Raw genomic sequence first — 57,671 nt, 5'->3', positions numbered from 1 at the left:
TATATTATTGTTTCTGAATATCCTTTCGCTAAGAGGACAAGAGTCGATAGTCCCCGATTTGCAAAAATTGTATGAATATACAGACTCGCACTTTGTTGATCTGAGAGCAAAACAGCAACCATTGATCGGAGTCTCTGCAAGCCGTACAAGCAACGGAGGATCGAGCGTACCCGGAACATATATAGAAGCTATTCTCAAAGCCGGAGGACGCCCTCTTATTATCCCTGTGATGACAAAAGGAACAGTACTGAGAGATATTGTAAAGGATCTCGACGGATTAGTAATGACCGGCGGTGAAGATTTCAACCCGCTATACTATAAAGAGCAGGCGATCCCGGATATGAATGAAATAGATTCTATCCGTGACATTTATGATTTAGTACTTTTAAAGTTGGCGACAGACCGCAACATCCCTGTATTAGGGATATGTAGAGGAGAGCAGGCGATCAATGTTGCTTTTGGAGGAACACTCTATCAAGACATTCCCACACAGCATCAGGATAAAAGTGTAAAACACAGGCAAAGTGAGCCTAAGGAAATAGGAACACATAAAGTCTCTATTGTAGAAGATTCTCAATTGAGTAAAATACTTGGAAAAACAGAAGTATTTGTCAACAGCTTCCATCATCAGGGTGTAAAAGATGTGGCTCCCGGATTCAAATTGGCAGCAAGAGCACAGGATGGCATTGTGGAAGCGATAGAAGCCTATCCCGACAGAAGAATAATTGGTGTACAATGGCATCCCGAAGGACATGTTGCCGGGGGAGATACTACGATGCTGAAATTCTTTAAATTCATAGTTTCTGAAGCCGAAACTTTCCGAAAGGCAAAAGAACTGCATAAACATATATTTTCTATTGATACTCATAGCGACACTCCTTTAGAATTCAAAAAAGCAGGATTCGATATCGGAAAAAGAGAAAACAATCAGGTGAATATTCCGAAGATGGAAGAAGGCATGCTAGATGCTATTTTCTTTGCTGCTTATACGGCTCAAGGGAAACGGGATAAAGTTTCATCGCAGGCTGCCGTCGACAAAATAGACGGATTGATAAAGGGTATCCATTCGCAGGTAGAGAAAAATAATGATATCTGCGAAATAGCTTATACGACAGATGATCTTGCTAGAATAAAAAACGCAGCAAAGAAAGCCATTTTCATAGGAATAGAAAATGGTTATGGAATAGGGAAAGATATTGAGAATATTGCCCGGTTCAAGAAAATGGGGGTGAATTATATTACGCTTTGTCATACCAAAGACAATGATATATGTGATACATCGAGTGATACTACACTTGAATGGAATGGGTTAAGCCCCTTTGGGAAAGAGGTAATAAAAGAAATGAACAGACAGGGAGTTATGATTGACATATCGCATGTGAGTGAAAAGACTTTTTGGGATGTTATCAAACTCTCTACTCAACCTATTATCGCTTCTCATTCGTCAGTACAAGCACTATGCTACCATGACCGAAACCTTACAGACAAGCAAATGCAAGCTTTAGCAAAGAACGGAGGAGTTGTGCAAATATGTTTGGTAGATCTCTTTGTGAATAAAGATCGGAAAAAAGCATCCCTATCTGATGCGATAGAGCATATCGATTATGCCGTAAAGGTCGCCGGAATAGATTATGTAGGCATTGCTTCCGACTTTGATGGCGGTGGCGGGCTTATTGGCTGCAATGGCAGCAATGATATGATTAATATTACGATGAAGCTTTTAGAGAAAGGTTACACAGATGAAGATATCGCTAAGATATGGGGAGACAATCTCCTTAGGGTAATGGCTACTGTTCAAAAAGGAGCAAAAAAATAAGTTGCAATAAATAGAACTGCCTGAAAGGATTTTATCTTTTAAACACGAGATGTTTCGCTTCGTTCAGGATGACAAAGAAGAGTAAGTTATTTACTTCCTTTCAGCCAGTTCTACTTAGAATCTAATTGTTCAAATATTTTTTAAGAACTCACACAAAGCCTTTGTAGCTAATGCTCTGTGACTTACGTTATTCTTCACCTCTGACCCTAATTGAGCAAATGTCTGATCGTATCCATCAGGTTGAAAAACAGGATCATAACCAAATCCCGCATCTCCCCTTTCTTCGGTTATAATACTACCCTTCACCTTTCCTTCGAATAGATATTCTTTGCCATCCAATATCAGTGCGATCACAGTTCTGAACTGCGCTTTCCTGTTAGTAGTACCATCAAGCTCTTTGAGCAGCTTTTTCATATTTGCCTTCGAGTCATGATCTCCTCCCGCATAACGGGCAGAGTATACTCCCGGAGCACCGTTCAAAGCTTCGACTTCCAGTCCGGTATCATCTCCGAAGCAGTCATAGCCATATTTATCTTTTACGTAGCGGGCTTTTATCAGAGCATTTTCCTGCAATGTCTCTCCCGGTTCTTCAATATCTTCGTGGCAACCAATATCTTTTAGGCTGAGTATATCAAAACTGCTTCCAACAACTGCTTTTACTTCTTCGAGCTTATGACTGTTATTAGTAGCAAAAACTAATTTTCTTCTCATTTTTTATCTTTTGAATTATAGGCCTCTAAAGCTTTTTCTAATACAGTAAGCGCCTTCGCTAAATCTTCTTTATTAAGTACATAAGCAATACGTACTTCATTTTTACCAAGTCCCGGTGTAGTGTAAAAGCCGGAAGCAGGAGCCATAAATATAGTTTGTCCTTCGTATTCAAAATCGGACAAACACCATGCGCAAAAGTCGTCAGAATCTTCGACCGGCAATCGGGCAACGGTATAGAATGCGCCCATAGGTATAGGAGAATATACTCCCGGAATACGGTTTAGCCTATCGATTAAGAACTTCCGTCTCTCTACATACTCTTCGTATATGTCGCGTATATATTCCAAAGAAGCATCCAGAGAGGCTTCCGCTGCTATCTGACCGATAAGTGGCGGACTAAGACGAGCTTGACACAACTTCATTACAGTTTTGCGAAGCTCCTTGTTCTTGGTAATCAAAGCACCGATGCGGATACCGCATTCGCTATACCGTTTCGACACAGAGTCAATCAGTACGACATTCTCCTCAATTCCAACAAGGTGACATGCCGAAACATAAGGTGAGTTGGTATATATAAAGTCACGATATACTTCGTCTGAAAACAAATAGAGATCATATTTTTGCACCAAATGTTTTATCTGGTTCATTTCTGTACGAGAATACAGGTAGCCTGTCGGATTATTCGGGTTACAAATAAGGATACCTTTAGTCCGCTCATTAATAAGCTCTTCGAATTTCTCTACAGGAGGTAGTGCAAACCCCTCATCAATGGTAGAAGACACAGTACGGATAACTGCTCCTGCCGATGCTGCGAAGGCCATGTAGTTGGCATAAGCAGGTTCGGGAACTATGATTTCATCTCCCGGATCGAGACAAGCTAAGAAAGCGAACAATACCGCTTCTGAGCCGCCTGTGGTAATAATAATATCATCGGGAGATACATTAATATTATATTTTGCATAATATCCTATCAACTTTTCACGATAAGAACGGTAGCCATCGCTGGGACTATATTCCAAGATCGTGCGGTCTATATTCCGAATCGCTTCGAGAGCTTCTTCCGGTGTCGGTAGATCGGGTTGTCCGATATTCAGATGGTAAACTTTTAGACCTCTAGCCTTTGCAGAGTCTGATAAGGGAGCCAATTTTCTGATTGGCGAATTTGGCATATCTATTCCTCGTTGCGAGATACTTGGCATAATCGAATATATTATTTATACAATTTTACAATGAAGCACAAATATACGAATTATAGGAAAACTTATACCCGGAATGCAAAAATAGATTTTTGGTTCTGTGAGTTAGATATATACAACGTTATGCATTGAATATCAAACAATGTTAATAATCTTATTCTATTCAAACAACAAAAAGGCAGGTATTTATCAGAAAAAGAAATATATTTGCTTTTCACATAGTGGAAGACCCGGACAAAATTGTCATATATCATATAGGGAAGTAGAATTGACCCGAAACGACCCTATCAAAAGCAATGTAAAAAAGTGGAGCTTATTCAAGAGACAGTGAGGTTAACAGATAAAGAAACTCACGAAGCCCTGTTCAAAAGGTGGTATGAACCTTTATGTAAATACGCTTATAGTATTCTCAAAGATCAGTTCGAGGCAGAAGATGCCGTTCAGAAAGTATTTTTTAAACTATGGGACGACCGCCTCAATACGAGTATAACCGTGTCAATAAAGTCTTATCTGTATATGGCTGTGCATAATATCTGTCTGAACCGAATTAAACAGATGAAGGTGCAACAGAAGCATAATCAACAAATAGCCTTAGACGAACCGATTGAGCATAACGAAGTATATGAAAGCATTGTAGAAAAAGAACTGAATTATAAAATCACTATGGCGATAGCACAATTACCACCCCGATGCAGAGAGGTATTTGAACTTAGCCGATTCGAAATGATGAGCTATAAGGAGATTGCTCAAGAACTGGCAATCTCTCCAAACACTGTAGAAAATCAAATAGCTAAAGCACTGAAGCTCTTGAGAGAAAACCTGAAAGAATTTATTTCGGTCGTCGTGTTATACTACTTAATAAAACTGATTGGACTATGGTAACGAATGACACTGACAGATTATTAGCACGATATTTTGCAGGAGAGTTATCTCCTCAAGATAGAATACGCTTGGAGAAGTGGCTTGCCGAGTCGCAGGAGCATGAAGACTATTTCTTTGAGCTCACTTCGCTTTATCAAAATATGGGAACGGCCGAATACCCTCCCTTCGATGTACAAAAAGCGATTGAAATACTAGAGGAACATATAAATAAAACCTCTCTAAAGACAGTGTCTCACAAAAGGAACAAAAGAAAGCCTCTAGCTTGGATAATCGGTGCAGCTGCTGCTGTTGCGATACTATTTTTTATCTTCAACAGAAAGCAAGACAATCCGATTACTACCATTACTGAAAAAGGGTTGTATTCTTTTGCTGACAGCACAAAAATAAACTTGATAGAAGGTGAAGTCTCTTTTAGCAAAAACGGAACAAGAGATACTATTTATCTAAAAGGTAAAGCTTCCTTTGAAATGAATTCGAAAAAAGCAGAAAGCAAAATTGTGAAAGCAGGGAATACATATGTAAAAGATATCGGTACTAAGTTTACAGTTGAAGCAAATACTCCCGACTCCGTTTATGTGAGTGTTACCGAAGGTGAAGTATTGTTTTATTCGGACAACAACACCGGCATAAATCTTAAGATGAGTCAAAGCGGATATTACTTATCTAAAAACAATAAATTCTATAAGGAAACAATGAGAGGTAGTTTCCAGTTCAAAGGGACAACTCTAAGCGAAGTTATTAACCAACTAAATACATTCTACGGGCAACAGATAGAGCTAAAAGATAAAAGTGTCCAAGATCTTCCTATTACAGTAACATTCACAAAAGAAGATTTGTCTACCATACTGGATGTAGTAGCTATTACATTAAACCTGAAAGTAGACCACATAGGCGATGGCTATACAATCGAATAGGGAAAGATCATAATTAAAGTCGAATGAAGAAAATAATATTTATATCATTATTTATCCTTATCACTGCTAGCTTGTACTCTCAGAAAATGGTAAACATAAAATTACAGAATGAGAGAATCGGTGTAGCGATGAAACTTATAACCCAACAAACGGGAGTCGAGTTTTCGTACAACCCTAAGGTTTTGGATACGCATAAGAAGATTACTATCAATATTGTCAACAAAGAGGTAACCGAGGCGGTATACATACTGCTGCACGACAAATATTTTTTTTATATTATAAAAGGTAAATATGTAATAATAACATCAGCCAAAGCAACCCCTAAGGGAATCGCTAATTATGAACCAATTACAGTAGACGATAAAAATATTGTAGATAGGAGTAGTGGAAACACCCCGCATAGTGGTCTTAGTAATATAGGAAATGACAAAATCGCTGATGAGCGGATAGAGAAAGGGCTTCCTTTAACTATAAACAACAACAAAAATGAGACCATTATGTTAAAAAAAATCGCAAGAATTTTCACGCTATATTCGAGAAGAAGGATAGTGACTATAATTAATGCACATTTAGAGTTAATTCATCGAGAAAAAATATGCATTTATCGATTTCAACTTGTTGGTTAATATGGTCTGATCTAACTTTGCATTATAAAAAAAGAACACTCTTCATTTGTTAAATTGTGAACGAGTGAATATAATAAACATAGATTTTAATGGTTCTATTTTCTAAAACCACTAAGATCTGAATAGATAAAAACTTATACATTAATATAAACAAATTGAACTTTGTTTAAAAATTTAAACCTACTTATGTTAGTACATGCAAATTTTTTACCCAAAAAGACTTGGGTTTCATTTCTATGGCTTTTACATTTATTTATAATTCCGGTTTTGACAAGTGCACAAACCTATAAAATTAGCGGGACGGTAGTTGACTCTCGTACAAAAGAAACACTGATAGGAGTTCCAATTATAATAGAAAACCGAAATGGCAGTGGTGTATCATCAGATGAGAATGGGAAATATGCCCTCACTCTTCCGAAAGGAGAATACATATTAAAGGTTGATTATATCGGCTTCGAAAAAAAGACCTTGAAGATTTCTCTTAACCAGAATATAAAAAAGGATATCGAACTTGTACAAACTACAATTGGTTTGAGTGAAGTTGTTGTATCTGCCGAGCGTCCCGATGCAAATGTATCTGCGCCACAAACAGGGATTGAAAAAATGGAGATACAAACAATAAATAAGATTCCGGTTCTACTCGGAGAACGTGATATCATAAAATCGATACAGTTAATGCCCGGAGTACAAGGTGCCGGAGAAGGCAGTTCAGGGTTTTATGTACGTGGGGGTAGTGCCGATCAGAACCTTATCTTACTGGATAATGTATCGCTCTACAATGCATCCCATCTCATGGGTTTCTTCTCTACGTTCAACTCGGAAGTATTACGTGATGTAACGCTGTATAAAGGAGCTATGCCGGCGCAGTACGGAGAACGCTTGGCATCAATCTTAGATGTTCAACAACGCAATGGTGACAATCAGAAATATCATGTAGCCGGTGGCATCGGGCTTATTTCGTCTAATGTGAATGCTGAAGGGCCTATACAAAAAGGGAAATCATCTTTCCTGATAGGGGCAAGACGCACCTATGCCGATGCATTGGCACGTATGTCGGGAATAGAAGATGCAAAAAATGCTTACCTGTATTTTTATGATCTGAATATGAAGTTGAACTTCGCCTTGTCTGATAAAGACCAGATATCTATTTCTGGATATTTGGGACGAGACAAAATGGTATTAAAAGATGCAGCCGAGGTGAACTGGGGTAATAGTTTTCTGATAGCTAACTGGAGTCATACTTTCAATAACAAATGGACTTCTCGCACATCACTATCTTATAATCAATACGATTACTACTTTGGGATGGAAGTAGGAATGAACTTGAATGGAACAGCTAAAATCAAAGACTATGGTTTAAAGCATGAGTTTATCTTTCAGCAAAGTAAAAACAGCCAATGGCGCTTAGGTGTCAGCTCTACATACCATGATTTGGCTCCCGGAAACTATAATCTGGACTCGGAGCAAAAAAACTCGGTAGATCTGCATCATCGCTATTCGTCAGAAAATGCAGCTTACATATCCAATCAGATCAAGATAACTGATAATCTGGAGGTGGTATATGGACTTCGTGCTTCGGCATTCATGGCGTTGGGGAAAGGACAATATTATACGCTAGATCAGGATAATAATGTATTAGATAGCACATGGTACAAATCGGGAAAAGTAGTAAAAACATATATAAATCTCGAACCTCGATTTTCAGCTGCTTACAAACTAAATGAAGTATCTTCAATAAAAGCTGCTTATGCACGCACAACACAGAATATGCACTTGTTGTCATACTCGGCACAAGGCACACCCTTCGACCGTTGGACATCCAGCTCTAACAATGTAAAGCCACAGATAGCAGATCAAGTGTCGCTCGGATACTTTAGAAACTTCAATGATAATATGTTCGAATTCAGCATCGAAGGTTATTACAAAGATATGAGAAACCAGCTCGACTTCAAGGACAATGCCGACATAGAAGGATATGACGTTATAGAAACAGAGCTGCTATCGGGAAAAGGAAGAGCATACGGGGTAGAACTTTCGCTGAAGAAGCGTCAGGGAAGGCTTACGGGGTGGATAGCATACACTCTTTCGAAATCGGAGAAAAAGATTGACGGCATAAATGAAGACAGATGGTATAATGCATTCCAAGATCGCACGCATGATTTATCAATTGTGGGAATGTACGAACTCAACCCTAAATGGTCGTTATCTGCGGCTTGGGTATTCTATACAGGGAATGCGATTACTTATCCAAGCGGAAAGTATCAGGTCAATGGTAAAGATGTGATGTACTATGCAGAGAGAAATGGCTACAGGATGCCTAATTATCATCGCCTCGATCTAGGTGCAACCTGTCTGCTAAAGAAGACCTCTAAATTTCAGTCGGAATTGGTATTCGGTCTATACAACGCTTATGGACGAGAGAATGCTTATATGATTCAATTCCGTACCAACTCGAAAGATCCAAGCAAGACAACAGCTTATCAATATTCACTATTTACATTTGTTCCATCTGTTTCTTGGAACTTCAAGTTTTAAACTAAAAAAGCAGGAAAATTATGAAAAGTATAAAAAACAAATATATAATAGTACTTTCGGCTTTAGCTGTAATGCTTGCAGTAACCTCTTGTGAAAAAGAAATAGATGTAGAGCTTAATTCGGTTACACCACGCATACAAATAGAAGGTATTGTAAAACAGGATCAATTGGCTAAAGTAAGAGTAAGCCATACGCTCGATTTTAATGATAATAGCGGCTACCCTTTCTTAAAAGGAGCTATTGTAAAAATCTCCGATGATGCAGGAAACACGGAGACATTACAACAGGACAATACAGGCTGGTATGTTGCACAAAATATCAAAGGGGTGATTGGGCGCAGTTATAACTTATCTGTAACCTACGAAGATAAAGAATATACGTCTACTTCTAAAATTCCACCGTTGGTAAAACTCGATTCATTGTCGATGTATAAAATTCCGGTAATGAAATATGCTATTCCGATGATTCACTTCTCCGATCCTAAAGGAGAGACCAATCAGTACTACCGGTGTCTTGTATATATCAATGGAAAACAATTGCCGGATGTAAATGAAATGGTGCTGAGTGCTGAGTTTATGGACGGCAGCCCGATACATCAGTTTTTACCAGTATTCATCAACGATGATGACGTAGACCCAATCAAACAGGGAGATGAGATTGAAGTAGAATTTCAATGTATCGATAAAGGAGCTTACACTTTCTTTTATACATTAAGTAGAATTGAAGATTCGAAGACAAACCCAACCTCCAATATCAAAGGTGGGGCATTAGGCTACTTCTCTGCATCTACTGTAGATAAAATGACTATTACTGCCGAGTGGGAAGAATAGAAGGATGAGTCAAAAGTAATTTAGATTTCTCTTTGTTTTGTAGAATTAAGACTAACAATCAGAAGTCTAAATTACTTTTGACTCACTTTTTTTATCCATGTAATCAAGGACTTGAATATCGAAAGCCAAGACACAACACCAATAAAGCCAACGTAAAGATATAGTTTAGAAAGTTAAGAAGTCACCTTATACCCATTTGTTCTATATTTTGACTATTTTTGTACTTAATATCACTATATTTTGCAATGAAACAATATCACGACTTACTGAAACGTGTGCTGGCTGAAGGCACATTCAAAGAAGATAGAACAGGTACAGGTACAATAAGCGTTTTCGGACATCAGAGCCGATATAACTTGGCAGAAGGATTCCCGGTACTGACCACAAAGAAATTACACTTAAAATCAATTATATACGAGCTGCTTTGGTTTTTGGCTGGTGATACCAATGCCAAATACCTGCAAGATCACGGGGTACGCATCTGGAACGAATGGGCTGACGAAAGCGGAGACCTCGGACATATCTACGGATACCAATGGCGTTCGTGGCCCGACTATAATGGAGGATATATAGACCAGATAACCAATACTGTAGAGACAATAAAGAACAACCCTGACTCGCGTCGTATTATTGTGAGCGCATGGAATGTTGCCGATCTGCCGAATATGAACCTCCCACCCTGCCATGCTTTTTTTCAGTTCTACGTGGCTGATGGCAAACTAAGCTTACAACTCTATCAACGTAGCGCCGACATATTTCTTGGCGTTCCTTTCAATATTGCATCTTATGCCTTACTCCTAAAGATGATGGCTCAAGTAACAGGATTGCAAGAAGGCGAATTTGTTCACACACTGGGTGATGCTCATATTTATACGAATCATTTAGATCAGGTAAAACTACAGCTCACCAGAGATTTTCGTCCTCTCCCTCAGATGATAATCAATCCTGAGGTAAAAAGCATTTTTGATTTCAAATATGAGGATTTCCAGCTTGAAGGATACGACCCGCATCCACATATAAAAGGAGAAGTTGCTGTCTAAGTAATTTCCATAATATGAACATAAGGAAAGGGCTAATCTCCGATATAGATAATTTAGAAAATCTGTATAACAATTTAAATGATTATCTGGAAGCTAATATAAATTATCCGGGATGGATAAAGCATGTATATCCGATTAGAGAAACTGCCATAAAAGGAATTGAAGAAAAGAGTCTTTTCGTTGTGGAAGATAATGGTATAATCCTCGGAAGTATTATCCTTAACCATACGCCGGAAGATGCATATAATCAGGTTAAATGGAAAGTTGATACGAATTACAGTAATATTATAGTAGTTCATACACTTGTAACAAACCCTGACTTTATGAATCAGGGAGTCGCATCCGAGTTGATAAGTTTCACAAAACAATATTCATCAGCTTTGAATATGAAAAGCATACGGCTGGATGTTTCCATAAATAATACAGCAGCAATATCCTTATACGAAAAGCACGGATATGAATACATAGGAATAGTGGATTTAGGGCTCGGATACGAGCATTTGAAATGGTTCCGTCTTTATGAATTAACCTTATAATACGCTAACTCCCTGCAAATACAGTTTATATACTATTAATTCGACAAAAATACTCTATTATATTTTGTTAATTCCGTGAAAAATAGTAATTTTGCGAGCCGATTATTACGAAATAAAACGTAAAAAATTGATTAACAAACGATTATCGTTTATCATATCTTAGCTCGATGAACGGATGATAGTTGTGTGAATCAAAAAAGTCATTAACCAAATTAATTTTTAATTAAGTGGATACTTTAAGTTATAAGACCATTTCTGCGAACAAAGCAACTGTACAAAAAGAATGGGTTGTGATTGACGCAACAGGCCAAACCTTAGGGCGTATGGCCTCTAAAGTGGCAAAACTTCTGAGAGGGAAGTACAAACCAAGTTTTACTCCACACGTTGACTGTGGCGACAATGTAATCATCATCAATGCTGATAAAGTTGTACTTACAGGAAATAAATGGAACGATCGCGTTTATCTGAGATATACAGGTTATCCTGGAGGTCAAAGAGAAGCAACTCCTGCAGTTTTGCTGGAAAAAGGAGCTGACCGCTTAGTGCATAAAGTAGTAAAAGGAATGTTACCTAAGAATCGTCTTGGTGCTGCCCTTCTTAAGAACCTTTATGTATATGCAGGAACTGAGCACAAACATGATGCTCAACAACCAAAAACAATAGATATTAACGCTCTTAAATAATTATTAATGGAAGTAGTAAATGCAATAGGAAGACGTAAAGCTGCTATAGCTCGCGTATTCGTAAGCGAAGGAACCGGAAAAATAGTGATCAACAAACGTGAACTAGACAATTACTTCCCTTCAACTATTCTTCAATATGTTGTAAAACAACCTCTAAGCAAACTTGCTGTAGATGGTAAGTACGACATAAAGATCAACCTTAACGGTGGCGGATACAAAGGACAGGCAGAAGCTGCACGCCTAGGTATCGCTCGTGCATTGGTTAAGATCAATCCAGAAGATAAGGCTGCTCTTAGAGCTGAAGGATTTATGACTCGTGACCCACGCGTTGTAGAACGTAAAAAACCGGGACAACCGAAAGCAAGAAAAAGATTTCAATTCTCAAAACGTTAATTTGGATATTATCTTACCCAATTACACTTTGCCGGCATATGCCGCTTAAAAGTTATAAGTTGGTTAATATATAATGATGAGTCGGCCTCATCTCTAAAATTACGTTTAGTATCTAAATTGCCGGGACTTCTGAATATGAGCTACCCGACAATTCGCTAACAGAAAAAGAAAGTAAACGAAACAAAAAAACTAAAAATGGCAAAATTAGAATTCGACCAATTATTAGAAGCTGGTGTACACTTCGGTCACTTAAAGAGAAAGTGGAATCCGGCTATGGCTCCTTACATCTTTATGGAGCGCAACGGTATCCACATTATCGACCTTTATAAGACAATAGCTAAGACTGAAGAGGCTGCTGCTGCATTGAAGCAAATAGCTAAATCAGGTAAAAAAATATTGTTCGTTGCTACAAAAAAACAAGCAAAACAAGTTGTTACAGACTTGGCTCAATCAGTGAATATGCCATACGTGGTAGAACGCTGGCCAGGAGGTATGTTGACAAACTTCCCTACTATCCGTAAGGCTATTAAGAAAATGTCAACTATCGACAAGATGATCAAAGACGGTACTTTCGATACTTTGTCAAAAAGAGAAAGACTTCAAGTAACTCGTCAACGTGCTAAACTTGAAAAAACATTGGGTTCTATCCAAGACTTAACTCGTCTTCCATCTGCTTTGTTTGTGGTAGACGTAATGAAAGAACACATTGCTGTAAGAGAAGCTAATCGTCTTGGTATACCTGTATTTGCTATGGTAGATACAAATTCTAGCCCTGAAGATATCGACTTCGTAATCCCTGCTAATGACGATGCTGCAAAATCTATCGAACTTATCTTAGGAAGCCTTTGCGAAGGAATCAAAGAAGGTCTTGAAGAAAGAAAGATCGAAAAAGCAGATAGCGCTGCTGCTGAAGCTCAAGATGAAGAAGGAGCTCCAAGAAGAGAACGCAAAGCAAAAGCAGGTGCTAAAAAAGCTGTAACTAAAGAAGACCAAGAAGCAATCAATGCGGCTGTAGCCAGCAAGTTTGCTAAAGAGGACGAAGAGTAATAGTATAAAGACTAAATAAATAGCCTCTAAGAAAGCCTTCTTAGAGATTATTTATTTGGTCTTTTTTCTTTAAATCAATAGAGAATAATTATAAACCAAAATAAAAGGAGAAAGAATATGGCAATTTCTATGGCTGATATCCAACATCTACGCAAAATGACAGGTGCTGGTATGATGGATTGTAAAAATGCTTTGAACGAGGCTGAAGGAGATTTCGACAAAGCTGTTGAGATAATTCGCAAAAAAGGACAAGCTTTTGCTGCAAAACGTGAAGACCGTGATGCTTCGGAAGGTTGTGTACTTGCTGCTACTCAAGGCGATTTCGCTGCGATTGTAGCAGTAAACTGTGAAACAGACTTCGTTGCAATGAATGCTGATTTTGTAGGAATGACTAAATCTATCCTAGATGCTGCATTAGAAAACAAACCGGCTGATATCGACACACTGAAAGCTGTTGAAGTTAGCGGTCGTGCTATCACTGACCTTGTAACAGACAGAATGGGTGTTACAGGCGAAAAAATGGAGTTCAGCGTTTACAAACAAATTACAGCTCCTACAGTTGTTGCTTATGTTCACCCGGGTAACAAACTAGCTTCTATCGTAGGGTTCAACAAACCAAACGTTGACGAGCAAGTAGCAAAAGACATAGCTATGCAAATTGCAGCTATGAACCCTGTAGCTCTTGTTCCTGAAGAAGTATCTGAGGAAATCAAACAAAGAGAACTAAGCATCGCAAGAGAAAAAGCAATCGAAGCTGGCAAACCAGAAAACTTGATTGAAAAAATTGCAGAAGGTGCATTAAATAAATTCTACAAAGAATTTACACTTCTTCAACAAGAATTCGTTAAGAATCCAAAACTAACAATAGCTCAATATCTTGCTGCGCACGATAAAGAACTTACTGTTGTCGGTTTCCAACGTTATACTTTGAACGCTGAATAATCGGAGTTTCCAAAGAATCATATATAGAAGAGAGTAGTTTTCAGAACTACTCTCTTTGTTTTTATACGCATACGATATTAAATTGATATGGCTTTTTTTAGTAGCTTTGCGTTCAAAATAAAGTATTAAGATAAACTGTTCCTCGACAGGAGTCTATGAAGGAAAAATCATTAAAAGATAAAACCGTATCCGGACTGAGTTGGAGTGTATTGGATAAGCTACTCCAAAATGCGTTTGTATTTGTTGCCGGAATATTACTTGCGCGCCTAATAGATAAAGAAGGCTACGGACTAATGGGCGTACTTGCCATATTTGTAGGATTAGCAAATATCTTACACGAAAGCGGCTTCTCTAGCGCTATTATTCGTAAGAAAAATATTACACAAGCAGATTACACCACTGTCTTCTATCTGAATATATCTATCGGTATATTCTTGTATCTGCTCCTATTCTTTCTGGCTCCACTCATCAGCAACTATTACGATAAACCTATTTTGACAGACTTGTCAAGGTATTTATTCCTATCCTTCCTCTTTAACTCTTTTGCTGTAGTACAGAATGCCAAACTCATCAAAGAAATAAATTACAAGCTGATCACCAAGATTAATGCATTCTCAGTATTTACATCATACTCTGTAACACTATTGCTTGCCTATTTTGGTTTTGGAGTATGGGCATTAGCTACCCAGGTGGTACTGTGGACATTCCTTAAAGTTTGTTGCCTGTGGATATTCAGCAGATGGAAACCATCGGGATCGTTTAGTAAAGAGTCATTTAAAGACCTGTTCGCTTTCAGCTCGAAATTGGTTTTAGGTAGTATTATAAATTCTGTAATGGTAAACATTCCCCAAAACATACTAGGGAAATTCTACTCATTAAGTATCGGGGGATTATACAATCTAGCTTACAGAAATTACAATTCGGCTAACGATGTCTTAAACGGATCGATATACAGTGTCTCCTATCCTATCCTATCGTCGATACACGATGATGACCACCGATTGAAATATATATTCAGAAAATTTATCAGGATCAAAGCATTTGTCATATTCCCGATGTTTATGGGCATAATATTGGTAGCACAATCATTTATGTACATACTGGGAGAACAATGGCTCTCAGCAGCTCCCATCCTGCAACTGCTATGCATTGGCGGTATATTTGCAGGCCTTGAAACTACAAATGGAGATATATTAAGGATAAAAGGCAAATCGGGATTGATTCTTATTCTGACAATTATGCATGCTATATTGATTTTCAGCTCTATATGCATCCCTTTTATTTTCGGGCTCAGTTATCTATATTACATTGCGGGTATTTCGACAACCTACATTATCAGATACATTGTATCCTCTATTATGTCTAACAAGCTGATAAATTACAGTCTGGTTGAACTAATAAAAGATTTATTGCCTTATTTTGGAATATCATTTATTTGTATACTATGTGGCTATATGCTCAGGTTTGCGATATCCCAACCTGTTGTATTAATGATATGCCAAATAGCATTTGTAGGAGCTTTGTATATAGGAACTCTATATTTTTCAAAAGCCAGAATATTAAGAGAAGCCATCGAATATGTTACCAATAAAAGGATAAAGAAATGAAAGTCAGCATCTGTATCCCGGCTTACAAACATATTGATTTTCTGAGACGTTGCCTCAACTCTATTTTAGAGCAGCGTTTTACAGATTACGAGGTCGTTATCACAGATGATTCTCCCGATGACTCATTACAAAAACTGGTTGAAGAATATTCGGACGAGCGAATAAAATATTTCAAAAACGAAAAACCTTTAGGCTCTCCGCTGAATTGGAACGAGGGAATAAAAAAAGCAAAAGGAGAATATATCAAGATACTTCATCATGATGATTGGTTTTCTTCTCCAGACAGCTTAGGAAAGTATGTCAAACTGTTAGATGAAAATCCAAGTGCTGACATTGCTTTTTCGGCAAGTTGCGACTTGGACAACCATAATAATTCGAAGCCCCATATAGCAAGCAGTGAATTTATCTCAGAACTTCAGGGTGATGCTACAATAATATACACCGGCAACCGGCTGGGTGCTCCAAGTGTATGTATTTTCAGAAACAAAGGCTATCTTTTCGACCCGAATCTGATATGGCTGGTAGATATGGATTTCTACATGCAGGTGATTATGGCTAAAGATAATACATTCGCATTCTCTCCGGAAATATTGGTTAATATCGGAATCAGTGAATTTCAAATCACGCAGCAATGCCTTGCAGAAACGAAGGTGAAAATATCAGAGAAAATATACCTTTACAAAAAGTACAGCTTGGAAAACAAACCTGCCAAGTATAGAAAAAGCCTTCTGAAATACATGGGACGAGAAAAAATTCGAAGGACATCCGACCTCAGAGTTATTCTACCAGATTCAGATTTTACCTTCTCTAGGTCAGATACTTTCCTGGCATATATATACTATGCAAGAAAGAAGATTAGAAGTCTTCTTCCTCGATAAGCAACAAAAACCTTGGTATAAGTGTTTTAACAATGCAATATCTGTTCCTACAATAAATTTACATTATTACGAACTTATAAAGAAATAAAAATATGATTATAATAATGTCTCCTGCAAAGTTGCAGGATTTTGAAAAGCCGGCTCCGATAAAAGAGTCAACCACCCCACTCTACGCGAAAGAAGCTAAAGGATTGTACAAATCGATGGAAGGTATTACTCCCGGAGAAATAGCGTCTTTAATGAGTATTAACCCTCAGCTGGCACATGATGTATACCAATACATCCACGCATATCCTCTAAGCAAAACGCCACAAAAACAGGCAGCATTTGCCTATAATGGAATAGCATACAAGGGACTGGACGCGCAATCATTTTCTGCGGAAGATATCGATTTTGCTCAAAAACATTTACTACATATTTCAGGGCTGTATGGCGTACTCCGTCCTCTAGATCTGATTAAACCATATCGTCTCGAAATGCAAATCCCGATAGTGAACGATAAAGGGAAAGATTTGTATGTATTTTGGTCCGACACCATCAGTAAGTACATAGCCAAACAAATGAAAGCTGACGACAATGTCCTTATCAATCTGGCTTCGAAAGAATACGCCAAGGCTGTAGATAAAAAGCTGTTGCCTAAAGGACATAAGATCATAACCCCTATATTCAAACAGCAAACAGATAAAGGATATAAACAAATAGTAGTTTACGCAAAAAAAGCACGAGGTATGATGACCCGCTTTATTATACAAAATCAACTGAAAGACATAGAGCACCTGAAGGGTTTCGATACAGAAGGATATACTTTTGCACCACAGCTTTCGGATGATAAGGAATGGGTATTTATTCGATAAGATCGACTTGCTATTCCGCTATAATTTAACTAACTTTGCGTAGTTGGAAAATAATAATTAAAACAGTAAATAAAGATGAAAAAAGTAGTATTAATTCGCCACGGAGAAAGCGTTTGGAACAAAGAGAACCGCTTTACAGGATGGACAAACGTTGACTTGTCGGAGCAAGGAGTACAAGAAGCTATAAAAGCCGGAAAACTATTGAAAGAAGAAGGTTTCAAATTCACATTAGCTTATACTTCTTATCTGAAAAGAGCTGTTAAAACGTTGAATAATATCCTTGACCAAATGGACTTGGATTGGATTCCTGTTGAAAAAACATGGCGTTTGAACGAAAAACATTACGGTATGCTTCAAGGCTTGAACAAAGCTGAGACTGCTGAGAAATACGGTGACGAACAAGTACTTGTTTGGAGACGTAGCTACGATGTTCCACCTGCTGCACTAGAGCCAACAGACCCTCGTTCAGCTTCTCAAGATCCTCGTTACGCAGATGTACCTAAAGCATATATCCCTGAAACAGAAGCATTGAAAGAAACAGTAGATCGTATCCTTCCATACTGGCAAGAAGTTATCTACCCATCATTGATGTGTCACGATGAAATTATCGTTGCAGCACATGGAAACAGCTTACGTGGTATCATCAAATATCTGAAAGGTATTTCGGACGAAGATATCGTAAGCTTGAACCTACCTACAGCTGTACCTTACGTTTTTGAATTCGACAATGATTTGAACCTCGTGAAAGATTATTTCCTTGGTGATCCTGAAGAAATCAAAAAACTGATGGATGCTGTTGCTAATCAGGGAAAAAAGAAATAAGATAAATAATTCAGCCTTCATACAGGCGTGGAAGTTTTATAATAACTAGTCTGACTAGCTGAAAAATAAAAGAGACTAAACCAACACTTTGGTTTGGTCTCTTTAGTTTTAACACTATAGAGTGAAAATAATTTATTTCTGTACCCAATTTTTTATACTTTTGGAGTTCAATCCTAAAATTAAATGTCACGCAAAAAACTTTATAACAGATTCCTTGTCTGGAAGACCCAAAATGTAAAAGAGAAACAGATGGTCTTGTTCGTAAGTTTCCTGATCGGAATATTTACAGCATTAGCAGCTTTTATCCTTAAAAGTGCAATTCACTTTATACAACATCTTCTTACTTCTCCTTTCCTCACAGAAGGCGCTAACTATATGTACCTCATATATCCTATAGTTGGTATTTTAATCGCCGGAATGTTTGTTCGCTACATCGTGAGAGATGATATCAGCCATGGTGTTACAAAAATATTGTATGCTATATCTCAGCGTAAAAGCTTTATAAAGCTCCATAATGTATATACCTCTATTGTAGCCAGTTCTATTACAATTGGTTTTGGGGGATCGGTTGGAGCGGAAGCACCTATTGTACTTACGGGATCGGCTATCGGGTCTAATCTGGGACGTTTCTTTAAGGTAGAACAGAAATACCTGATGCTGCTGATCGGATGTGGTGCTGCGGGTGCTATTGCGGGTATCTTTAAAGCACCTATTGCGGGATTGGTTTTTGTGGTGGAAGTATTGATGCTCGACCTGACAACGTTTACTGTACTCCCGTTGTTGGTAACATCTGTAACGGCAGCTACGATTTCATATCTGACGATGGGGACTTCGGCAATGTTTAATTATGCCTATACAGAGCCTTTTACCCTCGAACGTATTCCTTATGTTATTTTGCTGGGGATTTTTTGCGGATTGGTTTCTCTCTATTTTACCCGTGCTATGGGGTGGACAGAAGGAATATTTCACAAGATGTCATACTGGCAAAAGTTTACATTTGGTGCAAGCATATTGAGTATATTAATATTTTTGATGCCTCCTCTTTACGGAGAAGGTTATGATACAATAGAGGCATTGATCAGTGGAACAAAGAACTACACTGGGTTGTTGGACAATAGTGTTTTCTTTGAATTTAAAGATACCCGTTGGACTATCGTCTTATTTCTTGCGGGAGTTCTGCTGATGAAAGTATTTGCGACCAGTGCAACCAACGGTGCAGGAGGAACAGGGGGGATATTTGCTCCATCCTTATTCTTGGGTTGTATTGCCGGATTTGTATTTTCTTTTACTATAAATCACTCACGACTAACAGGCTTTGCACCGTTATTGCCGGAAGAGAATTTCGCATTAATGGGAATGGCAGGTGTAATGGCAGGTGTAATGCATGCCCCTTTAACGGGAACATTCCTGATTGCAGAGCTGACGGGTGGATATGAACTGCTACTCCCTCTGATGATTGTTTCTATCTGTTCTTATGTGGTGATCAAGTTTTTTGAGCCACATAGTATCTATTCGATGCGTCTGGCAAAGAAAGGGGAGCTTATAACTCACCATAAGGATAAAGCCGTACTTACACTGATGAATATTGAGAAACTAATAGAATCTAATTTTCAGACAGTGAGCCCTGATATGTACCTAGGCGATATGGTGAGAGTTATATCTCAATCATCTCGCAATGTCTTTCCTGTTTTAGATGAACAAAAGAGATTCTTGGGTATTGTTCTTATGGATAATATCCGAAATATTATGTTTCGCCCCGAATTATACAACCGTTTCAAGGTATCACGCTTCATGACATCACCTCCGGCTATTGTGGTTGTAGGTATGACTATGGAATCTATAATGAAGAGCTTTGACGAAACTAAGGCTTGGAACTTACCTGTGGTAGACCAGAATGATGTATATCTGGGATTTATCTCCAAATCTAACATTTTGGATGTATACAGAGGGGTATTAGCTGAGAACTTTGTGGAAGAATGACACTGCTTTTTCCTAAATAATATTTATAAATACATAAAGTCTGCTAGAGTTTTATATCTTTGCTTTTTAGAGTAAAACTTAAATAATTAGGTATTTATGAGACTGTTTATAGGTATTCTGTCGGCTGTAATTATTCTTACAGGTGCTACTTTGACTGTTTTGGCTCTTTGGGGAATTAAACCCATCGAGTGGGGCATTATATGGCGTTCGGGGGCAACAATCGCTATAGCTTGTATTACTTTTTTGGTTATGTGGCTTGTTAAGGCATTGTTTTTCAAGAAAGATCCTTTTAATATAGATAAGAATAACAGAAAAAATCAATACTGATAATATCTATATCAAAATAAACGAAGCGTAGAGATTGTTTGATTTATCAATCTTTACGCTTTTGCACTTTTAAGAATAACGTTTTATCCTTAAATTTGCATTAAACAATCAAAAATAAATGGATAAGAAAGATTTGCGTATCGTTTTCATGGGGACACCAGATTTTGCAGTAGAAAGTCTGAAAAAGCTCGTTGAAAACGAATATAATATAGTCGGGGTAATAACCATGCCCGACAAACCAAGCGGCAGAGGATACAAAATACAGTATTCTGCTGTAAAGAAATATGCGTTGGAACAGAATCTAACTTTACTACAACCCGAAAAGCTGAAAGATGAAAATTTCCTCAGTGAACTAAAGGCGTTGGAAGCGGATTTGCAGATAGTAGTTGCATTTCGCATGTTGCCCGAGGTGGTATGGGATATGCCCCGATTGGGAACTTTCAATCTTCATGGCTCGCTGCTACCGCAATATCGCGGTGCTGCGCCTATCAATTGGTCTATAATAAACGGGGATAAAGAAACAGGTGTAACCACCTTTTTCCTTACTCATGAGATAGACACAGGTAAGATAATTCTACAGGAAAAGATCAAGATAGGAGAAAATGACAATGCAGGTAAAATTCACGATGAATTGATGGTTGTCGGAGCCGGGCTTGTACAAAAAACAGTTGATATGATCTTGGAGGGTAGTGTAGATGCTGTAGATCAGAAGCAGTTCTTTTCTGATGAAAAAGACTTGAAACATGCGCCCAAAATATTTAAAGAGACTTGCCGTATCGACTGGAATAAATCGGCAGGAGAAATACATAATCTAATTCGAGGTATGTCTCCTTATCCTACAGCATGGACAGAACTTCTTAGTGAGGGAAAAGAACCTCAAATGGTAAAAATATATTGTTCAGAGATTGTGCCTTCTGCAAATACAGTAGTGCCGGGAATTATTCAGACTGATAATAAAACATACCTGCATGTTGCATGTAGGAATGGCCTTATCAGCGTGGAAGAGATCCAGTTTGCAGGAAAAAAAGCGATGAAGATAGATGAAGTATTGAGAGGATATAAAATAGAAGAAGGAGCTTATTTTAAATAATTTAGTTTGACTAAATTTATCTTATTATAAAATAACGAAGGAGAATAAAAAACAAAATGTTACACAGATACTATAAATAAAAAAGTGTCACTTTTGTTACTTTTTTAATAATAGCTCTTTAACCAGAGATTTACATAAAGTTGAATCCGAAAGGGGCTAAGAAAAGGTAACAATGAAAAGGGATAACAAACTTGTTACTTTTGTCACCTTTTTATTGTTAATAACTTAATAATAAACAAAATGCAGAAAGTTATAAAGTCTACAGACCTGAATAGAGATTTGTCTGATATCCTAAGCCGATTGTCTTTCGACAAACTGTTTTTGCTAACGGATGAAAATACCGAGAGGTTGTGTTATCCTCTGGTTAAAGATAATACACAGATTGCAAAAGCAGGGAAGATTATAATAAAGGCCGGAGACGACAACAAGAATATAGAAACATTGTCTTCTATCTGGAAGTATCTTTCAGAAAATGGAGCTACCCGACACTCTTTACTCATCAATCTCGGCGGTGGAATGCTAACAGATATCGGAGGATTTGCTGCGGCTAATTTCAAACGGGGCATTAAATGTATCAATATACCCACTACCCTACTCGGTGCTGTTGATGCTGCCGTAGGAGGGAAAACAGGGATAAACTTCAACGGGTTGAAGAACGAAATAGGAGCTTTTGCTCCTGCCGAAACAGTACTGATTGATTCAGCCTTCTTCAAGAGCCTCGATCATCAGAACTTCTTGTCGGGCTATGCAGAGATGATAAAGCATGGATTGATAGACAGTGATAAAGAGTGGCAGGCAACGATGTCGTTTGACACCGAGGAAATTGACTATGAGAAGTTGAAACAGTTGGTTGTAGACTCTGTTGGGGTGAAAGAGCGCATCGTAGAAATTGATCCTTTCGAAAAGGGAATACGCAAAGCCCTCAATCTGGGACATACCATCGGGCACGCTTTCGAAAGTATGTCTTACGAACTAAACAAGCCTGTTCAACACGGCTATGCTGTTGCATGGGGTATCATTTGCGAGTTGTATCTTTCTCATCGATTCTGTGGTTTTCCGAAAGAGAAAATGTATAAGACCATTTATTTTATCAAAGACAATTATCATGGTTTCTACTTCGATTGCGACCATTACGAAAGGCTCTATGAATACATGAAGCATGATAAGAAAAATGAATCGGATACAGTAAACTTTACTTTCCTTTCGGACGTTGGTAAAATAGAAATCAATCAAACGGCAAGCAAAGAGGATATCTTCGATGCCATCGATTTCCTTCGCGAGAGTGTAGGGTTATAATAAATCCCCAAGGAATAGCATATTCCCTGAGGATTTATAAAAAATAGTGTCTAGTATGAAGAGTTGTTATCTGCCAAATCGGGAAGTATCAACCTCATCTACTTTCGGCTTTTTGTAATTACCGAACCGATAAGTAAATGATAGTTTAAATACGGGAGCATTGGGATGTAGCTTCATCGTACTATACTGTGTCATATAATCGATCTTTGTTGTTGCACCGTTGCTTTTAAATATATCCTGAACCTGTGCCATGAGTTCGGCTTTGTTGTTTAAGAATGTCCATTTGGCACCGGCTGTTACATCCCACATGCGCTTGATATCATATATCCCCTGGAGAGCTCCATTCATATAAAACCCTGAAACATCGAGCTTAATATTGGGTTTGGAAGATATATTGAATGTATTACGCAGCTGTGCTACAAAGGAGTACACACTTCTCTTGTAAGGAACATCATAGAACTCATCGTCTTTCTCTTCTTGTCTGAAAAGGTTGATCGTTGCCTTGGTATCCCACATCCTGTCTATTGCAAAAGGTACAACGAGGTATATTCCAAATTGCTTTTCGTAATCGAGATTTACCATTTGGAATATATTCTCCAGACTACTCTGAGACTGGTATGGCAATTGTATGAATCTATCGGGAGTGTACTCATAATAAGCCCCAAGAACATATTTCTGCTTGTAGATCACATTCAGTTGTGTTCTGTACTCTCTTGAGAATTTAAGTTCAGGATTACCCTCTGCCGATGAATAAGCGTTGATCTTAAAACGATCGGTGCTTAATGCCCAATATGGAGGATAGTTGATGTCTGAAGAAAATGACAATTGATACATTAGCTGCTGGTTATGAGTATAACTAAGGTTTGCATTTACAAATGGTTGGAAATCATTCCACAATGTTTTCTTCTCGCCCATAATGTTTATCGCCGCACGAAAATAGTTACCGGATATTGATGCTTGGGCAGATAGCTTTTCACCAAACTGCTTAGAGAATCCGGCAAATACAGATGCATTATACTCCTTCTGTTTGGTATCATTTATTGAATCTACAACGGTGTTATCAGGGTTCTTATAATAGTCATAACTATTGTTGTTTTTCGAGAATGAGAAATTGCCTCCATAATTAAAGTCCCAGCCACTTTTGGTTGACACTGTATGATTTGCAAATAACAGGATTTTGTTTACACGCTGCGCTGTCTTGGTTTTAAAGGTAGTTTTTAATATCTGACCATCTTCATAGTCGTAATACTTGGTTGTTGAAGGATCGTTGTAGAAGGTATAATCAGCCCCTATATTTAGCTTCTTGTGAGAGTTATATTCCGCTTTTAGATTATGAAGATAATCATTCCCCTCTACATCGTCTTTCGAATCTATGCTTGTGTATGGATTACCATCTTTTAGATATTTTGTTTGCGAAGTATGGCTTGCATCATATTTGTCGAAGTTACCGGTATATACTATTTTTATCTTATCCTCATTTTTCAGATTGAAACCAATTCCAAGCCGGGTATTCAAGCTTTCGGGATTGGGCATAGAATAGTTTTTCTGAGAAATATCGTATGCATGCCCATCAAACTGATGTATTGCAAACATATCGCTGGTAGACCAGCTCTTAGCCTTATCTGAACCAATAGAGAAATCAATATTATATGAAGATTTGGTATATAACAAACTTCCTCTTACACCAAATCCCGCATAGTGTGCTTGCTTATACTCTGCACTTGCCTCTCCTTGCAAAGTTGGTAAGTCGGCATTCTTATCTTTGAGTACAATATTTATAGCAGCACCTCTTACATTGTATTGAGGTGGTGCACTATACATGATTTCAATATTGGATATACGGGATGCCGGGATTGATTTGAGCATGCTTATTATTTGCTCTTTACTCATGCTGGTGAGTTGCCCATTGATTAGAATCGTATAGGCTGATGTTCCGATCAGGCTGAGATCGTCACCAACTCCGGTAATGCTTGGCACATTCTGTAAAGCTTCGAATGCATTTGAAACCACCTTATTCTTAATTAGTAAAGGGGCATCATAAATTAGTTTCCCCGCTTCAGATTTTACGATAGGACGCTCTCCGCTTACCACTATCTCAGTCAGTTCTTTATTTAACGAAAGAAGAACGTATGGCGGAATTTCTAAGTCTGTATCCTGTATCTTAATAGGGTGTTCCTCCTTTTCGTATGTCATGTGTTGTAGAATGAGTGTATACTCTCCATTAGGAATACCCTTGAATTCAAACAAACCTTGTGTATCTGTAATCGTTGTTTTCAGCCAAAGGCTATCTTTTATATTTCTCAGAATGCATGTTACAGCTTCCACCGTTTGGTTCGACTCATTCATTGTTGTGCCTTTCAGAATATATCCTTGTGCATTGGTTACAACAGCTATGCTTAGTAAGAGTAATAGTAAAAATGGCTTCATAGTTTTATTTTATATTCGTTTCGTATAGCAAAAGTAGATAACAGCAAGCTGATGATGTGTTTCCGTTTTACTACTTAGTGTTACCAAGTGTTATCAAGAGTATTTGATAATGAGTTTTATTATCTATCTTTGATTTACAGTCTACTTTTACGTAAGTACAATAATACTACTAAAAAATAGTAAATCTATACAATAAAAATTAACTACATGCAAAATTCATTTAAAAATAGAGTTGCTAAATTCTGGAATTCTTTTTCGGAAGAAGAAAGTCAGATAAGAGAAATGATGAATAATAAAGTTGAAGGAGAAACTCTACTAAACTTTGTCGACAGCATATTACAAATCGCTTTCCATAAAATCTACTTCGAAATGGGGATAAACAATGAGGGAAAGTATGAATTAATATTAACACCTGAAGGAAATCGCTCTCGCTTGATACAATTACACTACTGGCTACAACATGCTCCACAAGAACTGTGGGAGAAATGGAATTTCTATTCATCCAAGCCTGCACATGCTAAAGCTGCTTCTACACTTACAATGTATGGCATAGAAATCGGAGAAAATGATATTGAAATCTATCTCGAAATTGAGAACGAAAGCCCCAAAGTGAATATTGAAATATATTCATCCAAAATGATGAATCTTGACGAAGACCAACGTTACTCTATGCTCTTTATATATTTAGATCAGTTTATCGGAGAGCTGTATACAATGGAATATATTGGCTCTATTACGTTTGTGAATGAAGAAAGCAAAAAGCCAACTGTAAAAATAACCGAATTAAGGTCTTTTATAAACAAAACAATAGAAGAAAACAGTTGGCCTAAATTTGATAATCCAACCGAAATATATACCGGATATCGTATAGAACCAAAAGAAAATAGTGATTGGACTTTGCGAGAAGATATTTTTTCGGGATACACCTCTTGCTCTTCCATCCTCAATGATTTCTATGGGAAAAAGACCGCTCGTTTTAATGAAGCGAAGCAGGACGGAGTGATATTTGGTTTCGCATTCTTCGAAAATATAAATGTGCCTCGCGAAGACATAATAAATTTCAGAGGAGAGATAGAAGACAAGATCGTTGAAGAAACTGTACCCTATGGTATTGCTAATACGATAGGCGGTGCTACAGGCTTTCACTTTTCGTATATCGACTTCATTATATATGATTACGCCGCATTCATAAATATAGTAAAGAGAATTTTATCCACATACAATTTTGAAGAGTTCGGCTATTCAGACTTTTCTATAGAATCAAAACCTATTTTATTCAATTAAATTGTTAAGATAACTCCGGGTAAAAGCTTAAAGAATTTATACATGACTTCTTTTTTATTGATTTTCAATACAAAAAATCAATAAATTACGGCATTAAGATTATTTTTATTCTGCTATTTAAAACAAAATCACTACTTTTGCCGTTCAAAAGAGAATGTATTATTCGAGTACACTACGTTTAGTATACTTGAATATAACACAAGCCTTGATTTAATTGTATGCAGAAAAATTTAGTTATTGTTGAGTCTCCGGCGAAAGCCAAAACTATCGAGAAATTTTTAGGGAAAGATTTTAAAGTTATGTCTAGTTACGGACATATTAGAGACCTAAAGAAAAAAGATTTAGGCATAGACCTGGAGAACAATTATACTCCCATATATGAGATACCTTCCGACAAAAAGAAAGTTGTCGATGAACTGAAAAAAGCGGCAAAAGAAGCAGACCTTGTATGGCTTGCTTCCGATGAAGACCGTGAGGGAGAAGCTATATCATGGCATCTGTATAAGACATTAAAGCTTGAAGAGAATAAAACAAAAAGAATTGCTTTCCACGAAATTACGAAAGATGCAATTCTGAATGCAATAGAAAATCCTCGAACAATAGACATCAATCTCGTAGATGCGCAACAAGCACGTCGTGTTCTTGACCGCATTGTAGGGTTCGAATTGTCGCCCGTACTATGGCGCAAAGTAAAGCCAGCACTATCAGCCGGACGTGTTCAGTCGGTAGCTGTAAGATTGATTGTTGAACGTGAACGAGAAATACAACAATTCAAATCGGAAGCATCTTATCGAGTGATTGCCATTTTCACAAAAGAAGACAATGGCTCTCAGTACGAAATAAAGACAGAACTTAGCAAGCGACTTAAAACCAAACAAGAAGCTCTAAACCTTCTTGAAAAACTTAAAGAAGCAAGCTTCAAAGTTGAAGATGTAGAGACAAGACCGATGAAAAAATCTCCGGCAGCTCCCTTTACTACTTCAACCTTGCAACAGGAAGCATCTCGTAAACTAGGCTTCCCTGTTTCGTTGACAATGATGGTTGCTCAAAAATTATACGAGTCGGGAAAAATTACTTATATGCGTACCGATTCGGTTAATTTGTCCAGCTTGGCAATTAACACTACAAAAAATGAGATCGAATCTGAATATGGAAAGCAATATTCAAAAGTTCGCCATTTCTCAACAAAATCGAAAGGAGCACAAGAGGCACACGAGGCCATCCGTCCTACATATATAAATGAGCACTCAATATCGGGCACTGCACAGGAGAAGAAACTGTACGAACTGATCTGGAAGAGGACTATTGCATCTCAAATGGCTGATGCAGAATTGGAGAAAACCACTGTAACAGTTAGTATCTCTAATGAGAAAGATATGAAATTCTCAGCAGTTGGAGAAGTTATCAAGTTTGACGGGTTCTTGCATGTATACCTTGAAGGTACTGATGAAGAGATTATAGATAATGAAACAAGCCTGCTTCCTCCTGTAAAAGTTCAGGATGCACTACAAATGAAAGAGGCGACAGCCACAGAACGATTTACACAACGTCCTAGTCGCTATAGTGAAGCATCTCTTGTTCGTAAGCTGGAAGAGCTTGGTATAGGTCGTCCGTCTACTTATGCACCAACTATCTCTACGATACAGAACCGTGAGTATGTAGAGAAGTCGAATATAGAAGGAACAGAACGTCAGTATAATATCTTAGCCCTCAAAAAAGATAAAATATCGGATACACAGAAAACTGAAATCACAGGTACAGACAAGGGCAAGCTTATCCCTACTGATACAGGAGTGGTTGTAAATGATTTCCTTATCGAATATTTTCCGGGGATATTAGACTATAATTTTACTGCCAATATAGAAAAAGAATTTGACCAGATCGCCGAAGGTGAAGAAAACTGGACAAAACTTATAGATAAATTTTACAAAGTATTTCATCCTATTGTAGAATCTGCAACAAATACTCAAACAGATCATAAAGTAGGAGAACGTATACTGGGTGTTGATCCTAAATCGGGACGTCAGGTATCTGTAAAGATAGGACGTTTCGGGCCAATGGTACAAATTGGTGTTCAGGAAGAAGAAGAAAAACCTCAGTTTGCAGGATTACAAAAAACACAATCTATCACAACTATTACATTAGAAGAAGCTTTGAAATTATTCGAGCTACCTCGTTCGGTTGGTGAGTTTGAAGGTAAAGATGTTAGCGTTGGTACAGGAAGATTTGGCCCGTATATAAAACATAACGGAAAGTTTATATCTTTGCCTAAAGGATATGATCCTTACAGTGTTGATTTAGATAGTGCGATTTCTTTGATTGAAGATAAACGCCAAAAAGACGCTGAAAAGATAATAAAGACTTTTACTGAGGACGCAGATTTACAAATATTAAATGGCCGATATGGTCCATATATTGCGTATCAAAAAACAAACTATAAAATTCCGAAAGGTGTAGTGCCTGCTGATTTAGATTTTGACGCAGCAATGAAAATAGTGAAGGCAACCGGAGAGAAACCTGCTACTAAAACAAAAGCAAAATCGAAGAAGAAGTAGCATTTTTTCCTTGAAAAATTATTATATTCAGTTGAATGAATAGATTTTTGGAAAAAATATTTGGATACAGGGGATTAAAGATTTTAATACCTTTGTTGGATTTAGCCATCGTATATGGTTCGATAATTTGGTCTTTCTACATTTTTAAAGATAGCCTTGACAACTTCTCCGAAAACTGGTTTTCGTTTGTTGCTATCTGGCCATATATAGGTATTTGCTATCTAATCTTAAGCCATATATTTGAATTAGATAAACCAAAGGATTTTTCTTTTTTGGGTATAGGGTACACCGTATTTCTGGTTATAGTCTCTCTACTGTTTTGCACAATGGCTATAAGCTTCTTGGCCAGAGAATTTGCATTCCCCCGAAGTATTCTTCTTACTGCCTATGCCATGCAGATTGCAGCAATCACATTCTGGCACTTTTTTGCCAATAGAATGCACTTTCGCCTGAATAAAGGGAAATCGGTACTCGTTATTGGCTATGAGAAGTCGCAACCTCTGGCATACAAATTACTTGAGGCAAAAGGAATATGGTCTAACTTGAAACATGTTTGTTCCCCCGACCATCTTAATTTATATAACTATATCAACGAATGTGATATAACGTTCATTACCGAAGATGTTTCCGAAGAGCAGAAACAGCATATTATTTTATATTGCATAGAACGCAACCGTACTGTATTATATCAGCCTAAAAATTCGGAGATACTCCAATTTAATGCGAACTTCCTGCAAATAGATGATTCGCCGGTTTTAGATGTGAGAGAGTTAGGACTGGGACAGAGTAATGAGCTTTTTAAACGACTGACGGATGTCTTCTTAGGAATTTTGGGACTGATTGCTTTATCTATTCCATTCATATTTGTTTATTTGGCTTTAAAAATAGGCGGAGGATCGGCATTTTATGCACAAGAACGCATAACGCGTGACAACAAAATTTTCAAGATATATAAATTTCGGACAATGGTCGAAAATGCAGAAGCTGCTTCGGGTCCTGTATTAGCTCAAGATGTTGACTGCAGAATAACTAAACTGGGCCACTTCTTGCGTGCTACCAGATTGGACGAAATACCTCAGATTTACAATATACTCATAGGCGATATGAGCATAGTAGGTCCACGTCCTGAACGGCCATTCTTTGTAGAACAGTTCTGTGCCGAGATGCCTGAATATAACTTGCGTCATAGGGTTAAAGCAGGTCTTACAGGTCTGGCACAAGTACAGGGAAAGTATAATACATCGGTAAGGGATAAATTAAAATACGACTTGCTGTATATCAACGGCTATTCGTATGCTTTAGACATTAAACTCATCATGCAAACACTGAATATACTCCTTAGAAAAAGCAGTACCGAAGGTGTAAAATCTGTCAGTGAGATTGAAAAGGATGTTGAAGAATTGACTCGCCGTTAATTTATATATCCGGAGAGTAGAACCAATTAATAAAATAAGAATTTATAAATCATATTGACTTATGAATAATTTTCAAGATTTGGTAACAAATCGTCGGAGTATTCGTAAATTTACAGATGAACCATTGAAAGCTCAGCAAGTAGAGACTATTCTCAAAGCTGGGCTAAAGTCACCTTCATCAAAGAGTAAAAACCCTTGGCAGTTTCTATTAGTTGAAGATAAAGAAATGCTAAGAAAGCTATCGCTATGCAAAAAATCGGGAAGTAAACCGATAGAAGGTTGTGCCTTAGCTATTATAGTTATGGCAGATCCATTAACAAGCGACGTGTGGATAGAAGATGCGTCTATCGCTTCCATTATGATGCAGTTACAAGCGGAAGATTTGGGATTGGGAAGTTGTTGGATACAAATCAGAGAGCGATATACAGAGGAGGAGGAAGCTTCTAATGACTATATCAAGAGCTTATTTAATATCCCGATACAGCTGCAAGTTCTTTCTGTTATAATATTTGGAAATAAAGCACAAGAGTGCTCCCCTATAGACGATGAAAAATTACAATGGGAAAAAGTACATATCGGAAATTTTAATATAAATCAAATAATAGAATAGCTACTTATGGCAACTAATAGCAAGTCAAACGACCGTTTGTCGTATGGGATAACCATACTTATCTTCGGTATTTTATTTATGCTGGACAAGTTAGACGTATTAAGTAAAATCCCTTATGCTGACAGACTAATAGGAGTAGGTTCTTTTTTGCTTATAGCAGGGATTGTGTTTTTATTCACTCAACCTAAGAGAGTTTTAGGTTGGATATTCCTAGGTATAGGAGTACTGCTTAATGCTGATACGTTCTTTGGCTGGATGCATAATTATTCTAATCTTATTGTTCCGGGGTTATTGATCGTTGCCGGAGTAGCAATGGTATTGAGTGCCAAAAAGAAGAACTAATGAAAGTAGTATTGATAGGAGCAGGCAATGTTGCGACACAATTTGCAAAAGAGCTGTACAGCGAATCTTTTGATATTGTACAAGTCTATAGCCGAACATTAGCTTCTGCCTTCGCTTTAGCCAAGGAAGTGGATGCTGCACCTATTACAGATATATCATTAGCCGTCTGCGATGCTGACTTATATATATTTTCGGTAAAAGATTCTGTTTTAGAAGAATTGATTGCTAGTTTCCCATCAAATAATGGCTTATGGGTACATACAGCCGGTAGCATGTCTATAAATGTCTTTAAAGGATATACTTCTCGATATGGAGTACTGTATCCGTTTCAAACATTTAGTAAAGAGAGAAAAGTTGACTGGGCGGACATTCCAGTATTTCTGGAGGCTTCGGATGATCAAGCATTGGAACAACTAAAAAGCATTGCATCTCAGTTGTCAACCAAAATAGTAGAATTATCGACAGAAGAACGAAAGTATCTCCACCTTACAGGAGTATTTGCTTGCAACTTTACGAATCATATGTACACCTTATCGAAACAAGTTCTAGCAAGAATAAACTTGCCGTTCGATATCGCCTTGCCGTTGATTGACGAAACTGCATCGAAGGTACATTCTTTATCTCCCGAAGAAGCCCAAACAGGTCCGGCTGTACGCTTCGATGAAAATGTGATGGAGAAGCACCTGTCGCTGATTGATGATGATAAAATAAAACAAATTTATAAACTGATGAGCGAAAGTATTCATCGGTTTGGTAAAAAAGATATATAATGAGTACAATAAATTACGATTTGAAGAAAATAAAAGCATTTATATTTGATGTTGATGGTGTTTTATCTCCCGATTCAATACCTTTGTCTTCAGATGGGTCACCGGTAAGGATGGTAAATATAAAAGATGGGTATGCTATCAACCTTGCAGTAAAAGCCGGCTATAGTGTGGCCATTATCACAGGAGCAGATACAGATAATATTCGTCTTCGCTTCAACAGGTTGGGAGTTAATCATATTTACCTCAAATCGAGAGTTAAGATAAATGACCTCAACGACTATATGGAAAAAACAGGCTATAAAGCCGAAGAGATAATATATGCAGGCGACGACTTGCCAGACTATCAGGTAATGCAGGCTGTAGGGTTGGCTGTAGCCCCCGCAAATGCTGCGCCTGAGATAAAAAGTGTAGCCCAATATATTTCGCATAAAAATGGCGGAGATGGTGTTGCCCGTGATGTCATAGAGCAAGTGATGAAAGCACAAGGTAAATGGATGACACCCGAAATGCTAAGTTCGACAGCCGTATTCTAAAAACATAAAAAATAAAAATGCATAAATCAGGATTTGTAAATATAGTAGGCAACCCCAATGTAGGTAAATCGACGTTGATGAACCTGTTGGTAGGTGAAAAAGTATCAATTATTACTTCTAAAGCTCAGACCACTCGTCATCGTATTTTAGGAATAGTGAATACCGATGAATATCAGATTGTTTATTCTGATACTCCGGGTGTTTTGCGTCCCAATTACAAGTTACAGGAGTCGATGCTTAACTTCTCGGAATCTGCATTAAGTGATGCTGATGTCTTACTATATATGACTGATGTTGTCGAGAAAATAGACAAAAACGAAGAGTTTCTAAAGAAAGTACAAGGTGTAGAAGCTCCTGTTTTGCTTTTGATTAATAAAATAGATCAAACAAATCAGAAAGAATTGGAAGCTTTGGTCTTGCGGTGGAAAGAACTACTTCCGAATGCGGAAATATATCCGATTTCTGCATTAAACAAGTTTAACTCAGATGTGGTCAAGAAACGGATTATAGACCTTATCCCCGAATCACCACCCTATTTTGAGAAAGATGCATTAACCGATCGTCCTGCCCGATTCTTTGTAACAGAGATTATTCGTGAGAAAATTCTTCTTTATTACCAAAAGGAAATTCCATATTCGGTAGAAGTCGTTGTTGAAGAGTTTAAAGAAGAAAAAGATATAATAAATATAAGAGCTCTTATCATTGTAGAGCGTGACACACAAAAAGGAATTGTTATCGGACATCAAGGTGCAGCCTTGAAGAAACTGGGTACAATGGCACGGAAAGATATTGAGCGATTTTTTGATAAAAAAGTATTCTTGCAAATATTCGTCAAGGTAGAAAAAGATTGGCGAAGCAGGGATAACATACTTCGCCAATTCGGATATCGTTTAGATTGATATATTATTTTTCCTCTATCGTAAATCCTACAGTTTTCAGGTCATTCCAATAATTTGGATATGACTTGGTAACTACATTCGGATGAGCCATATTGATATGCCCCATTTTTATTGCAGCCGGAGCAAAAGCCATCGCCATGCGATGATCTTCGTATGTACGGATAACAGCTTCTGTTTCTGGCTCGCATCTCTCACCATTCCATTCGAGAATACTGTTTTGACTGTCATAAATAAGATATCCCAGCTTTTTCATTTCAGCCTTTAATGCTTCTATGCGGTCTGTTTCTTTTATCTTTAGGCTTTGTAATCCTGTAAACATAAAAGGAATATTCATCATACAACAAGTTACAACAAAGGTTTGTGCCAAATCGGGCTCATTCACAAAATTATGAAACATCTTCTTTGTTATTCTGTCCGACTTAGTCAATATTACTCCGTTTTCAGTGAATTCGGTATTAACACCTAAGTCCAAAAACAGCTCGGATACTTTAGAGTCACCTTGCATACTTTCTTTGAACAATCCTTTCAGTTCTATATGCGCGCTATCTGTTAACGCAGCCATTTCGTACCAATATGAAGCAGCAGACCAATCAGACTCTACTACATAATGAGTGGGCCTGTATTCTTGAGGATGGATACGGATTATTTTATCTTCCCAGTGTGCCTTTACTCCAAACTGAGCCATCATTCCCAATGTCATTTTTATATACGGGATGGATATAATATCTCCTTCTAAATGGATTGTCAACCCTTTACTCATTGTAGGGGCAATCATCAGAAGTGCCGATATAAACTGAGAACTGACATCTCCCGACAAATATATGTCACCACCATCGAGTGCCGTACCCTTTATCTTTAGCGGAGGATATCCAATATTCGCAATATATGAAATGCGGGCTCCTAATGACGTCAGGGCTTCTACTAGAATATTAATAGGACGTTCCTGCATGCGCTCTGTGCCTGTTATTATCCATTCTCCGGGTGTTATAGCTAACAATGCTGTAAGGAAACGCATAGATGTGCCGGCAGCCTTTACATCAATCAGGCTACTGCCTGAACGGAAGGCCTCTATCATTACTTGCGTATCATCACAGTCGGAAAGATTTTCCAGAGTTGAAGCATTTAAACTTAGACCGTTCAGAATAAGAGCTCTGTTGCTTATACTTTTAGATGCAGGCAGTGCTATTGTTGAATTTATGGCCTTTGGAGCCATTATTTTATATTGCATGATATAATTATTTATCTATACGAAATTAAAGTAAAAACCCATAAAGATCAAATTTTTAAACATGGATTAAGCATTTTCTACGAATAAAAATATTTTGATTTTTATGAGCTTTTACAATCTATATATTTTATCAGAATGTTATCATCCTGTGTTTCGCATTCCGGCGGCAATACCCGATATTGTGATCATCAGTGCCAGTTCCAGTTCGGGAGAATGCTCACTGTCTTGTCTCGAACGATGAAGCAATTCTACCTGCAACAGATTCAACGGATTGGTATATATATTTCGCATTGCAATATTCTCTGCTATATCGGGTAGGCTCTCCATCAAGTATTCATCCTGAGATATTCTCAATGTAGATTTTATTGCACCCTCTAACTGTGCTCTAAGCCTTTTTCCTAAATCTTGCAACCTGTCTTCCACTAACCGTTCGTCATAATATGCCGATATACGAGGGTCTGCTTTGGCAAATACCATTTCCAACATATTAATCCTTGTTCCGAAGAAAGGCCAATCTTTGTACATGGTTTTTAATATCTCTACATTCCCTTCATCTATAACTTGCTGAAGAGCCTCTCCTGCGCCAAGCCATGCCGGAAGCATTAACCTGTTTTGAGTCCATCCAAATATCCAAGGAATAGCACGCAAACTTTCAACCCCACCATTGGGACGACGTTTTGCAGGTCGTGATCCTAATGGCAAACGAGCAAGCTCGGCCTCAGGAGTTGCCTGATAAAAATACGGTATAAAATCAGGATTTCTGTGTACTGTATCTTGATATATAGTACAAGAAATATCGGACATCTTATTCATAAGGTCTCTCCACTCCTGTTTTGGTGCAGGTGGCGGAAGTAAGTTAGCTTCTAAGATTGCATCAGTATATAAAGCCAGCGTTTTTATAGCCAGATCGGGTATACCTAATTTGAAGCGGATCATTTCGCCCTGTTCTGTTACACGCAAACCACCCTTTAATGAGCCCGGAGGCTGAGAGAAAAGAGCAACTTTGGCAGGTCCTCCTCCACGTCCGACAGTACCACCACGTCCATGGAATAAGGTCAAGCATACTCCCGCTTCTTGACAGCTTTTGATCAATGCTTCTTGTGCACTGTATTGTGCCCATCCGGCAGCAATAGATCCTGCGTCTTTGGCTGAGTCAGAGTAACCGATCATTATCATTTGTTTGCTCTTGATAACGCCTCTGTACCAACTAATATTAAACAATTGCTGCATAATACCATTGGCATTATTGAGGTCATTCAGTGTTTCAAACAATGGTGTTACGGGTAATATATAAGGACACTCAGCTTCTTTCAACAACAAATAAACCGCCAATATATCGGACGGAGTACGTGTCATCGATATAATGTAGGTAGGTATTACCCCTTCAGGAGTCTCTGCAATAACTTTGCATGTTTGCAGCACTTCTTTCGTTTGAGGACTTGGCTCCCAATTTTTTGGAACCAAAGGACGTTTAGAATTCAGCTCTCTGATAAGAAAAGCTTGCTTCTCATCTTCCGACCATGTTTCATAATCTCCTAATCCTAAATAACGAGTAATCTCTGAAATTGTCTCAGTATGAATTGTACTTTCCTGACGAACATCTATTTGTACAAGAGTAAGCCCAAAACATTTAACCCTGCGCATGGTATCCAATAACTTATCATCGGCTATAATATCCATCTTGCAAGCCACTAACGACTTATAAGATTCATGCAAAGGTTCCCATAATTGCTCATTATAGTAGAGAATATCCTCAGTAAGTTCAGGATTTTTACCTGCTATACGGGCATCAAGGTAAGCTATAGTATTACGAAGCTGTGTACGCAACTTTTTCATTAGCTCACGATACGGCTCTTGTACTTCATAGTTTCCTATGTAGTTTCTGAATTCGAGCGTACAGGTTGCCATTGATAGTTCTTTCACCAGTATTTCTATATCTGATAAGAAGAGAGTTGCAGCACGGCGGCGGCTATCAAGCAGTACATCATGTGTAACTTTAGCTGTCACATTAGGATTCCCGTCACGGTCACCGCCCATCCATGATGAAAAATGTATAGGACGTGCATCGATCGGAATACGATATGCGAGTGTATTTCTTATTTGCTCGTCCAGTTCACGAATGTAAGCAGGTACAGCAGCCCAAAGGCTATTCTCTACTACATCGTATCCCCATTTTGCTTCTTCGTTGGGGGTAGGACGATTCTGACGTATTTCATCTGTATACCAATATTGAGCGATCAGTTGTTTGAGCCTGCGCAATATTTGTACTTTCTGATGTTCGATCAAATCATCGTGATCCAGTAGCTTGAGGCATTGATCTACTTGGTTCAAATTATTGATCAACGAGCGTCTATTTATTTCTGTAGGGTGAGCGGTTAAAACCAAATCGATAGATATATCTTCTATAGCTTTGATTATATCGCTATCGCTATAGTTAGCGGCTTTAAGCTTTTCATATACTGCAGAAAAATTCACCGGATTCTCAGCCCCTTGTGCATGGGGAGAGATACTATTATATTGTTCTGCCGTATTTGTAAGGTTAAGAAACTGGTTGAAAGAACGTGCTACAGGCAAGAACTCCTCATCCCTAAGATTTTGCAATGTCTTAACCAACGATTTATGTGCTTCAATGTCACCCGAGTGTGATGCTTTAGATAGCCTGCGGATTGTTTCTATGAGGTCGACCATATCTTGCCCTTTCGCCTCATTGATCGTTTTTCCGAGCAAGTGGCCAAGCATCTTGATATTGTCGTGCATCAAGGATTGTTGCATATTGTTCATAGGTTTATTCTAATTATTAGTTGTATTTTTCTCCGTTATAATATTTAACGCCATACATTATCAAAAGTTTAAGTAAGCGTTGAGTAGTCAGGCAAATTTTATCGAAGAAAGAGACGAGCTAATACTTAACTCATCTCTACTCCACTTAATCATTATTTATCATTGTAAACAACTCTTCTGCTGCCAATTGAGGTCCATCCTTAGTATGTCCGTCAATAGCAAGCGAGGTGTATATCTCTCCTATTTTTACACCATTGTTATTCATATCATTAAAGAATTCTTTAATCAGCTTGCCTGCAAGCTCCTTTTCTTGTACAGGCCCAAAAGGATTGGCAAAATAGGATGTTACCAAACCATTCTCGGTAGTAGTACCTTTTGCTTTGCGGGCTCCGGCTTCGAATATTTTAATCGCTTCGTCGAGATTATCAAAAAACTCAATCTTCTGAGCAGATTCTGTATAGTTATTCGCATACAAGATATAATCTACTTTATATCCTTTAGATATAACATCGTATGTTGCAGCAGGAATCGTAATGCGAGCATTTATTTTGTCAGGATTAGAATAGATGCCTCTCTCTAACTGCTGGAATGCATACATAGGGTCAAGGTCATCGATACGGACAAATGCTCCGATTTCGGTTCCATACCCCTTAATCGTACCATCTTCTTCTTTTTTGAGGTAACCCATATCATCAAATACGATACGCATATGACGTATATATTTCTCGTTAAGCGTACGGAAAGCTTCCAAACTTTCAGATTTTCCGGCACCACTATCTCCTATAATAACGATATTGGCTTCTGTACCATTCTTGAGCAATATGTTTACCATAGCTCCGTGTAACGGCAATCGGCCTTGCTCCATTTGCTTCACGTTATGAAGTGTAAGAAGCATTTTTTTCATATAGCCAAAATAGTCGATATCGTCGCAATGATTAGCGTAACCGATAAGAATATCATTTTTCTTATCCTTATAGTAGAAAGTACGTTTCTCTTCTATTCCATCAGGATATCCGAACACATATATTATATCCGGTTTTTTACCGATATATTCACTGGCTTTGGCTAGTTCAAAAAGGTTAGATAATGCAAATCCGTGAACCATATAATCCTTGTGGAAATAAACAAAGGTCAGCATATTCCCTACTTTAGCAGGAAATAAGAACCAGTCATCTTCATTCAGAATAATATTTTCTACCGGATTTGTTGTATGTTCTTGAAAAATGCCGTCGCGTGTGTTTCTTTTTGTATATGAAATAAACGGTGGTTTAAACATAACAGAAGTAATGAACGGAATAGAAGTCAACCCATTGTATTCTATTGGGCAGTTCCAAGTAATGTCACTAAGAGTTAACCCTGCATTTGCCCCCGCTGTAAGCTGGCGATACACAAGATGCTGATACCCCATTACAGTTTCCTGAATGCGGCGGTAAATGGAAAGTACCAACTCATTGAACAACTCGTTGGCATGTAAAAAACGCACACTTTGCAGCCCGCTGCTGATGGAATTGTTATGCACTATAGTATAACGTTCCATTCTACGCCAGAAGCCATAGAGAAGCTCTATAAGCTCTATAAATAAGTCTTTATCGTTAAAGAAGATAGCATACTTGTTATGTACGTTTTGCACCTCATCGGGATTACATACAGTAAGTAGCTTAAATGCTTCTATCAATGTTTTTTGAAATTCTTCGTCAGTCTTGAATTCTTTGATATAATAATCGTAGATAATGACATCATTCTTTTTCAATCTTTGTATAAAAGCTTCAATAACCCGATGAAAACCGTAACTATTTAATATTTTTTGCCTCGTGTCGCAAAACTTAAGAGTGAAGTTGATAATCGCCTTTCCTTCGCCTAAAGTAAACTCTTGTAACATGTTTAATTTTATTTATTATAGTTATTATTTCTATTCGGTTCGATATCGATTTGCAATCTCCTATCTCCATTTGTGACAGGAGATTGCAAACTTCAATACTTGATTTGAAAACATTCAAATTGCGTTGTTTTCCAACATCAAATTTAAGGAAACTTACCTATACAATTAAACGAATTAAAGACTAAATTTATAATAAATTGTAAATTAAAAATAAGTTTTTGCTATTACCTTGTATTGGTGTTGCTTATAAATACTTTATTTTTTGTCTTTTATGAATTTAGGATTAACATCAAAGGCAAAAAAGTAAGTATTTGTTTCGCTTAAACACTTAGGACAAAGGCAGTCACTATAGTTATCTTTTATATAATCGCGTACCCCTGAAACTAAAGAAACTCTACGGCAGCTACACAATTCTACACGGTCTTCTCTACAGCTGAAAGCGGCCGAACATCTTTGACATATCTTTTTCATTGTTGTAAGTTTTTATTGTTATTGAATATATAATAAGATCAGGGAGAAAGTTTATTTAAAATATACAACCTCATTTGCAGATACCGAAATATGACATTGCAAGAGATGATAGTATAAATACTTCAACCAAAATCAATTTTTTATAATCAGAGAAAAATCTCTTGAACTTTCTATCTTTTTTCGCGAAAGATGAAATTTATTTTTTGGCAGGTCTTCTGACTTACTTCCGTTTTATACGACCTTCCCGTTTATGAAAAACAGTGGCTTTGAGGATTTGTATAAACGTTTAGCGAAGCTTACAGCAGCGCGACTGTTCAGGATTTACACCTGATTCCCTTTTCATTATATATCCAAGACTTCGAATATATAACACCAATTATGGTAACAAAGATATAGAATTATAAATAAGAACAAATATAAATAAGGAAGTTTTTGCTGGTATAATGAATTACTATTTCATAAGAGTGTGTTCTGCAAGGAATAAGTTTCGAACTATAATTTGTGCTCAATCTTCTAAATCCCAATCATCAAAGAAAGAGTAATCTTCTGTAAACTGATCCAATTCACGACGATCTTTTTTTGTTGGTCGCCCTGTTCCTCTAGCTCTATCTACAAAACCGCTCACCTTAGACATTTCTAATATTTCAAGTTGAGATGCAGATGTCACATCTTTCATAAATTCAGGCACAAGCTTGGCTCCCATTCTGTTTTCCGAAAGGTTGAGGACTTCAAAGGAATAAGTAACCGGAGGACGGCGCACTTCTATCACATCGCCCACCTTAATTGATCGAGAGGGTTTTATAGTAACTCCTTTGATGGAGATACGTCCTTTTTTACATGCTTCTATTGCTATAGAACGAGTTTTGAAAAGACGAACAGCCCACAGCCATTTGTCTATACGTACTTCGTTTTTGGGTTCTTTCATAATAGAATCAGAATTTTGCCAATATGTCCGCAAACAAGACCGGCTTCACATCATTTATCAAAGTTATATATTAGATACGAAAGAATGCGTTTCTAACTTCTTTGGTTTTATTTATTATTGTATTGGTTCATGGTGTTGTTGATACCTGCCAGACAAAAGCTTTTGATTATTTCGCCACAGGTCTCCAGTTTCACAGGAAGCTCTTTTTCCTCTTCGTCACTGAAATTATCGAGCACATAGCCGACTTGACCTCCCCGAGAAAATTCGTTACCTATACCAAAGCGTAGGCGGGCATAATCTTGTGTTCCTAGGACAGATTGTATATTACCCAGTCCGTTATGTCCGGCACTACTACCTTTTCCTTTGAGGCGTAAAGACCCAAAAGGTAAAGCAAGATCATCTACAACTACTAAAAGATTCTCAATCGGTATCTTTTCTTGGTTTAGCCAATAACGAACAGCATTTCCGCTAAGATTCATAAAAGTAGATGGCTTTAGCAGAATAAGAGTACGTCCTTTGACCTTTAGTTCAGATACAAAGCCATAACGCCTGTCAGCAAAAACAATATTGGACGCTTTAGCTAAAGCGTCCAATACTCTGAATCCTATATTGTGGCGGGTATATTCGTATTCTCTACCAATATTACCGAGGCCGGCAATCAAGTATTTCATTCAATATATCCTATTATTAGCCGTTTTTAGCAGCAAGACCTCTTGCAGCACGAGTCAATTGAACGCGACAAACAACAGCATTTTTAGCATTTAACAGTTCAAGTCCTTCGAAGTGTAGTTCACCTACCTGGATAGATTTTCCAAGAGCAAGGCTTGTTACGTCAACGTGTACTTTCTCAGGGATCTTATCGTAAAGAGCTTTTACTTTAATCTTACGCAGGTCAAGTGAAAGTTTACCCCCTGCTTTTACACCTTCTGCTAGTCCGTCCAAAATAACAGGAACGTCCATTACAATCGGTTTGCCTTCAAATACATGAAGGAAGTCAAGGTGCAAGATAGCATCTGTTACCGGGTGTACCTGTACATCTTTCAATATAGCTTTATAGCTGTCTTTTCCTATTGTTAGGTTTACAAGGAAAATCTCAGGAGTATAAACGAGTTTGCGAACATCGCTGTTTGTAACAGTAAAAGCAATTGCTTCAGTTTGATCTCCACCATAAATTACAGCAGGGATTTTGTCTTCTTTACGAAATGCTTTTGTCGCTTTTTTGCCAAGATCTGTTCTGGCTTCTCCTTTTAATTCAAACGTTTTCATCTTTTAATTTTAAATTGTGTTACTCAAATTAAGGATTGCTTCCTTATTCCCATCACACGTACGGGCTTATAAAAGCGGTGCAAAGATAAATATTTTACATCTTTTTTCCTAATGTTTATGAAAGTAATATTTTGCAGAAGACTACAATGTGCAAATATTAAATGGAAAGAGCCCATTGAAAGTAACCTATCAGGCATATCACTATTGAGATAAAGACAAAAAGAGGCTGTACGCAACGAACAGCCTCTTCACAATATCATAGAAAAAAATTTATCCCTTCAAATAATTTACAATCCAGTCGCCTACTTGCGATGTAGAATAAGCTTTTCCTTCTTTCGATGCAATATCCTCAGTTACTACTCCTGCATCCATAGATGCATTAACAGCATCACGAATCAGCTTACCTTCTTCTTTCAGTTCAAATGCATATTCGAACATCATTGCTGCCGAAAGAATAGTGGCTAATGGATTTGCGATATTTTTGCCTGCTGCCTGAGGATATGAGCCATGTATCGGTTCAAACACAGATGTGTGAATACCAATAGATGCCGATGGCAACATACCTAACGATCCGGTAATCACAGAGGCCTCATCGGTAAGGATATCTCCAAACAAGTTTTCTGTAACAAGTACATCAAAACGCTTAGGCCATTGAATAATCTGCATAGCAGCATTGTCTACAAACATATATTCGGTTTCCACATCAGGATATTGTTTTTCAATTTCCTGAGCAACCTGTCTCCATAGACGAGAAGTAGCCAATACATTCGCTTTATCTACTACTGTCACTTTTTTGCGACGCATCTGAGCATATTTATATGAAAGATGAAGTATACGCTCTACTTCTTCACGAGTGTAAACGCAAGTATCATAAGCAGTATCTCCGTCTTCGCTACGTCCTTGTGGGCGACCAAAATACATACCTCCCGTTAATTCACGCACACACATAAAATCAGCACCGTCTACCAAATCGGAACGAAGGGGCGATTTATGTACTAGTGTGGGAAATGTACTTACAGGGCGAAGGTTAGCATACAATCCCAACTTTTTGCGCATAGCCAAAAGCCCTTGTTCGGGACGTACTTTTGCTGAAGGGTTGTTGTCATATTTAGGATCTCCGATTGCACCAAACAGCACAGCATCAGAAGCCATACACAATTCGTGCGTTCCATCAGGATATGGATTGCCTACCTGATCGATTGCCGAAGCTCCAACAATACCATATTCATAAGAAAGTTCGTGACCAAATTTTTCACAAACTACTTCTGTCACTCTCAATGCCTGTTCTATAATTTCAGGTCCTATTCCGTCTCCAGGGAGCACTGCAATGTTTAATTTCATCAATCTATATTTTAAAATTGTAATTATTTTTGAATCTGTCTACTCTTATATTTTCCTAAAAAAGTACCTGCGTAATTTCAAATCTATTAAAGATACGATAAAAGGAATAAAGAAAAGAGGCATATGAAACAGATATACTATCTTGTAGCAAGCATCTGGTATTGAAATATATGTCCCATAGCAACACATATTATTCCGATACATTTTGCTATATCAACCCATTCAACCCGCTCTCCTTTCATTTGCAGAAAAGTCATTTACAGATCTTCGATCATATTCAGCATCTTTTCGGTAGCCTTTACCGCTGCTTCTGTCTGGTCGGCATCAAGACCTCTTGTCTTGAAAGTCTTACCATTAAATTCCCACGTAATTACCGTTTGTACCAAAGCATCGGTACGCCCGCCGGGTGGTATATAAACAGCATAGTTCACTAACGTAGGGGTAGGCTTACCCAAACGTGAGTATATCTTATACAAAGCTTTCGAAAAAGCGTGATACTGTCCGTCCCCCGGTGCAGTCCACTCATGTTCCTGCCCATCAATTTCAACTTTTACCGTAGCTGTAGGACGTAAGCCCTTTGTCAATAAAAATGCAAACGACAATATCTTGATTTTTCTTTCCTTTTCGTTGTTTTTCAACACATCCGAAATGATATATGGGAGATCGTCTTGTGTAATAATTTCTTTTTTATCACCCAATTCTATCACTCGGTTTGTCACTTTAGTCATATCATCCTCATCGAGTTCAATGCCCAAAGCCTCAATATTCTTTCGGATATTAGACTTGCCAGACAATTTACCTAATGCGTATTCGCGAACACGACCAAAACGTTCCGGAAAGAGGTCGTTATAATACAAGTTATTCTTGTTATCACCATCAGCATGTATTCCGGCACACTGTGTGAAAACATTGTCTCCGACAATTGGCTGATTAGCGGAGATTACCTGTCCCGAGTAGGATTCTACTACACGGCTGACCCTATTTATATTTTCTTCTTTTATTGAAGTTTTTAATTTCAATTGGTCGTGAAAAACTGCAATCACACTGGCAAGGGAAGCATTTCCTGCTCGTTCTCCCAGTCCATTCATCGTCAGGTGCACGCCTCTCACTCCCACTTCTGCTGCCACCATTGTGTTCGCCACAGCAAGATCATAGTCGTTGTGAGCATGAAAGTCAAAATGAAGATCTCTGTAACGGTTTATCATCCGCCGACAACAGCGCCATACACTATGTGGATTCAATACCCCTAAGGTATCGGGAAGCATAAATCGCTTTATCGGCAAATCCTTCATCCCATCCATCATGTAATAGACGTAATCTTCGGATTTCACAATTCCGTTAGACCAATCTTCGAGATACACATTGACTGTGATACCCAACTTTTGAGCCAATTCCACTTCAGCCTTAATATCATCAAGATGCTGTTCGGGTGTTTTGCGCAGCTGTTCGGTCACATGCTTATACGAACCTTTTGTCAGCAGGTTTATAGTTTTACATCCTGTGTCTTTTATCCAATTGAGCGAAGCTCCCTTATCTATAAATCCTAATATCTCAATATTATCTATATATCCTGCGGATTTAGCCCAATTAGCGATTTTTTTTACAGTTTCAAACTCACCATTCGAAACACGTGCCGATGCTACCTCGATACGATTTACGCCGAGATCAACCAGCAACAAGTGAGCTATACTCATCTTCTCCTGAGCCGAGAACGAAACACTCGATGTTTGTTCGCCGTCTCTCAGGGTTGTGTCCATTATTTCTATCATGGTAATCTTTAATTTTCTTAATTACTTAATATCAAACCGCACTTGCAAGACACCAACCGCACTGTCGGCTTTTGGCGTTACATTCAATCTGATACTTTCTACAACAAAAGAATCTCCATCAGAATGCACAAGATTAAATTGATCTTTGAGCAAACTATATGAATCGGTACTGTATAATGGGAATGGCTTCCAAGAACCACTATCATCTTTATACTCCAAGTTCCAAACATCCGGCAAACGAACTCCGCCATTGTCGTCATACCAATAAACCGAAAAGGCTTTTATATCAGTAGGCTTCTCGAAGGTGAAATCGATGCTTTGCTTTTCCCCCTTTTTGTTCCAAGAAGTCCATCGATTGACTTCTGTATCCTTAGAATTCTTCGGATGCTTTCCGTCAACAATAGAGAATACATTTTCGCCTTCGTTTGTATAAGTCGCTTTTATATCTTTTATCGCTACAGGAAGAATCGCAACGCTTTCACGCACTTTCTTTTCATTCTCAGCAAACCAAATATTCATTGTCGAAACTCCTCGATTGTTCCATGCATAATATGGAATAAGATTCAGTGAAGCCTGATGAATATTACCTTTTACATCTATATAGTCTGCCGAAACATTTTTTATTAGGTCTATCCCCTTCAATATTCCTGTATCATCTCTCTGTACCTTAGCATCTGTTGATACTTTAGTCAGATAATACCTGTTCACATCTTCAGTATTATCAATACCCTCTGCACAATATACTAACGGACCTCTGGAGATAGCTACCCTGTCATTGTCTGCTTTCACTTCCTTTATAGCATGTGAATAACGAACAGGCATAGGTAGTTTAAGCTCTACTTTATCTCCTTTCTTCCATTTTCTGAAGATAGAAACAAAACCTTTGTCAAGAGAAACTTCACCTTTCTTAAAAGATAAATTTCCGACCTTCTTATCGTTTATATATAGTTCCCACGCTTTCGAATTACTATCAATATAGCTATACAATTTACCCGGTACAAACTGAGAACCGACCCACGTAGGGATTCGCATTTTTATTGAAAACGTCTGATCATTCTTTTCGGGGTTTACAGTTAATACGATACTTTCATCGAACGGATAATTCGTTTTTTGCTCTAGTGCCACTTTTCCGGATGTAAGAGCAAAGTTTACTTTACTTCCGGTGTAGAAAGAACAATAAATTTCATTATCGGTATGCGCATACATCAAACCCGAAATTTGAGGAATAAGCCTCGCTAAATTTGTAGGGCAACAAGCAGTTCCAAACCAATATGAACGATCAACTTTACCATCCGAGGCAAGAGGATTAACATAGAAAAATTTGTTTCCCTCAAGATTTACTCCCGCTAGAACATTGTTCAAGAGTGACACTTCGGCAACATCCATGTATTTACCGTCTTTTTCGAGAAGAAACATACGATGGTTAAAGAATACATTGCCTACAGCGGCACACGTTTCATTATATGCTTCCTTATTTGGCAATTCATATTCAGGACCAAAGCCTTCGATACCATGTATAGCCCCCAGCCCACCTGTGATATGCATCCGTGTGTCCACAATATTGCCCCAGATCTTATCCAAAGCAGGCGAAAGAGTTGTATCCCCCGTCAATGTACCTACATCAGACATACCCGAATAAAGATAAACCGCACGCACGGCATGTCCTACTGCTTTATCCTGCTCACGTACAGGCGCATGCTGCTGTGCATATTCGGGCGACATGGTTCCTTTACCATCGGGCACATAGGTTACACCTCGTATATCGATAAACTTTTTCGCCATATTGAGATATAGCGGATCTCCAGTCACACGATAAAGCTTCACCAATGCGATTTCTATTTCTTCATGTCCGGGAGCTTGATTTACAGGCTTACCACCATTGTAATTCGAATCCCCTTCAAAGAAGACTTTATTTATATGCTTAGCACTCTTAGTCGCAATATCCAGCAGGTTCTTTTTGCCGGTAGCCTGATAATATGCAGCCGCAGCCTCGTATAGATGCCCCATGTTGTACAATTCATGGCTGTGCACTACCCACGAATAGGGCTTATCGCCCATTCCTGCCCCACCCCACAATGGTGCGGTCTTATAAGACCCCGTAATATGAGGAGGGTACAAATAGCCGTCGGGTTGCTGAGCCTGAGCTATAATATCTGCAATATCATCTATCTGCTTTTCTAATTTTGGATCACGCTCCATCTTTAACAGATAGGCCGCACCTTCGATAACCTTAAACAAGTCGGAAGTGCTGAATCTGCTATCAGATGGTAAAGGCCCTTCGATCCCTTTCAGATAATTCCCTGTGCGCCGAAGATCTTCTACGGCAATTTCTGTCCGTTCGAATGCCACAGGAACCAATACTTCTTTTTGGATCCTCATCCTATTGTTCCAGAAATTATCAGTAAGAGTCACTTGCTCAAACGATACAGGAGTTAAGATATTCTGAGAATAAATATTCACAGAAGCCATAATAAAAATGAATATATAAATACCTTTTTTCATTTGGGGATATATCTCTTCTTATTCAGAACCATTTAGCATCTCAACAATGATGACAGGCATAATCTAATAGCAGATAGCTGCTTACTAGATTATTATAAAATTACAAAGGACGTTCCGTTTCGTACTTTTCTGTCAATTCTTTTTTAGATAACAGATAGTCGATATCATCAAGTCCCTTCAATAAACATTCTTTCTTGTAAGGGTTGATTTCAAAACTTTCTGTTTTCCCCGTAACATTGTTTGTTATGGTTTGTTCTTCCAGATTGATTGTCAATGTGGCTTTTGGATCAGCATTTACACAAGCAAATATTTCGGAAAGAAACTCAGGTGTAACCACAACGGGAAGTACTCCATTGTTTAGTGAATTGTTTCTAAAAATATCCGCAAAGAAGCTTGAAACAACAGCTTTGAATCCATATCCGGCAACAGCCCACGCTGCATGCTCGCGACTGGAACCGCTACCGAAATTCTTTCCGGCAACAAGTATCTCTCCGCTATATGTAGGATTGTTGAGCACAAAATCGGCTTTGGGACTTCCGTCTTTATTGTAACGCCAATCGGCAAAAAGATTATCACCAAAACCTTCTTTATCTGTCGCCTTCAAAAAGCGAGCCGGTATAATTTGGTCTGTATCCACATTCTCAATAGGAAGTGGAACGTATGTTGATGTAAGTGTTTGAAATTTTTCCATAATATAAATCAATGTGCCAATATGATAATGTGCCGATATGCCAATTATCTCGATTTGGCGGTGTTTATTATTTTGTTAATTATCTTCTGTAAATGAAACAATATCCAAAGTAAACCTGAAAGATAAATCTATTATCACATTCCCAGTTTCTTTCATTGGCATATTGGCATATTAGAAAATTAGTCTTATTAAAGATTTCTAGGGTCTGTAATTTTTCCTGTCACAGCAGCAGCAGCAGCCACAAGTGGACCGGCAAGAATAGTACGAGCACCCGGACCCTGACGCCCTTCAAAGTTACGATTTGATGTAGACACCGCATATTTACCGGCAGGCACCTTATCATCGTTCATCGCAAGACATGCCGAACAACCCGGTTGGCGAAGTTCAAAGCCTGCCTCTTTAAGAATATCATACAGTCCTTCATCTTTGATCTGTTGTTCTACTTTCCAACTTCCCGGAACTAACCAAGCGATTACATTATCAGCCTTTTTCTTCCCTTTTACAAAGTTTGCAAACACACGGAAATCTTCGATACGTCCATTGGTACAACTACCAAGAAATACATAATCTATTGATTTGCCTTCTACCTTTTCTCCGGGTTTGAATCCCATATAATCCATAGACTTCTGGAAAGAAATACGTCCGGCCTCATCTATTTCATCCAATGTAGGGATCGATTCATCAATACCCATACCCATACCCGGATTAGTTCCGTAAGTAATCATCGGCTTGATATCTGCGGCATCGAATGTAAATTCTTTATCAAATTTCGCACCTTCGTCAGTCTTTAATGTTTTCCAATATGCTAATGCCTTATCCCACTCTTCTCCTTTAGGTGCAAATTCACGACCTTTCACATAAGAGAAAGTAGTCTCATCGGGAGCAACCAATCCTCCACGAGCACCCATCTCGATACTTAGGTTACATAGTGTCATACGCTCTTCCATAGACATGTTGCGAATAGCCTCACCCGCATACTCTACGAAATAACCGGTAGCACCGCCGGTAGTCAACTTAGAGATCATATATAGAGCTAAATCTTTAGCCGAAACACCTTCACCCAATTTTCCATTAAATGTGATGCGCATTGTCTTCGGACGTGTCTGAAGAATACACTGCGTAGCCAAAACCATTTCTACTTCGCTAGTACCAATACCAAATGCAATAGCACCAAAAGCACCATGTGTAGAAGTATGGCTATCTCCGCACACAATAGTCATTCCGGGTTGAGTAAATCCGTTTTCCGGCCCTATAATGTGTACTACTCCATTTTTTTGATGTCCCAAAGGATAAAACAACTGAATGCCAAAATCCTGTGCATTTTTAGACAATGTATCCAACTGATTTCTCGAAATCGGATCTTTTACAGGCTGATCCTGATTGATAGTCGGCGTATTATGGTCGGCCGTTATCGTTGTTTTTTCGGGACGGTAGACTTTCAGCCCCCTCGCCCTAAGTCCATTAAATGCCTGAGGACTTGTAACCTCATGACAAAAATGGCGATCTATATACAATTGTGTGGGGCCATTTTCAACGGATGACACCACATGTGCATCCCAGATTTTGTCGAATAGAGTTTTCATTTTTCAAGTTTATTTTTGTTGATTCAACTTTTGAATAATTTTTCGTTCCAAGTTTTGTCCCGGAACTTCAATAAATTTATGAGTAAAGACCGAGCATATATAGCCCGATGTGAATATATACAAATATGCTAATATAAAGTAAAATGTTGCAGATCTATCTAAAAAGTCATAATTTATAGCAATATAACAATAGATAAGAGTTATTAGAACTAAATAAGACAATGTCCTTGGTCGACGGAAGTATTCGTTAGAAGTAAATTTACGACATAATGGAACGACTCCCTTCTGAAAAGGAATATGAACCAGAATAACCATCAATATAGCCATTCCGCGAAGGCTGTCAATATATTCATATTTTTTAGTTTCCATTTATTGCTTTAGTATGAGAAATAGGATCGAAAGACAATTTTTTAATTAGTCTCTTACCTAGATTTTGCCCCGGCACTTCAATTAGCCTATATGTTATACTGGATATAGCAAAAGCCACCCCCGCAACAACAATATACATCAATAGAAAATTAAGAAGCGATGTTGTAAAATCAGTAACCTCTATAATTCGGTAAAAACCAAATCTATTAAAAAGATACACAACGGCAAAATGCAAAAGATACATGCTGAAACTTACTTTTCCGACCTCTGCCAGAAAGCGATTAGAGAATAGCTTGAAGCTATATCTAGCCTGAATAATGAGTAATAATACAAACACAAGACTAAACATAATATGCTTCGGAACTGATATATAACAAAATACAATCATCATTCCCAAGAGGTACACCCATGTAAAAGGTTTTATTTCATGTTGTTCTCTATTTAAAAAGAAATAAGCTAATATCCCTAATGGGAATACCGGCAGTTGAACAAAGAAATTATATTCATGGAAATATGGATATATTGTATTCGCCTTGATGAAAGGATCAATAATCAACGCTAATGTCAAAGTAGACAGAAACAATAGTAGAGCAGCATTTACTGTTTTTATTTTACTGCATATAAACGGTAGCATAAAGTAAAACAAAAACTCCACCGATACCGACCATCCTCCAGGCACATAATTATTGGTATGCTCAGGGATAAGTGCATTGGTAAAGAAAATGTTACTCAACATAGACCGAATTGGTATTGCCGAAAAATCAGGATTTACAAAATTGAATTGTAGGTACTTATCCAGTGTAAAATAAATAATAGCTATATAATACATAGGTGCTATCCTGAAAAAACGACGAATAAAGAAATTCCGGTTTTTGTGTGGCTCATCCAGCCTATTGTAATGCGACATAGTCAATGTATATGCACTTACAATAAGGAATAGCTGTACGCCATATGCTCCATTCCCTATTATCGACAACAACAAGCTATCTTTCGGAAAATAATCTATCATGTTATCCAAAACTATACCAACATGAACAAGTACAACCAAAAGAATCGCTATTCCTCTCAAGCTGTCTATATATTGGTATTTTTGGGGCTCCATCTATTTTGACTTTGTCTGTATCTTTTTTACTTTACAAATTTGTTTACTGCATTTATAAACGCCTCCGCCGAAGCGGTTACAATATCAGTATTTGCAGAAAAGCCGTAATAGTTTACTCCTTCGTGTTCTACCTGCATATGTACCTTTCCAATATCATCGCTACCTCTGTTTATTGCCTGAATCAAAAATTCTTCAATAACCATCTGACGTCGTATGATTTGCTTGATCGCTTTTATGGCAGCATCTACTGGCCCATTACCGGAAGCCGAGGCTTCAAATTTTTCGCCAGCAATATCAAGTCCTACATTCGCCACATTACGTATTCCTAGCCCTGATATCACCTGTAGATAATCCAACTTGATACGATGCATTTTATCTGTTTCTCTACCTGCTAAGATCAGGATATCCTCATCGGTAATATCTTTCTTCCTATCTGCCAAGTCAAGAAAACGTTGATAATATTCTGCTAATGTATCATCATCGACTTCTATGCCAAGCAAATTTAGTCTATTTTTCAATGCGGCACGCCCACTTCTGGCAGTTAAAACGATGGCGTTATCATCAATACCGACGTCTTTAGGGTCGATAATTTCATAAGTAGAAAGATGTTTCAGAACTCCATCCTGATGAATACCCGATGAATGAGCAAAGGCATTACGCCCTACCACAGCCTTGTTTGGCTGAACAGGCATATTCATCAGATTAGAAACCAAGCGACTGGTTGGATATATCTTTTGCGTATTGATATTTGTTTCAATTTTCAACTCTTTATGACTATGAATAGCCATAACAACCTCTTCCAAAGACGTATTACCGGCACGCTCACCAATACCGTTTATTGTCACTTCCACCTGACGGGCTCCATTTAAGACACCCATTATAGAGTTTGCCGTAGCCATACCCAAGTCTTGATGACAGTGTGTAGAAAGAATAGCATTCTTCATATCCACATGATCAATCAGATATTTTATCTTAGCGCCATACTCCGTGGGCAAACAGTACCCTGTAGTATCAGGAATGTTTACGACAGTAGCTCCGGCATTAATTACGGCTTGTACCACGCGCGCAAGATAAGCATTGTCGGTACGACCCGCATCTTCGGCATAAAATTCAACGTCTTCTACAAAACGCTTCGCATATTTGACAGCAGCAGCAGCTCTTTCTATAATTTCGTCTTGTGTCGAATTAAATTTATGCTTAATATGATATTCCGAAGTTCCAATACCTGTATGTATACGTTTTTTCTTGGCATACTTTAAGGCTTCGGCAGCTACTTCTATATCTTTTTCCACAGCACGTGTAAGAGCACAGATTGTAGGCCAAGTAACAGCCTTGGATATTTCAACCACCGAGTTGAAATCTACAGGACTAGAAACAGGAAAACCAGCTTCGATTACATCAACACCGAGCATTTCGAGGGCTTTGGCTACTTCAATTTTCTCGATTGTGTTCAACTGGCAACCCGGAACTTGCTCTCCGTCTCTCAATGTGGTGTCAAAAATAAATAACTTGTCCATAACTGTTTTTAATTAAATCCTGATATTCTACATAAAAAAAAGCCTTTCTCATCTACTTTACAGTGAGAAAGGCTCTAGTTTTTTCTTTATCGTTTATACTACATAGCAATGCTCACTCTAAATTTCTCCAGAGCAGAATGAGTGAACTAATAATAATACTATGTAAATTCATATTCAATATTTACTTTATTGGCTGACAAAGTTATTTTATTTTTTCAGAAAAACAAATAAAAAGTTTTATTTTTTGATTTTGTTATGACATTTACACATTATAGGTAATTAAATCGATAAAACGTATCTTTGCACATATTTTACTAAATAAAATCATGATCACCACTTTTAACGAATATCTAAGCAAACATAATTATTCAGAATTTGATCTCAAAGCAGTCCTTTTCGATATGGACGGAGTTCTGTACGACTCCATGAAATGGCATGCCAAATCATGGAAAGAAACAATGGACGAATTTGATATACCAAGTACACCCGAAGAATTCTACCTATACGAAGGAATGGTGGGTAGCCATACAATAAACCACCTGATGAAAAGGGAAAAAGGAAGAGAAGCTACCGAAAAAGAAGTAAATGCAATATATAAGCGTAAGACCGAACTGTTTTCGGAATACAATGACGGAAGCCTGATTCCATACGCTTACGACTTCGTTAAAAAAGTACATGACGGGGGTTTGATCTGTGCCGTGGTTACAGGATCGGGACAACCGACCCTGATAGATAAACTGGAACACAATTTCCCGGGATTATTTAAGAAAGAACGAATGGTAACAGCCTTTGATGTGAAACATGGCAAGCCGCACCCCGAGCCTTATCTGATGGGGCTGGAAAAAGCCGGACACCTGAAACCAAACGAAGCGATCGTTGTAGAAAATGCACCGAGAGGAGTAGAAGCAGCGGTTGCCGCAGGCATCTTTACGATTGCTGTAAACACAGGACCAATGCCTGACAAAATATTAGCCGATGCGGGTGCAAACATCGTACTACCATCGATGAAAGCTCTATATGAAAAATGGAATGAGTTATACAAACTAATAAAATCATAAAAGAAATAAGGGGACAAAAGAGCTGATAATACAACAAAATGACATTATTTACGTTTTTTAATTAGCGGTTCATTTTTTTTCTATCTTTGTGAATCGATATGTATTGTATACAGTAGGAAAGGAAATGGGTAAATTATATGTTATACCTACCCCAGTAGGTAATTTAGAAGATATGACTTTCAGGGCAGTCAGACTATTAAAAGAAGTGTCTCTTATACTGGCTGAGGATACCCGAACAACAGGTATTTTGTTGAAGCATTTCGAGATACAAAACAAAATGCAATCGTATCACAAATTTAATGAACATAAGGCTGTAGCTCATATCGTAGAACGTATAAATACAGGCGAAGATATGGCACTGGTCTCAGACGCGGGTACTCCGGGAATTTCTGATCCGGGATTTTTGATTGTCAGAGAATGTGTTGCTGCGGGTATTGATATAGAGTGTTTGCCTGGTGCAACGGCTTTTGTTCCGGCTCTTGTCGCATCGGGTATTCCTTGCGACAGATTCTGTTTCGAGGGCTTTTTACCTCAGAAAAAAGGGAGAATGACCCGCTTGAAGGTATTGGCCGAAGAAACAAGGACTATTGTATTATACGAATCTCCGCATAGGGTATTAAAAACGTTAACACAATTAGCAGAATATATGGGGGAAGAACGATATGTGGCAACGTGTCGCGAAATCTCCAAAAGATATGAAGAAGTCTTAAGAGGCAGCCTCAAAGACTTAATATTACACTATACAATGAACGAACCCAGAGGAGAATTTGTTATAGTGCTTGCAGGTAAAGAAGAATAAATTTTTAAACTATAATAGAAAAAGAAATCTAACAACTTAAATATTAGTTTATGAAAAAATTAGTAGTTGGATGTCTATGCTTATTAGCATTAGCATCATGTAACGTAAAAAATTCGGATGAATATAAAGCTTTACAGGCTCAACGCGACTCTCTTCTTCAAGTTACGAGCAAAAGTAATAGCGAATTGGAGGAAATGAATACTTTGATTAACGATGTAGAAGAAAATTTCAGACAAATAAGAGAAGCTGAAAAATTCCTATCTATCGAATCCAAGTCTAAAGGGGAAATGTCGAATGATACAAAAACACGTATCAAAGACAATTTTGAAATGATCAATGAAATATTGAAAAAGAACAAAACTGATATTGACAAACTAAATAAAAGGCTAAAAAGCAATTCGGGACAAATGTCAGGCTTGAAAGCAACTATCGAACGTTTGAATTCGGAGTTAGTAGAAAGAGCTAACACTATTTCGGAACTTCAAAAATCATTATCAGCACGTGACGAGCAAATAGCTTTATTGCAAACAGATGTACAATCATTAACTTCAAATGTAGAAACATTATCGTCTCAGACTGCGGAACAAGCATCTAAGATTAAAGAACAAGACAAGGAGTTGAATACTGCTTATTATATGTTCGGCACAAGCAAAGAGCTTAAAGAAGCTAAAATTGTTTCGGGCGGATTCCTTGCTTCTCCTAAGATTTTGAAAGAAAGCATCGAGAAGAGTAAGTTCATAAGAATTGATATCCGTGACACTCACAGTATTCCTGTTTATGACAAGAAAGCTAAACTCTTGTCAGATCACCCTAAAGACAGTTATACTTTAGACAAAGATGCAAAAGGAACTATAGTTATCAAAATTACAGACTATAAGAGATTCTGGAGTTTAACTAAATTCTTAATCATCGAAGTAGGTTGATAATAACAACGATATAATATCAAGAAGCGCTATCTTTTACAGATAGCGCTTTTTTTGTAGCGATACTACAGGTCTTAATTAACTTAAATAAATATACTTTTTCTTAATATTCTGTCAGAATTATAGTATATATTTGAATAACAAATACGAAAATCTCTTAATGCTAATTCTATGAAATCTATTTTATTCAAAATTACTAGAGGTATACTTATCGGTATAGCTTCTCTCTTTGCACATCATTGTATTTTAGCAAATCAAGAAAATAGATTTGGGGATTACTCAAATATAGTCACAGACGAAGATACAATCCCTTTAAAAACATATCTACAAAAAGGAATTGAATATTGTCAACAAGACAGCATCGAACATGCTATGCAGGTTTTTGAAATGATACTCAAGAAAGATTCCACTTATATTGACGCTTATGAGGTTAGAGCGAGCGCTTATTTCGTATCATCAGAGTATGATCTTGCAATGGCCGACCTCGAGAAAGCATTACAAATAGAACCCGAAAACGGATTTGTATATTCTCTAAGAGGGAGTTTTTATTACGAACTTGAGAATTATGACCAAGCATTAAGCGATCTGACACAAGCTATCAACCTGGATTCTACTCTTATCGATGCTTATCTGAACAGAGGAAGCATATATGAAATACAGGAAGAACCTACACTTGCCTTGGAAGATTATAATAAGGCAATAAAGCTTGAATCTAACCTTGCTGACCCTTTTTACAAGAGAGGAAGCATGTATTATAGTGAAAAAATATATGACAAAGCTCTGGCTGATTACAATAAAGCCATTGAGATAGATTCAACTTATGTAAATGCTTATAACAGAAGAGCTGGTATATTTCAGAATATTGAAAAGTATCAGGATGCAATTAGAGATTATACCAAAGTGATTGAACTGTCTCCTAACTATTCTTTAGCCTATCTCAACAGAGGAATATGCTATTATGAGATAAACGAACTAGAGAAGTCTACTGCTGATTATACAAAAACAATAGAACTAGATCCTGAGAATGACATTGCTTATTATAATAGAGGATATATCTACATGGAAACGGAGCAATTAGACAAAGCGATAGAAGACTTGACGATGTCGATAAATCTGGACTCTACATATTCCTCAACATATTACAGAAGAGGATCATCTTATTACGATCTTGGAGACTACAACAAAGCTATAAGAGATTACAGTAAAGCGATAGAACTAAATCCAATGGATGCTACCTCATACAACGACAGAGCTAATGCATTCTATATATTAGATGACTATGATAAAGCCATTGAAGGATATACAAAAGCTATCGATATTGATTCTACATTTTTGAAGGCTTACAACAACAGGGCTGAGGTATATAAAAGCATAAAAAAATATGATAAAGCTATTGAAGATTATAATAAAGCGACAAAAATAGCCCCTCTTGAAAAAAAGGCATTTATGGAACGTGGAACAATCTTACTTAATACGGGAGAATATATTTCAGCGATAAATGATTTCGATCAAGTAATAAGCATAGACTCTTTAGATGATGTTGCACATTATAACAGAGCTTATGCTAATCTAAAATTAGGCAACTATCAAGAAGCTGTTGATGGCTTTACGCAATCTATAAACTTCG

At 37.8% G+C, this 57,671-nt stretch carries 50 protein-coding genes and 1 riboswitch (2 of these 51 running past the window's edge); of the genes, 32 read left to right on the top strand and 18 right to left on the bottom strand.

The window, feature by feature from the left end:
- On the top strand, positions 1-1,816 hold the 3' portion of the coding sequence (locus E4T88_RS09015; RefSeq protein ID WP_135105113.1) for a membrane dipeptidase. It extends 29 nt beyond the left edge of the window; 1,816 of the gene's 1,845 nt are visible here — the last part of the coding sequence; its start codon lies beyond the left edge, outside the window; its stop codon occupies positions 1,814-1,816.
- A gap of 129 nt (positions 1,817-1,945) precedes the next feature.
- Here the strand turns inward: E4T88_RS09015 and E4T88_RS09010 are convergent, their stop codons facing one another.
- The gene (locus E4T88_RS09010; protein WP_135105112.1) at positions 1,946-2,527 is read right to left on the bottom strand and encodes a non-canonical purine NTP diphosphatase; all 582 of its coding nucleotides are present in this window, start codon (positions 2,525-2,527) and stop codon (positions 1,946-1,948) included.
- Entirely contained in the window at positions 2,524-3,726 is a 1,203-nt protein-coding gene (locus E4T88_RS09005; RefSeq protein ID WP_006842951.1) for a pyridoxal phosphate-dependent aminotransferase, read from the bottom strand. The genes E4T88_RS09010 and E4T88_RS09005 overlap by 4 nt, the downstream gene beginning before the upstream one ends.
- Before the next feature lie 303 nt (positions 3,727-4,029).
- Between E4T88_RS09005 and E4T88_RS09000 the strand changes: the two genes are divergently transcribed.
- The 19 genes from E4T88_RS09000 (at position 4,030) to aroB (ending at position 23,005) form a co-directional block, all read left to right on the top strand.
- Entirely contained in the window at positions 4,030-4,605 is a 576-nt protein-coding gene (locus E4T88_RS09000; RefSeq protein ID WP_135105111.1) for an RNA polymerase sigma-70 factor, read from the top strand.
- Entirely contained in the window at positions 4,599-5,519 is a 921-nt protein-coding gene (locus E4T88_RS08995) for a FecR domain-containing protein (protein ID WP_135105110.1), read from the top strand. The genes E4T88_RS09000 and E4T88_RS08995 overlap by 7 nt, the downstream gene beginning before the upstream one ends.
- Before the next feature lie 23 nt (positions 5,520-5,542).
- Positions 5,543-6,145 carry a hypothetical protein gene (locus E4T88_RS08990; RefSeq protein ID WP_228093844.1) on the top strand — a complete coding sequence of 201 codons (603 nt, stop codon included), beginning with the start codon at positions 5,543-5,545 and terminating at the stop codon, positions 6,143-6,145.
- 267 nt (positions 6,146-6,412) lie between these two features.
- Complete coding sequence (locus E4T88_RS08985) at positions 6,413-8,680, top strand: TonB-dependent receptor (protein ID WP_228093842.1); 2,268 nt, start codon at positions 6,413-6,415, stop codon at positions 8,678-8,680.
- A 20-nt stretch (positions 8,681-8,700) separates the two neighbouring features.
- Positions 8,701-9,510 carry a DUF4249 domain-containing protein gene (locus E4T88_RS08980; protein WP_135105108.1) on the top strand — a complete coding sequence of 270 codons (810 nt, stop codon included), beginning with the start codon at positions 8,701-8,703 and terminating at the stop codon, positions 9,508-9,510.
- A gap of 245 nt (positions 9,511-9,755) precedes the next feature.
- Positions 9,756-10,550, top strand: a complete 795-nt coding sequence (locus E4T88_RS08975) for a thymidylate synthase (RefSeq protein ID WP_135105107.1) — start codon at positions 9,756-9,758, stop codon at positions 10,548-10,550.
- Between the two features lie 14 nt (positions 10,551-10,564).
- Positions 10,565-11,086 carry a GNAT family N-acetyltransferase gene (locus tag E4T88_RS08970; protein WP_135105106.1) on the top strand — a complete coding sequence of 174 codons (522 nt, stop codon included), beginning with the start codon at positions 10,565-10,567 and terminating at the stop codon, positions 11,084-11,086.
- Positions 11,087-11,313: 227 nt separating this feature from the next.
- On the top strand, positions 11,314-11,769 hold the full coding sequence (rplM, locus tag E4T88_RS08965; RefSeq protein WP_006842959.1) for a 50S ribosomal protein L13: 456 nt from the start codon (positions 11,314-11,316) through the stop codon (positions 11,767-11,769).
- Positions 11,770-11,775: 6 nt separating this feature from the next.
- Complete coding sequence (rpsI, locus tag E4T88_RS08960) at positions 11,776-12,162, top strand: 30S ribosomal protein S9 (RefSeq protein ID WP_006842960.1); 387 nt, start codon at positions 11,776-11,778, stop codon at positions 12,160-12,162.
- A gap of 195 nt (positions 12,163-12,357) precedes the next feature.
- Positions 12,358-13,209 carry a 30S ribosomal protein S2 gene (gene rpsB, locus E4T88_RS08955; protein ID WP_006842961.1) on the top strand — a complete coding sequence of 284 codons (852 nt, stop codon included), beginning with the start codon at positions 12,358-12,360 and terminating at the stop codon, positions 13,207-13,209.
- Positions 13,210-13,326: 117 nt separating this feature from the next.
- Positions 13,327-14,151, top strand: coding sequence for a translation elongation factor Ts (gene tsf / locus E4T88_RS08950; protein ID WP_135105105.1), 825 nt, complete (start codon positions 13,327-13,329; stop codon positions 14,149-14,151).
- Positions 14,152-14,306: 155 nt separating this feature from the next.
- Positions 14,307-15,758: a lipopolysaccharide biosynthesis protein gene (locus tag E4T88_RS08945; protein WP_135105104.1), complete on the top strand. Its 1,452-nt coding sequence runs from the start codon at positions 14,307-14,309 to the stop codon at positions 15,756-15,758.
- Positions 15,755-16,636, top strand: coding sequence for a glycosyltransferase family 2 protein (locus E4T88_RS08940; protein WP_135105103.1), 882 nt, complete (start codon positions 15,755-15,757; stop codon positions 16,634-16,636). The genes E4T88_RS08945 and E4T88_RS08940 overlap by 4 nt, the downstream gene beginning before the upstream one ends.
- 92 nt (positions 16,637-16,728) lie before the next feature.
- The gene (yaaA, locus tag E4T88_RS08935) at positions 16,729-17,490 is read left to right on the top strand and encodes a peroxide stress protein YaaA (protein ID WP_135105102.1); all 762 of its coding nucleotides are present in this window, start codon (positions 16,729-16,731) and stop codon (positions 17,488-17,490) included.
- A 75-nt stretch (positions 17,491-17,565) separates the two neighbouring features.
- Positions 17,566-18,312, top strand: a complete 747-nt coding sequence (gpmA, locus tag E4T88_RS08930) for a 2,3-diphosphoglycerate-dependent phosphoglycerate mutase (RefSeq protein WP_006842966.1) — start codon at positions 17,566-17,568, stop codon at positions 18,310-18,312.
- 183 nt (positions 18,313-18,495) lie between these two features.
- On the top strand, positions 18,496-20,292 hold the full coding sequence (locus E4T88_RS08925; protein ID WP_135105101.1) for a chloride channel protein: 1,797 nt from the start codon (positions 18,496-18,498) through the stop codon (positions 20,290-20,292).
- A gap of 96 nt (positions 20,293-20,388) precedes the next feature.
- A complete protein-coding gene (locus E4T88_RS08920; RefSeq protein WP_135105100.1) occupies positions 20,389-20,619 on the top strand; it encodes a hypothetical protein in 231 nt (76 codons plus the stop codon).
- Positions 20,620-20,737: 118 nt separating this feature from the next.
- Entirely contained in the window at positions 20,738-21,709 is a 972-nt protein-coding gene (gene fmt, locus E4T88_RS08915; RefSeq protein WP_135105099.1) for a methionyl-tRNA formyltransferase, read from the top strand.
- Between the two features lie 240 nt (positions 21,710-21,949).
- Positions 21,950-23,005 carry a 3-dehydroquinate synthase gene (gene aroB / locus E4T88_RS08910; protein WP_135105098.1) on the top strand — a complete coding sequence of 352 codons (1,056 nt, stop codon included), beginning with the start codon at positions 21,950-21,952 and terminating at the stop codon, positions 23,003-23,005.
- Between the two features lie 66 nt (positions 23,006-23,071).
- On the opposite strand, the gene E4T88_RS08905 is transcribed toward aroB, so the two are convergent.
- Positions 23,072-25,432: an outer membrane beta-barrel family protein gene (locus E4T88_RS08905; protein ID WP_135105097.1), complete on the bottom strand. Its 2,361-nt coding sequence runs from the start codon at positions 25,430-25,432 to the stop codon at positions 23,072-23,074.
- A gap of 207 nt (positions 25,433-25,639) precedes the next feature.
- Here E4T88_RS08905 and E4T88_RS08900 point away from each other — a divergent pair, with 207 nt between their 5' ends.
- From E4T88_RS08900 to era, 8 genes are all read left to right on the top strand, one after another.
- The gene (locus tag E4T88_RS08900) at positions 25,640-26,716 is read left to right on the top strand and encodes a hypothetical protein (RefSeq protein WP_135105096.1); all 1,077 of its coding nucleotides are present in this window, start codon (positions 25,640-25,642) and stop codon (positions 26,714-26,716) included.
- A 218-nt stretch (positions 26,717-26,934) separates the two neighbouring features.
- Entirely contained in the window at positions 26,935-29,271 is a 2,337-nt protein-coding gene (gene topA, locus E4T88_RS08895; protein WP_135105095.1) for a type I DNA topoisomerase, read from the top strand.
- Between the two features lie 35 nt (positions 29,272-29,306).
- Positions 29,307-30,686, top strand: coding sequence for a sugar transferase (locus tag E4T88_RS08890; RefSeq protein ID WP_135105094.1), 1,380 nt, complete (start codon positions 29,307-29,309; stop codon positions 30,684-30,686).
- Between the two features lie 61 nt (positions 30,687-30,747).
- Positions 30,748-31,296: a nitroreductase family protein gene (locus E4T88_RS08885; RefSeq protein WP_135105093.1), complete on the top strand. Its 549-nt coding sequence runs from the start codon at positions 30,748-30,750 to the stop codon at positions 31,294-31,296.
- Between the two features lie 6 nt (positions 31,297-31,302).
- Positions 31,303-31,638 (top strand): LiaF transmembrane domain-containing protein, encoded by a 336-nt coding sequence (locus E4T88_RS08880; RefSeq protein WP_135105092.1) that lies wholly within the window; start codon positions 31,303-31,305, stop codon positions 31,636-31,638.
- Positions 31,638-32,408 (top strand): Rossmann-like and DUF2520 domain-containing protein, encoded by a 771-nt coding sequence (locus tag E4T88_RS08875; RefSeq protein WP_135105091.1) that lies wholly within the window; start codon positions 31,638-31,640, stop codon positions 32,406-32,408. Before E4T88_RS08880 ends, E4T88_RS08875 begins: the two co-directional genes overlap by 1 nt.
- A complete protein-coding gene (locus tag E4T88_RS08870; RefSeq protein ID WP_135105090.1) occupies positions 32,408-32,941 on the top strand; it encodes a KdsC family phosphatase in 534 nt (177 codons plus the stop codon). The genes E4T88_RS08875 and E4T88_RS08870 overlap by 1 nt, the downstream gene beginning before the upstream one ends.
- A gap of 17 nt (positions 32,942-32,958) precedes the next feature.
- Positions 32,959-33,840, top strand: a complete 882-nt coding sequence (gene era, locus E4T88_RS08865) for a GTPase Era (protein WP_135105089.1) — start codon at positions 32,959-32,961, stop codon at positions 33,838-33,840.
- A 4-nt stretch (positions 33,841-33,844) separates the two neighbouring features.
- Here the strand turns inward: era and E4T88_RS08860 are convergent, their stop codons facing one another.
- The 15 genes from E4T88_RS08860 to E4T88_RS08785 form a co-directional block, all read right to left on the bottom strand.
- On the bottom strand, positions 33,845-35,068 hold the full coding sequence (locus tag E4T88_RS08860; RefSeq protein ID WP_135105088.1) for a 3-phosphoshikimate 1-carboxyvinyltransferase: 1,224 nt from the start codon (positions 35,066-35,068) through the stop codon (positions 33,845-33,847).
- 141 nt (positions 35,069-35,209) lie between these two features.
- Positions 35,210-37,849 (bottom strand): phosphoenolpyruvate carboxylase, encoded by a 2,640-nt coding sequence (ppc, locus tag E4T88_RS08855; protein ID WP_228093840.1) that lies wholly within the window; start codon positions 37,847-37,849, stop codon positions 35,210-35,212.
- A gap of 145 nt (positions 37,850-37,994) precedes the next feature.
- The gene (locus tag E4T88_RS08850) at positions 37,995-39,728 is read right to left on the bottom strand and encodes a phosphoenolpyruvate carboxykinase (ATP) (RefSeq protein WP_135105087.1); all 1,734 of its coding nucleotides are present in this window, start codon (positions 39,726-39,728) and stop codon (positions 37,995-37,997) included.
- 255 nt (positions 39,729-39,983) lie between these two features.
- Positions 39,984-40,199, bottom strand: coding sequence for a cysteine-rich CWC family protein (locus tag E4T88_RS08845; RefSeq protein WP_135105086.1), 216 nt, complete (start codon positions 40,197-40,199; stop codon positions 39,984-39,986).
- A gap of 188 nt (positions 40,200-40,387) precedes the next feature.
- A riboswitch (cobalamin riboswitch) is annotated at positions 40,388-40,591 on the bottom strand.
- Between the two features lie 113 nt (positions 40,592-40,704).
- Positions 40,705-41,124 (bottom strand): RNA-binding S4 domain-containing protein, encoded by a 420-nt coding sequence (locus E4T88_RS08840; RefSeq protein WP_135105085.1) that lies wholly within the window; start codon positions 41,122-41,124, stop codon positions 40,705-40,707.
- Positions 41,125-41,231: 107 nt separating this feature from the next.
- Positions 41,232-41,795, bottom strand: coding sequence for an aminoacyl-tRNA hydrolase (pth, locus tag E4T88_RS08835; protein WP_135105084.1), 564 nt, complete (start codon positions 41,793-41,795; stop codon positions 41,232-41,234).
- 16 nt (positions 41,796-41,811) lie between these two features.
- A complete protein-coding gene (locus E4T88_RS08830) occupies positions 41,812-42,390 on the bottom strand; it encodes a 50S ribosomal protein L25/general stress protein Ctc (protein ID WP_135105083.1) in 579 nt (192 codons plus the stop codon).
- Between the two features lie 270 nt (positions 42,391-42,660).
- Complete coding sequence (leuB, locus tag E4T88_RS08825; RefSeq protein WP_135105082.1) at positions 42,661-43,731, bottom strand: 3-isopropylmalate dehydrogenase; 1,071 nt, start codon at positions 43,729-43,731, stop codon at positions 42,661-42,663.
- A 257-nt stretch (positions 43,732-43,988) separates the two neighbouring features.
- Positions 43,989-45,500 carry a hydroxymethylglutaryl-CoA lyase-like TIM-barrel protein gene (locus E4T88_RS08815; RefSeq protein WP_135105081.1) on the bottom strand — a complete coding sequence of 504 codons (1,512 nt, stop codon included), beginning with the start codon at positions 45,498-45,500 and terminating at the stop codon, positions 43,989-43,991.
- Positions 45,501-45,521: 21 nt separating this feature from the next.
- On the bottom strand, positions 45,522-48,002 hold the full coding sequence (locus E4T88_RS08810; protein ID WP_135105080.1) for a glycoside hydrolase family 127 protein: 2,481 nt from the start codon (positions 48,000-48,002) through the stop codon (positions 45,522-45,524).
- 100 nt (positions 48,003-48,102) lie between these two features.
- Positions 48,103-48,693: a 3-isopropylmalate dehydratase small subunit gene (gene leuD / locus E4T88_RS08805; protein WP_135105079.1), complete on the bottom strand. Its 591-nt coding sequence runs from the start codon at positions 48,691-48,693 to the stop codon at positions 48,103-48,105.
- Positions 48,694-48,881: 188 nt separating this feature from the next.
- Positions 48,882-50,276, bottom strand: coding sequence for a 3-isopropylmalate dehydratase large subunit (gene leuC / locus E4T88_RS08800; protein WP_135105078.1), 1,395 nt, complete (start codon positions 50,274-50,276; stop codon positions 48,882-48,884).
- A gap of 9 nt (positions 50,277-50,285) precedes the next feature.
- Positions 50,286-50,645, bottom strand: coding sequence for a hypothetical protein (locus E4T88_RS08795; protein ID WP_135105077.1), 360 nt, complete (start codon positions 50,643-50,645; stop codon positions 50,286-50,288).
- Positions 50,635-51,747, bottom strand: coding sequence for an acyltransferase family protein (locus E4T88_RS08790; protein WP_135105076.1), 1,113 nt, complete (start codon positions 51,745-51,747; stop codon positions 50,635-50,637). The genes E4T88_RS08795 and E4T88_RS08790 overlap by 11 nt, the downstream gene beginning before the upstream one ends.
- Positions 51,748-51,773: 26 nt before the next feature.
- Complete coding sequence (locus E4T88_RS08785; protein ID WP_006842998.1) at positions 51,774-53,264, bottom strand: 2-isopropylmalate synthase; 1,491 nt, start codon at positions 53,262-53,264, stop codon at positions 51,774-51,776.
- A 326-nt stretch (positions 53,265-53,590) separates the two neighbouring features.
- Between E4T88_RS08785 and E4T88_RS08780 the strand changes: the two genes are divergently transcribed.
- From E4T88_RS08780 to E4T88_RS08765, 4 genes are all read left to right on the top strand, one after another.
- Complete coding sequence (locus E4T88_RS08780) at positions 53,591-54,322, top strand: inorganic diphosphatase (protein WP_135105075.1); 732 nt, start codon at positions 53,591-53,593, stop codon at positions 54,320-54,322.
- A 124-nt stretch (positions 54,323-54,446) separates the two neighbouring features.
- Positions 54,447-55,121, top strand: a complete 675-nt coding sequence (gene rsmI / locus E4T88_RS08775) for a 16S rRNA (cytidine(1402)-2'-O)-methyltransferase (RefSeq protein WP_135105074.1) — start codon at positions 54,447-54,449, stop codon at positions 55,119-55,121.
- Positions 55,122-55,171: 50 nt separating this feature from the next.
- Positions 55,172-56,044 (top strand): Cbp1 family collagen-binding glycoprotein adhesin, encoded by an 873-nt coding sequence (locus tag E4T88_RS08770; RefSeq protein WP_006843001.1) that lies wholly within the window; start codon positions 55,172-55,174, stop codon positions 56,042-56,044.
- A gap of 171 nt (positions 56,045-56,215) precedes the next feature.
- Positions 56,216-57,671, top strand: the 5' portion of a protein-coding gene (locus E4T88_RS08765; protein WP_135105073.1) for a tetratricopeptide repeat protein. The gene runs 1,409 nt beyond the window's last position; the window shows 1,456 of its 2,865 coding nt (coding positions 1-1,456); its start codon is at positions 56,216-56,218; its stop codon lies off the right edge, out of view.

The organism is Dysgonomonas mossii, assembly GCF_004569505.1.
In the GTDB taxonomy this organism is placed as follows: Bacteria; Bacteroidota; Bacteroidia; order Bacteroidales; family Dysgonomonadaceae; genus Dysgonomonas.
The sequence above is the reverse complement of the archived record's forward strand: the minus strand, read 5'-3'. Positions and strand labels throughout refer to the sequence as shown.

What these genes read in the sequence shown, in the direction of transcription:
- tsf (WP_135105105.1), top strand. Translation starts at nt 13,327, where the DNA reads ATGGCAATTTCTATGGCTGATATCCAACATCTACGCAAAATGACAGGT.
- E4T88_RS08905 (WP_135105097.1), bottom strand. Translation starts at nt 25,432, where the DNA reads ATGAAGCCATTTTTACTATTACTCTTACTAAGCATAGCTGTTGTAACC.
- E4T88_RS08975 (WP_135105107.1), top strand. Translation starts at nt 9,756, where the DNA reads ATGAAACAATATCACGACTTACTGAAACGTGTGCTGGCTGAAGGCACA.
- pth (WP_135105084.1), bottom strand. Translation starts at nt 41,795, where the DNA reads ATGAAATACTTGATTGCCGGCCTCGGTAATATTGGTAGAGAATACGAA.
- gpmA (WP_006842966.1), top strand. Translation starts at nt 17,566, where the DNA reads ATGAAAAAAGTAGTATTAATTCGCCACGGAGAAAGCGTTTGGAACAAA.
- fmt (WP_135105099.1), top strand. Translation starts at nt 20,738, where the DNA reads ATGGATAAGAAAGATTTGCGTATCGTTTTCATGGGGACACCAGATTTT.
- E4T88_RS08890 (WP_135105094.1), top strand. Translation starts at nt 29,307, where the DNA reads ATGAATAGATTTTTGGAAAAAATATTTGGATACAGGGGATTAAAGATT.
- E4T88_RS08785 (WP_006842998.1), bottom strand. Translation starts at nt 53,264, where the DNA reads ATGGACAAGTTATTTATTTTTGACACCACATTGAGAGACGGAGAGCAA.
- E4T88_RS08940 (WP_135105103.1), top strand. Translation starts at nt 15,755, where the DNA reads ATGAAAGTCAGCATCTGTATCCCGGCTTACAAACATATTGATTTTCTG.
- leuC (WP_135105078.1), bottom strand. Translation starts at nt 50,276, where the DNA reads ATGAAAACTCTATTCGACAAAATCTGGGATGCACATGTGGTGTCATCC.
- era (WP_135105089.1), top strand. Translation starts at nt 32,959, where the DNA reads ATGCATAAATCAGGATTTGTAAATATAGTAGGCAACCCCAATGTAGGT.
- leuD (WP_135105079.1), bottom strand. Translation starts at nt 48,693, where the DNA reads ATGGAAAAATTTCAAACACTTACATCAACATACGTTCCACTTCCTATT.
- E4T88_RS08885 (WP_135105093.1), top strand. Translation starts at nt 30,748, where the DNA reads ATGAATAATTTTCAAGATTTGGTAACAAATCGTCGGAGTATTCGTAAA.
- E4T88_RS08870 (WP_135105090.1), top strand. Translation starts at nt 32,408, where the DNA reads ATGAGTACAATAAATTACGATTTGAAGAAAATAAAAGCATTTATATTT.
- E4T88_RS08840 (WP_135105085.1), bottom strand. Translation starts at nt 41,124, where the DNA reads ATGAAAGAACCCAAAAACGAAGTACGTATAGACAAATGGCTGTGGGCT.
- E4T88_RS08920 (WP_135105100.1), top strand. Translation starts at nt 20,389, where the DNA reads ATGAGACTGTTTATAGGTATTCTGTCGGCTGTAATTATTCTTACAGGT.
- E4T88_RS09010 (WP_135105112.1), bottom strand. Translation starts at nt 2,527, where the DNA reads ATGAGAAGAAAATTAGTTTTTGCTACTAATAACAGTCATAAGCTCGAA.
- E4T88_RS08900 (WP_135105096.1), top strand. Translation starts at nt 25,640, where the DNA reads ATGCAAAATTCATTTAAAAATAGAGTTGCTAAATTCTGGAATTCTTTT.
- E4T88_RS08970 (WP_135105106.1), top strand. Translation starts at nt 10,565, where the DNA reads ATGAACATAAGGAAAGGGCTAATCTCCGATATAGATAATTTAGAAAAT.
- rsmI (WP_135105074.1), top strand. Translation starts at nt 54,447, where the DNA reads ATGGGTAAATTATATGTTATACCTACCCCAGTAGGTAATTTAGAAGAT.
- E4T88_RS08880 (WP_135105092.1), top strand. Translation starts at nt 31,303, where the DNA reads ATGGCAACTAATAGCAAGTCAAACGACCGTTTGTCGTATGGGATAACC.
- aroB (WP_135105098.1), top strand. Translation starts at nt 21,950, where the DNA reads ATGCAGAAAGTTATAAAGTCTACAGACCTGAATAGAGATTTGTCTGAT.
- E4T88_RS09005 (WP_006842951.1), bottom strand. Translation starts at nt 3,726, where the DNA reads ATGCCAAGTATCTCGCAACGAGGAATAGATATGCCAAATTCGCCAATC.
- E4T88_RS08995 (WP_135105110.1), top strand. Translation starts at nt 4,599, where the DNA reads ATGGTAACGAATGACACTGACAGATTATTAGCACGATATTTTGCAGGA.
- rpsB (WP_006842961.1), top strand. Translation starts at nt 12,358, where the DNA reads ATGGCAAAATTAGAATTCGACCAATTATTAGAAGCTGGTGTACACTTC.
- ppc (WP_228093840.1), bottom strand. Translation starts at nt 37,849, where the DNA reads ATGAACAATATGCAACAATCCTTGATGCACGACAATATCAAGATGCTT.
- E4T88_RS08780 (WP_135105075.1), top strand. Translation starts at nt 53,591, where the DNA reads ATGATCACCACTTTTAACGAATATCTAAGCAAACATAATTATTCAGAA.
- E4T88_RS08875 (WP_135105091.1), top strand. Translation starts at nt 31,638, where the DNA reads ATGAAAGTAGTATTGATAGGAGCAGGCAATGTTGCGACACAATTTGCA.
- E4T88_RS08990 (WP_228093844.1), top strand. Translation starts at nt 5,543, where the DNA reads ATGAAGAAAATAATATTTATATCATTATTTATCCTTATCACTGCTAGC.
- E4T88_RS08845 (WP_135105086.1), bottom strand. Translation starts at nt 40,199, where the DNA reads ATGAAAAAGATATGTCAAAGATGTTCGGCCGCTTTCAGCTGTAGAGAA.
- E4T88_RS08830 (WP_135105083.1), bottom strand. Translation starts at nt 42,390, where the DNA reads ATGAAAACGTTTGAATTAAAAGGAGAAGCCAGAACAGATCTTGGCAAA.
- rpsI (WP_006842960.1), top strand. Translation starts at nt 11,776, where the DNA reads ATGGAAGTAGTAAATGCAATAGGAAGACGTAAAGCTGCTATAGCTCGC.
- E4T88_RS08860 (WP_135105088.1), bottom strand. Translation starts at nt 35,068, where the DNA reads ATGCAATATAAAATAATGGCTCCAAAGGCCATAAATTCAACAATAGCA.
- E4T88_RS08980 (WP_135105108.1), top strand. Translation starts at nt 8,701, where the DNA reads ATGAAAAGTATAAAAAACAAATATATAATAGTACTTTCGGCTTTAGCT.
- E4T88_RS08790 (WP_135105076.1), bottom strand. Translation starts at nt 51,747, where the DNA reads ATGGAGCCCCAAAAATACCAATATATAGACAGCTTGAGAGGAATAGCG.
- E4T88_RS08925 (WP_135105101.1), top strand. Translation starts at nt 18,496, where the DNA reads ATGTCACGCAAAAAACTTTATAACAGATTCCTTGTCTGGAAGACCCAA.
- E4T88_RS08945 (WP_135105104.1), top strand. Translation starts at nt 14,307, where the DNA reads ATGAAGGAAAAATCATTAAAAGATAAAACCGTATCCGGACTGAGTTGG.
- E4T88_RS08770 (WP_006843001.1), top strand. Translation starts at nt 55,172, where the DNA reads ATGAAAAAATTAGTAGTTGGATGTCTATGCTTATTAGCATTAGCATCA.
- E4T88_RS08850 (WP_135105087.1), bottom strand. Translation starts at nt 39,728, where the DNA reads ATGTTACAAGAGTTTACTTTAGGCGAAGGAAAGGCGATTATCAACTTC.
- topA (WP_135105095.1), top strand. Translation starts at nt 26,935, where the DNA reads ATGCAGAAAAATTTAGTTATTGTTGAGTCTCCGGCGAAAGCCAAAACT.
- E4T88_RS08795 (WP_135105077.1), bottom strand. Translation starts at nt 50,645, where the DNA reads ATGGAAACTAAAAAATATGAATATATTGACAGCCTTCGCGGAATGGCT.
- E4T88_RS08815 (WP_135105081.1), bottom strand. Translation starts at nt 45,500, where the DNA reads ATGATAGAAATAATGGACACAACCCTGAGAGACGGCGAACAAACATCG.
- yaaA (WP_135105102.1), top strand. Translation starts at nt 16,729, where the DNA reads ATGATTATAATAATGTCTCCTGCAAAGTTGCAGGATTTTGAAAAGCCG.
- E4T88_RS08810 (WP_135105080.1), bottom strand. Translation starts at nt 48,002, where the DNA reads ATGAAAAAAGGTATTTATATATTCATTTTTATTATGGCTTCTGTGAAT.
- leuB (WP_135105082.1), bottom strand. Translation starts at nt 43,731, where the DNA reads ATGAAATTAAACATTGCAGTGCTCCCTGGAGACGGAATAGGACCTGAA.